This window comes from Serratia sp. NPDC087055, assembly GCF_044900985.1.
Taxonomy (GTDB): Bacteria; Pseudomonadota; Gammaproteobacteria; order Enterobacterales; family Enterobacteriaceae; genus Serratia.
The window spans coordinates 2,184,107-2,241,285 of the sequence record NZ_JBJDOG010000001.1 but is presented as its reverse complement, the minus strand read 5'-3'; the positions used below and the strand labels follow the sequence as shown (position 1 = coordinate 2,241,285).

The window sequence follows — 57,179 nt, the reverse complement described above, 5'->3', positions numbered from 1 at the left end:
CAGCGAGCTGGCGAGATTGCGGCGGCGTTAAATCCGCACGAGCTTGCCCAACTGATTCTGGACGTGATTGAAAGCCAGGCCCTGCGGCAGGCGATTTTCCCGCGCAAGGCGCCGACGGTGGCGAATCACTTGCTGGAACAGTTGATTTTCATGCAAGCGTAATGGGGCGAAAAATGCTTGATATACAACCTTACCGTGAATCCTGTCGCTTGCAGACGGCTGCGCTGATTTACGCTGCCTTTGACGACAAATTCCAACGCCAGTGCGGGTTGAGCGCACGCCAACAATGGCGGTTGTTTTACTGGCTGTGGAGCTGGAATCAAAGCAACAGTCAGGAGCACAGCTTTGTCGTTCGGCGAGCGGGTAAGGTGGTGGCAGCATTTGGGCTCAAGTCTGCGGGGCGGTTGGGCAATTGTGCCTTGAGGGCGCGTCCGTTGCCGATACTGGGGTTGTGCCGTCGTTATGGCATGCTGAACTTTTGGCGTATGTACCTGCAAATCGCGTTCTTACAGCACGCGCCTGCCGCCGGTGAACTCTATCTCTCCTACCTGGCGGTAGATGAAAAGCTGCGGGGCAAAGGCGTGGGAAAAATGTTGATCGAATGGATAACGGACTATGCAGCGGCACAGCAGCCTAACCGTTGGTTGCGTTTGCACGTGAGCCAACAAAATATCGGCGCACGGCGTCTGTATCAACAATGTGGTTTCAACATGGGCCGGCGGGAGAGACACGCTTCACTGTGGTGGCTGTTTCGCCAGGCAAACTGGTTGCTAATGGAAAAGCGCATCGGGGAAATGCGGTGAAAAAAATAGCCGTTTGTTTACTGGTGTTGTTTGTCGTGGCGTCAGGCTGGGTCCTCTACGCCAACGACTATCAATATGTCACCGAGCCGGTTCGGTTGACCGCCGGTGGCAACGCCCTTGCCGGTACGCTGGTGCTGCCGAAAAACGTGCACGGAAAGCCGGGCGTGATTGTCTTTGTTCATGGTGATGGCCCTGCCAATGCCAGCCGTGACGAAGGTTACTACGGCATTTGGGAGACCATGGCCGAACAGGGTTATGCCGTTTTATCTTTTGATAAACCGGGCATCGGCGGCTCTTCCGGCAACTGGTTGCACCAAACCATGGACGACCGGGCAAAAGAAACGGCGGACATTATTGACTGGGCCAGAAAAGACGGGCGCTTTAACCCGCAATGCGTCGGGTTATGGGGGGCAAGCCAGGCGGGGTGGGTGATGCCGGACGTTGCACGGCGGCGACCCGATATCGCTTTTACGCTGGTGATGTCTCCGGCGATCAACTGGCTAACACAGGGGCGATACAACACCCGAGCGGAAATGGAGGCTGCGGGTGATGATGAGCAACGCATTCAGGAGCGCGAAGCTCAAGAGAGGCACGTATTATCCCTGCTGAAACAGCCGGACGGCTACACGCAATACCTCCGTGAATATGGTGAGGCGGCGACGTTAAGTGCGGATCGTTGGCAGTTTATTCGTGCCAACATGGCCAGTGACGCCAGGGTGGGGCTGAGAAATTACAAAACACCGGTACACCTGATGGTGGGCGGACGCGACATCAATGTTGATGCGAACGAGACTGAACGCGTCTACCGGCAAGTCGTCCCCGCCGACCTGCTGACGGTGACGCGAATCGAACAGGCTGACCATGCCATGGTCAAACCGCTGTTTGTCCGTTACCCGTCGTTGATCAACATCATCGGCCTGTTTGCGCCGCGATCGATACAATTTGACGCTTATCAGCAGGATGTGGCGGCCTTCCTGGCCGCCCATCCCTGCACGACGCGGTGATGCTTGTCAGGGCGCTGCCGGTTGTGGTCCCGCGTTCGGCGCATAGGACAGCTGCATCGCCTGCTGTGGCAGGGTGATGCCCGCCCGTTCGAAATGCATCTTCACCAACCGATCGAGGGCGTATTGCACGACCCACTGTTTCAGCGCCTGAGTGCGTAGGGTGACCCGGGTAGTGAAAGAGCGATCGCCCAGCGCCACCACGCCGTTGAACACCGGTTCGCCAATCAGAAAGTACTTCACCTGCTCATCCTGTTTCAGCGCGGCGACGGCCTGATGCAGCACGTCGTGGACACGATCAATATCTTCATCACGGCTCACGGTGTAATTGGCTCGGTAGACGCCAAACTCGCGGGCGTAGTTCGCCAATGTGGTGATCGAAGAGAAGGGGACGATGTGGTAAACACCATAATCGTCCCGCAGGCCAATTGAGCGGATAGTCATGCGCTCCACCGTGCCGGTAATGCCGCTGACGGTGACATATTCACCGGTATTCATGCCGTTCTCAAACTGGATGAAGACACCGGTAATCACGTCTTTCACCAGCGTTTGTGCACCAAAACTGATGGCGAGGCCGAGCGCCCCGGCACCCGCCAGCAGGGGCGCAATGTTAATACCGACCTGCGACAGCACAATCATGATGGTAATGGTGCTGATCACGATCGCCAGAACGTTACGAAACAGCGTCAACAGGGTGCGCTCGCGTGCGCTTGGGCGAATGCCATTGCTCAACTCCAGCGCCAGCCGGTGCTCGATGACGCTGGCCATCAACGTCCAACTGAAGACGGCAATGACCAGAATCAGCAGAATATGCATCAGCCCGCCAATCACCTTTCCACCGTTGTCGCTGCTCGCCCATTGATACAGGTTGATCAGGTGCCAGGCGTCGAACAGGAACAGCGTCACGGCCAAAACCACCATGACCCGCAGGATTTTCAATCCGTTTGGGATGTAGGCGTTAATGCGTCTCTCCAGCATGGGGTAACGCAGATTAACGTCGGCCGGCAGTGAGATGCGGCGAAAAATCCAGCGAGTTAACATGCCTGAAAGTAAGGCCCCCAGGCCGATCACCAGCAGGCTTTTCACCGTTGCCGTCATCATAAAGCGCAGGCTGTTGCCGATATCAAATTGTGAAAGCACGAACAGCACCAGGAAATAGGCGATCGCCAACAGGTGCCAGACGTGCCCAAGGCCGCGAAGAATTACGCTAAAGAACGCCATCGAACGTTCTGCCAGCAGGTTAATTTGGTGCTGTATCGGTTTGCGGTTGTGCAAGATCAACGCGACGGCATACAGCGTCAAAGCCAGCATCACCGCCAGATTGACCGCGGCCGCGGCCGGGTAGCTGATTTGTACCGCCACGACGGGCACCACAACCATCAGGCCGTAGCCGATCAGACCGCTGAGCCAGGCGAGGCGCGTATTCCAGTAGTGGGCCGAGGTGTCGCTGAACGGGAAAGGGCGCAGGTAATCAAAGTTGGGGGCAAAGATCAGCCGCAGTACCGCTTTGAAGAATTCAATCACCGCAAAGGCACTCAGAAACAGCGTTTGCAGACGCATGATGGTGGCGCTGTCGGCATTAACATGGCGAGCGAACAGGTTGCCCGCTGCAAGCGCCAGCAGTAATACCAGCAGATCGACGGCAAAGGCACCGAGGATGGCGACGGGACGTTTATACCAAGGGCCGTGTTGCACCCTGGCGTTGTGGCCCCAGTTGCCCATGTGCTTATACAGGGGGGCGATCAGACGACGGATCAGATGGAACAGGGCAAAAGTGACCGCCACTGTCAGCAGGAAATAGCCCAGGGCGCGAAAAAAACTGTCGGCATTAAACGTGCGTTTGGGGCCGGAGTCGATCAGCTTTTGTAGCGAATTCAACCTTTGGTTGAGGGTACTGATGCCAGCCTGCGCCAAATTGCTCAGGTTATCGCTCAGCGTGTCGGCGGCTTCCGGCGTGTCGGTTTGCGGCTGGGTTGCGGCGGATTCGCCGGCCTGCTGTCTCAGGTGACTGATCAGCCCAGCACGGGCTTTGTCATCTTGCAGAATATCCGCCAGCGCGGCGTAAGACGCTTTCTGTTGTTCAGTTTGGTCACCAGGAGCGGCATTTTGTGGGGGTTGCGCTATCGCTCGTGGAGAGGCTACGGCGACTGTCAGCAGCAATAACAACGGGAATAAACGTAAATGTTCTCGCAGATGAGAACCGAATCGGGAGTATGCGGTTGTGGGCATTGATCCTCTCTTGGGGCTCTGTAAATCGGCGGATTAAATACAAATGCTATAAAAAACAAACAACATAGTAGGAAATGAAGAGAGATGAAGAGTGGGAACGCGTGCTAAATAGAAACGGCGGGCGCAGAGTGCGCCCGCCGCTGAGCAGGGTAAATCAGGAAACGTGTTGCAGGAACTCGCGTAGGCGAGGGCTTGGCGGATGGTTAATCAACGCGTGCGGATTGCCGTCTTCTGCAATCCTGCCTTTGTCGATAAAGATCAGGCGCGACGCCACTTTTTCGGCAAAGCCGACTTCGTGGGTGACGATCACCATGGTCATGCCTTCTTCCGCCAAATCCTGCATGACTTTCAGCACTTCATGGCGCAGTTCTGGATCGAGCGCCGAGGTAGGTTCATCAAACAGCATCATTTTCGGCTTCACGGCCAGCGCGCGGGCGATCGCTACGCGCTGTTGCTGGCCACCGGACAGCTCGGAAGGATAATGATGTGCGCGCTCGGCCAGACCAACCTTGGCCAGCAGTTCACGTGCCAGCTTTTCTGCGTCTGATTTTTTCAAACCGCGTACGCGGATTGGGCCAAAGGCAACGTTTTCCAATGCCGTCAGGTGCGGGAACAGGTAAAACTGCTGGAACACCATGCCGGCTTCCTGACGGATCAGGCGATCGTCAACTTTAGGATCGTTGGCTTTCAGGCCGTCGACGAAGAGATCGCCACTGGTGATCTCTTCGAGCTTGTTGATGCAACGCAGCAGGGTCGACTTACCCGAGCCTGAAGGGCCGATAATCACCACGACCTCACCTTTTTCGATCTTCAAATCGATATTATGCAGCACTTGGGTTTGGCCAAAATGCTTGGAGACGTTTTTAAATTCAATCACAGGATTTTCATCCTTCTTTCCAGACGACGCAGAACGAAGCTCAGCACCAGGGTAATAATCAGATAAATAACCGCTACGGCGCTCCAGATTTCCAGCGCACGGAAGTTACCGGCAATAATTTCCTGCCCTTGACGGGTCAGTTCCGCCACGCCGATCACGATGAACAGCGAGGTGTCTTTGATGCTGATGATCCACTGGTTACCCAGCGGCGGCAGCATACGCCGCAGCGCCAGCGGCATGATGACATAGCGGATGGTTTCACGCCGTGACAGGCCGAGCGCCAGGCCTGCCTCACGGAAGCCGTTATGGATCGACAGCACCGCACCGCGGGTAATTTCCGCAATATAGGCGCCGGAGTTGATCATAATGGTGACCACTGCCGCACTGAAGGGATCGATACGTAAATCATTGAACGCCATCGGCAGGGCGAAGTAGATGAACATGACCTGCACCACGATCGGCGTGCCGCGGATAACTTCAATGAATACCAAGGCGACGTGGTTGGCAATCCAACCGCCATAGGTACGAGCAAAACCGGCAACAAGGCCGATGATCAGGCCGCCAACAAGACCGAGGACCGAAATCCACAGGGTCATTTTGGCGCCTTCTAACAGGATAGGGATGGCGGGCCAGATGGCGCTCCAGTCGAACTGCATGGTTTTTTCTCCCGGTGATCCCAAACGTGGGAATCAGATACAACAAAGCGCAGGGGCTAAGACACCACCCCTGTGCTTAAGTGAATCAGTGACTGACTTCATCCATTATTTAGGTTCGGTACCGAACCATTTTTTGTAGATTTCGTTGTAAGTGCCGTTTTCGCGCAGGGTTTTCAGTGCGCCATTGACCTTCACGCGCAGCTCGTCACTGCCTTTAGGGAAGGCGATGCCGTATTGTTGAGCTTCCAGTGAGTCGCCAACGGTTTTGAACTTACCGGCACCGGCAGTCTTAATGAAGTACAGGATGTTTGGTGTGTCGTGCAGTACGGCATCAGCGCGCTTGGTGCCCAGTTCCATATAGGCGTTATCGATGTTCGGGAACTGACGCAGATCTTTGGTTTTGATGTGCTGTTTGGCGTAATCCACGGAGCCGGTGCCGCTCTTCACCGCTACCACTTTACCGTTCAGATCATCGATGCCTTTGATGCTGTTGTCGTTGGCATTCACCATCACCAGCAGACCGCTTTTGTAGTAGCCGTCAGAGAATTCGATGGCTTTTTTACGCTCGTCGGTAATGGTGATACCGGCCAGCGCCAGGTCGATATTTTTGGTTTGCAGAGCAGGGATGATGCCGCTGAAATCCATAGGTTTCAGGGTATAGTCCAGTTTCAGCTCTTTGGCGATAGCGGCCCACAGGTCGATATCGAAACCAACGTATTGATCACCTTGCTTGAACTCAAATGGAACGAATGCGGTGTCGGTGGCGACGACCAGTTTGTCTGCTGCGTGGGAGCTTACGGCAAAGGCCAACGAAAGTGCGGCCAGGGAGACTTTAAAAATTGACTTCATGAGAGGAATTTCCTGTACAGGTTGCGGATTACCCATTTTTTATATTGCAGTTGGTGCCATGAAAAAATCGTGCCATGTTTACAACCACTATAAAAACAAAGAGTTGTGGTGTGATGTTGTGTCTGAAGGTCGAATTATTATTTATATGCACCAAATGGAGGCACCAAAATGGTGCTGATGGCTGCCTGTTGGTGCATTGGTCTATCATTAACCAAATAATGGGGGTGAAACAACCGATAGTTAACGGTTTAGCTTCAATATTGATAACTAACTCTAACTTTTATGCCGCAAAGTGGTTTCATCTGGTGCAAGAGTGTTCAGTAAGAGCGATCGGTGGACACAATTGGCGTTACCGCAGCTGGCTGTCTTTACTGCCGCGGCGGTTATACAGGCTGCTGGCTGCCTGTTTTTTATCCATCTCGGTTTGGCAGGCAAGGCAATAGCGCACGCCTTTTAGCGCTTGCTGGCGTGCCAATGGAATTTCTTCTCCGCATTCCTGACAATAATGCGCACTTTCGCCATGACCCAGTGCCTGCCTTGCACGCTGCACTGCATCATCTAGGGTGGAATCAATTTGATCCTGTACGGCGCCGTCTGACGCCCATCCGCTTGCCATGATGGCCTCACATTGACAGAGCCGCTACGCCCTCAATGTATTTACTATGGGCGATTTTTTGAACAATTCAAGCGGCATAAATAAAAGAAAAACAGGCTGGGGCAAAGCCCGCAGCCTGTTCAGGCCCGCTACGCGGGCCGTAATTGTCGATTTTTAAGTGGCTTATTCTATGTTGGATTCGATAAACCACAGGAACTTGTCCAGATCTCGGGATGCTGCAGTAAACATATCGGCAGTATCTTCGTCTTCGACCTCTGTGATGGCTTTGCGAATGTCATTTGCGACGTCGCCGTAACGATCGGCCAGCGCTTTCAGGTGTTCCTGTACGCTATGGATGTTGGTTGGATAGCTTTCCAGTGGGGTTTTATCGTTTACCACCTGGACTGTACCCAAGGCTACGCCGCCCAATTGCACGATACGTTCGGCAAAAGTGTCCTGGTGATCGATGATCGCAGTGCGGAACCCGTCGAGCATTTCATGCACGGCAATAAAGTTAGCACCACGCATGTTCCAGTGGGCCTGTTTGGTGATCAACGACAGGTCAATAAACTGGATAACCTGACGGTTCAACGCCTTGATGGCCTCCAGCTTGGTTTTTTCGTCCATATCATTACGTGTATAAAGCAGGTCAGAAGATTTCGTTTTAACCAGTTTAGCGGTACTCATATCAGATATCCTCTTGATGGGTTATTGTCCTATTTTTTCCACGAGAGAAATTATAGCAGTGATGACGTATTTTGCAGGGGGAAAATAACGATGGAATAAATAGGTTTTAACGAATTGAATATTAACCTTAAGCGGGGTAGACTTAATTTGTTAATGTGTTTTTTATTTTAACGCGTTGTAATGTATGTGAAATGTTTTTACGTGCTTCTGTTTTTAGTTACGCCACGCAATTATTTTAAAATCGGTTGTATCTCCGCGATAATTTTCATTCTCAATGCCGACGTTTTCGGGTTAATGAGCCAGTTTGCTATCAATAAAATGGCCGTTAATTCATATTGATAGGCTAATTGTATCTGGCTAAAATATTCTGCCTTAATTACAGAGCTGCACGCGTATGAAAATCAATGTCGTTGGAACCAGTGGCAGTGGCAAAAGCACGCTAGCACGTCAGTTGGCTGAAAAGCTTGTGCTGCCTTACATCGAGCTTGATACGCTGTTTTGGCGTTCTGACTGGCAAGGTACACCCGATGACGTGTTTATCGCGCGAGTAACGCAGGCGTTGACTGTGGCGGAAAGCGGGTGGGTACTCGACGGCAATTATAGTCGAACGAAAGCGGTAAAATGGGATAGCGTTGATTGGGTGGTGTGGGTGGACTACGGGTTCTGCCGTACACTGTACCAGGCCGTTCGTCGTGCCGTCACCCGCGCATGGCTAGGCACCGAGCTGTGGCCAGGTACGGGAAACCGCGAAAGCTTTCGTCGGTCTTTTTTCAGTCGAGAGTCAATCGTTTTGTGGACCATTAAAACCTACCGTAAAAACCGTCGCGGCTACCTTGCCGACATGAACAATAGCCAGTACCAACATATCCGCTTTATCCGGTTGCGTTCACCGGGGCAGACCAAAAGCTTTATTCGCAACTTGCCCCTTTAAATGCCGCCATTGCAGCAAACGAATGCGCGGGTTTTCACGAATAGAACATGGCCAGAACCAACGCAGTCGGCCAGCCCTTGATTAGATCAGCAGCGTGTAATGCACCCTCACCACCGCTTTTTTGATCGGTGTTGGTGCATTCAACTGACAGCCGGTCTTATGCGGTTCATGGGGAAAGAATAGCGCATACGCGCCGGGGAACATGGCGAGTGTTTGGCGGTGGTGTGAGATGCTCACACGATGGGTATCCTGAGCATCGTCATAGGGTAACTCGCTTTGCCAATCGCCGGGCATACCATAATCAATGCGCTCTTCACCGCTGATGAGTAAATGAATGTCGGCATAGTTATGGTGAAGCTTTGCATGCTGAGTTTCCGCTAATCCTGTGGTTAACGTCATTACGTCCATAAAGATCTTGTCACCCTCTATGTCATGCCGTCCCAATGTCAGGGCTGGCAGGTCATATTGACGAAGCGCGGTGAGGGTCTTGATCAAAACAGGTGACAGCCCACGCCCGTAGCGTGGGTTAAACAGCGTGTTATAAATCACTTTAATTCTCCATGTGGTAAACCCTGCTGGGTTTGGTTCCATAAACGCGTGGGGGGACTGCGGGGAAAAGTATGCCTGCTTACCTGTGCGAAAACAGTTAACCCGCCTGCATTCCGCTGTTGGAAAATGCAGGCGGTTGTTGATTTTTAAGACAAGCTCTCGATCTGTGGTTTTGGCTTGATGGTCAGGGTCGCCCCCATTGAGGCCGCAATGATTGCACCTAACGCCAACCACTGCACCGTAGTCAGGTGTTCGTTGAGGAACAACATCCCCGACAGTGCTGCCAGCGCGGGCTCAAGACTCATCAAGGTGCCGAAGGTGCGAGCCGGGAGCCTGGGTAACGCGATAATCTCCAACGAATAAGGCAGCGCGGTGGATAAGATTGCCACGGCCAATGCAATGGGCAAAATATCGATGTTCAGTAGCGCGCTACCTGCTTGCCAGGCCCCTATTGGGCAGAATACCGCCGCAGCGATCAGCGACCCGACCGCCACGGTCCCAGGGCCGTGGTCACCCCCCGCTTTCTGGCCGCAGATAATGTAGACCGCCCAGCAGGCACCTGCGCCTAATGCGCAGGCGGCACCTAAGGGATCGATACTCTCTATGTTATGGCCCAGTGGCAGCAAGAACCAGAGCCCGGCCACCGCCAGTATGACCCATAAAAAATCGATCGCGCGGCGTGAGGAGAACATGGCGACCGCCAAGGGGCCGGTGAACTCCAACGCGACGGCGATACCCAGTGGCAGGGTGCGCAAAGAAAGATAAAACAGATAATTCATCGCCCCCAATGTCAGGCCATAGATGAACAAGGGCAGGCGGCTACCGGCGGCAAAGCGCATGCGCCATGGGCGGAAGATAATAAACAGGATCAGTGTGCCAATACTCAAGCGCAACGTGGTGATGCCTTCTGCACCGACCAATGGAAACAGGCTTTTGGCCAACGACGCACCGGTCTGGATAGACACCATGGCGATGATGAGCAAGCAGATAGGCAGCAGCGTGGAAGACGCTTTAGCAGTTGCAGACGAGGACATCCTTTAGAGCCTTTTATGCGTTTCCCATCAGGTGGGAAGACTATCGATATTCGGATGACGGCAGTGTAAATGAAATGAGGTAAATGTGTCTGAGAAATGCGTGTGCAACGGAGAAAAGTGCCGGCTCTGGGGTTAGGTGCTGGTTTTTTTGCGCATAAAATGCGCATTTTTTAGGAATCGTCTGGATATTAAATAGGTGATTGTTGTCACAGAAACGAGTAGAATACGGCCCGAAAATAGAGCGAAAAGAAGAAGATACACTGTTCTTGAAATCTAATGTTACACGATATAAAGCATTAGACACTCATTTTAAGGCAGAGTTTCACGCTAATTTTTGCTATATTTTCAATGCATGAACAAATGGATTTACTTAAAAATATAACGCGTTTGAGGTGGTTATGAAAAAAATTGCATGTCTTTCCGCAGTAGCAGCCTGTGTATTAGCAGTAACCGCAGGTACCGCATTCGCTGGTCAGAGCACCGTATCCGCTGGCTATGCGCAGGGTGATCTCCAAGGCGTTGCTAACAAAGCCGACGGTTTCAACCTGAAGTATCGTTACGAGTTCGATAACAACCCACTGGGTGTGATCGGTTCCTTTACCCACGTGGAAAAGAACGGTTCTGAGAACGGTTACTACGGTAAATCACAGTACGATTCTATCACTGCCGGTCCAGCTTACCGCTTCAACGACTGGGCAAGCATCTACGGTGTGATCGGTGTTGGCTACGGCAAAAACATCGACAACGCTCAGAACGGCACTGACCGTAACGGCAACAGCGACTACGGCTTCACCTACGGTGCTGGCCTGCAGTTCAACCCAATCCAGGACGTTGCTCTGGATGTAGGTTACGAGCAGAGCCGTATCCGCAGTGTTGACGTTGGTATCTGGAGCGTTGGCGTAGGCTACCGTTTCTAAGACTTCTCCATGCCTACGGGCGTGAGCATGTGGCGCAATTGGCCGCATCAGATAAAAATCCGCCTTCGGGCGGATTTTTTTTACCTGGTGTTCGGGGGGGTTACTTACCCAGTTTCTGCCCCGGCTCTGATGAAAAGCGCGCGCTGCGGGCATCACGTTCGTAACCTTGGGGTTGCGTGAGTATTTCATACAGTGCAGGCCGGCGGCCGTGGATCCAACGGCGTCCGGTGCTGAGCGGGATAAGGGAAAGATCGAGTTCGGCTATAACCATTTTATTTTCGGCTACCCAGGTTTCTGCCAGAATACGGCCGTACGGGTCGAGAATCATCGCGTTGCCAGTGCGCACTTCGTCATCATCACGCCCCACACCGTTGCTAAATAAAACAAACAGGCCATTGTCATGCGCGCGCGCCGGTAACCAGCGTAGCAACCAACCACGGCCATGTTCACCACGGAAAGCCGCTTCTATCGCCGCTGGGTTTTCCAGCCGCTGTTGCCAAAGTTCCAGTGGGATCGGCTTCATACCGTGCGGACTGCGTGAATGGGTGCCGCCCGTTTGGTGCGGCGCCAATAATACCTCTGCGCCTAACAGTGCCGTCGCACGTACGTTTTCCACCAGGTTATTGTCCCAGCAGATGAGTACCCCCATCCGCACACCCCATGGCGTATCAAAAACGGTAAAACTGTCGCCGCTGGCTATGGCTGGATGCTCAAAGGCATGCAGTTTGCGGTGAACGTGAAGTGTGCCGTCAGGCAAGCAGACGGCGTAAGCGTTGTAATACTTACCCTCTTCGCCCTGTTCAATCAGCCCGACGCCGATTGCCATGTTGTAGCGTTCTGCCAGTGGACGGATTCGCGCCAGGGAAGGGCTGGTGGCTATCGGTTCCGCCAGTGCGGCGATTTCGCCGTCACTGAGGTGTCGTACATGCCAATAGCCGGTAATGCACATTTCTGGAAAGACCAGTACCTGAATGTGTTCGGTAGCGGCTTGGGCGATAAAGCCTTCAATCACTGACAGGTTGTAGTTTTTATCGTTGGCACGATGGTGGAATTGCACCGTGGCGGCGCGCAGAGAGGTGGTCATAGGGTTACCTTTTCGCTGTTGTCTTGCGTTGATTACAGCAAAGTGATTGATTACGGTATAATCAATTAAATTCTTTATTTGATAACCTAGTGGAATGGATATTCGACAATTACGTGCCTTTGTGGTGCTGGCAGAGCAAGGCAACTATCGCCTGGCGGCGGAGTTGCTCTGCATTACCCAACCGGCACTGAGCAAACAGATTCAGGCATTGGAGGCGTTGCTCGGTGCCCGCCTGTTTAACCGGGGGCGTCAAGGGGCGCAGCTGACTGCCAGCGGGCAACGGCTTTATCCTGAAGCGCAGACGCTGGTTGGGCAACATATGCACTTTCAACAGCGTGCATTACGCGTGGTGAAGGGAGAGGCAGGGCGCCTGGCCATTGGGTTTGGCTTGTCCAGCTTTCATCTGGCACCGCAACTGGTCGCGTCTTTCCGCGGGCGCTTTCCCGAGGTTGCCGTAGGGTTGGAAGACTTGCCTTCTGAACGGCAATATCAGCTGTTATTGCACGGCGAGCTGCAGATCGGGTTTGTGCGGTTGCCTGTCAGTGCGCCATTGCAGGCAAGCGCATTGCTGCGCGATCGGCTGGTGTTGGCAGCACCGACGGCCCTGGGGTTGCAGACAGAGACGCTGATGAAGCAGTTCAATACGTTGCCATTATTGCAGCTAACGCCAAAACGTGGGCGGGGTTTGAGCGATCAGTCGCTCCGTTTTATTGCCGCTAATCAACTGGCCCCGAACGTAGTACAGCAGGCAGGTGATATCCAGACGTTGCTGGCCCTGGTGGCTGCCGGTATCGGTGTTGCCCTATTGCCGCACAGTGTCACGCATATTGCACCGGCAGGTATCGATATCCTGCCGTTAAGCGGCGAACAAACCGAATGGCAAGTCGGCATTGCCTGGAATCCGCAGCAGCCTGATGCGCTGCGGGACAACTTTATCCAGGTTGCGTTGGCGGCTGCGCCGGTGGAATAACCGCCGGTGTCATAACGGGCAGTGCATCACCAGTATCGGGTTCTGATGGTATTCACTGCGGTGACTTTCGCTAAAGCCAACCTTCTTTGCCAGTGCCACTGAGGGTTGGTTTTCCGGTGAGATAATGCACACCGCCTTATCCCCCGGTAAATGCGTTTTCCCCCAGGCCAGTGCGGCACGCAGTGCTTCGGTCGCATAGCCTTTGCCGTGGGCTGCCGTCACCAGTGTCCAGCCCATTTCGGGGGCGTCGAGCGCCGGAGTGATATCACGTTGGAAGTCGGAGAAACCGATACCGCCCAGGTAGGCACCGCTGATTTTATCTCGCACCGCCCAGTAGCCATAACCCAGCAGAGCCCAGTGGCCGGCGTAGCGCATCAGACGTCCCCAGGAGTCTTCCCTGTCCCTCGGTGTACCACCGATATAACGCACGACATCAGGATCGGCCCACATGGCGGCCAGCGAGTCAAAGTCGGCTAGCGTATGTGCATCAAGGCATAAGCGTTCGGTGAGTAACTGGGGTGCGGTCGTAATAAGGGTCATTATTTTTTCCTGCACAGAGCCAAAGGCGGTCTGTGCAGTATGCCAGAGAAATTACACGACCAGCCACAGTAACCAGGTGAACAGGAAACCGCTAAGACCGAGAATCGTGGTTAACACTGTCCAGGTTTTCAGTCCGTCGGCGACGGAGAGACCAAGGTATTTGGTGACAATCCAGAAGCCGGAGTCATTCACATGCGATAACCCCAACCCGCCGAAACAGGTTGCCAGCGTCACCAGGACCAGCTGCAGTGGGTTCAAGCCGCTCACTGCTTCTGACAGCAAACCGCCGGTGGTCAGGATAGCGACAGTGGCGGACCCCTGCGAGGCGCGCAGGGCGAGAGAGATGATGAATGCGGCGGGGATCAGCGGCAGCCCGATCGTGGTCAAAACGTCCGCCAATGCCTTGCCCACGCCGGATTCCACTAAAACCTTGCCGAACACGCCGCCAGCGCCGGTCACCAGAATCACCACGGCAGCGGTCGGCAGTGCTCCTCCCATGACGTCGCTGGTGTGTTGCAGGCTCCAGCCACGGCGTATCGCCAGAAAATAGAATGCCAGTAGCAGGGCGATCATCAGCGCGACCGCGGGAGAGCCGATCAGCGACAGAGTGTCGCGCAGTGCCAAGCCCGGTTCGAGCAGCGTGGCGGAAACGGTACCCAGCATGATAATGGCAATGGGGATGACGATCAGCGCGGCGACCAGCCCGGCACTTGGCGGGTTAATGCGATCGCTTAACGGTGCTTTGCCTTCCGGTGCGGGTTCCGGGGCTGCTAACTGCAACTGTTCCAGTACCTCAATCGACAACGGATAGCTTTTGCGATTCAGTCGGTTGGCGGTGAAGTAGCCGATAATGCCCACCGGAATACAAATGGCGAGGCCAAGGATAGTCAGCCAGCCGATGTCTGCATTCAATAACCCGGCAGCAGCTACCGGACCGGGATGTGGCGGCAAGGCAACGTGTACTGTCAGCATCACGCCGGCCATGGGCAGGCCGAATTTCAACGGGGAAACTTTAGCGACCTTGGCAAAACCGTAGATGATAGGGGCCAGGATAATAAAGCCGACGTCGAAAAAAACCGGGATGCCAAGAATAAACGCAGCAATGGTCAGTGCGGCAATCGTACGCTTCGGTCCCAACGCTTTACTGAATCGTTGGGCCAGCGACTCAGCGCCACCGGAGTGTTCGATCATTCTGCCGAGCATGGCGCCAAGGCCAATAATGATGGTCACCGACCCCAGCACGCCGCCCATTCCAGCGGTCATGACTTTCATCACTTCACCGGTCGGGATGCCACTGGCCAGTGCCACCAGCAAGCTTACGACCAGCAGGGCGACAAACGGCTGGATCTTGGCTTTGATCACCATTAACAAGAGCAGGACGACACCGAATACGGCAATCATCAAAAGCATAGAGGTAGACATGGGATAGCCTTTAATTGGGTAAGCGTCAGGCACCGCGATCGCCGGTAGCGATACGGGTGCGTTTAATTTTTATGTTGTTGCTGTGCAGGTATGGAGGAGCGGCCTGTTACAGGTAAGGCCTTATCCAACCCAGTCCGGCGCGGGTATCGCCGCGCGGCTTGTATTCGCAGCCAATCCAGCCGGCATAACTGATGCGGTCCAGCTGTGCGAACAACCAGGGATAATTCAGCTCTCCGTCGTCCGGCTCATGGCGATCGGGTACCGATGCAATCTGAATATGGGCGTAGCGGCCAGCCAATGAACGCATGAGGCCGCTGATATTGCCGTCCACTAACTGAGCATGGAAAAAATCAAACTGAATGAAAACGTTTGGGCGGTCGATGGCGTCGACCAGCTCTGCCGCCTGATGCTGGCTGGAGAACAGATAGTTGGGTTTAACCTGTGGGCTAAGCGCTTCGATCAACACCTTGATCCCCTGTTTCGCGAAGCTATCGGCGGCGTAGCGGATATTCTCTATGAAGGTATCGCGATAGCGCTGCCAATCTTCTCCCGGGGGAACCACGCCGGCCATGACGTGTACGCTGGGGCAACCCAGCGCGATGGCGTAGGCCAGTGCCCGATCGATATCCGCGCGTGCCGCCTGTTCACGACCGGGTACCGCGGCTAGCCCCCATTCACCGGCATCGACGTTGCCAGGGGCGGTATTGAACAGGACTTGTTGCAGGCCGTGCTGATGCAGTTTTTCCGCCAGCAACGCCGCCGGATATTCATAAGGGAACAGAAACTCCACGGCATGGAATCCCTCGTCTGCAGCGGCCTCGAACCGTTCAAGGAACGGCAGCTCGTTAAACATCATTGATAAATTGGCAGCAAATTTAGGCATGGTTCAGCTCCGTAACTCGGCAATTTCATCATCGGTCAAATAACGAATGGGACGGTTGCCGAGGGTAAAAATCAGCTTCGCCGCATCCTCCATTTCTTCAGTATTATCTGCCGCGGCCCGCAGATCCTTACCTGTTACCACCGGGCCGTGATTGGCCAATAAAAAGGCGCGGTGTGTCGGTGCCAGTTTGGCCAGGTCTGCCGCCAGCCGGAGATCGCCTGGGCGATAATAAGGTACCACCGGCACCTTACCGACCCGCATCACCACATAGGGTGTGAAAGGTTTAATGGCGTTCTCTGTGTCCAGCCCCTGCAGGCAGGACAGAGCGGTGAGATAGGTGCAATGCAGGTGAACCACGGCTTTACACTCCGGGTTATTCAAATACAGCGCGCGGTGGAAACTGATCTCTTTTGACGGTTTATCACCAGACAGCCATTCGCCGCTCAGGCTGACCTTCGACAAGCGTTCGGCCTGCAATTCACCCAGGCAGGAACCGGTGGGGGTTGCCAGTAGCGTGCCGTCTGCCAACAACAGTGAAAGGTTGCCGGCGGAACCGGTGGCGTAGCCTCGCTGGAAAAATGAAGCGCCCAGACGCACCATTTCTTCACGCGCTTGCTGTTCAGTCGTCTGGATCATAATGGGAACTCCGTTTGCGCACGGGCGAAAAAGTTTTCATCGCCAAAATTGCCCGATTTCAAGGCCAGTGAGACAGGTTGATCAATGGCGCGTACCCAGGGGACGCCAGGAGAAATACAGGGGCCAATATGGAAACCACGAATGCCCAGCGCCTGCGTCACAACGCCGGAAGTCTCACCGCCGGCAACGATAAATCGACAGACGCCGTGCTGCTGGAGCTGTTTAACCAGGGTGGCGAACAACGATTCGACCGCGTGGCTGGCGGCGGCCATGCCGTATTGCTGCTGTATCTGTTGCAGTGTTTCCGGTTCGGCGGTGGCGTAGAGTAACGGAGCCAGTGGATCATCGACATGCTGCTGTGCCCAGTCAGCCAGCTCTGTTGCGTAGGCCATACGGTCAGATTCGGTGAGACAACGGGCGACATCGATAGCCCTGGCTGCCGCTTGCTGACGGTAGCGTGCGACCTGCCGATTGGTCATGGTGGAGCAGGATCCGGACAATACCGCCGCTTTTTTCCCTTGCGGAGCACCTGCAATCTGAGGGTTACCTTGCCCCGGTTGCGCCCATTGACGTGCCAGGCCGATCGCCAGACCAGACCCCCCGGTGACCAGCTTCATGTTTTTTAACGCCGCACCCTGAGTTAGCAAATGTTGTTCATTCAGCGTATCCAGAACGGCATATCGCACACCCTGCTGCGCTAACTGCTGCAATTTCTCCGTGATGATTCCGACACCGCGGTCCATTTCTGCGGCTGTCACCAGCCCACAGCGGCCCTGAGCCTGCTCTTCCATCAGTCGTAACAGGTTACTGTCGGTCATCGGCGTCACTGGGTGATGACGCATACCGGATTCCGACAGCAACTGATCCAAGACGAACAGATACCCTTGATACACAGTACGGCCGTTGACCGGCAGCGCCGGGGATATCACCGTTTGGGTTTCGCCCAGGGCATCAAGCAGGGCATCCGTCACTGGGCCGATATTGCCCTGAGCGGTGCTGTCGAAGGTCGAACAATATTTGAAGTAAAACTGTTGGCATCCCTGGCGTTGTAACCAAGCCAGCGCCTGTAATGACTGTTCAATCGCCTGTGCTGCAGGACAGGAGCGAGATTTCAGGCTGATGACCACGGCCTGCGACGCAACGGGGAAATCATCCTGTGGAACCCCGTTCAACTGGACGGTGGATAGGCCGTTTTCAACCAGAAAACTGGCAATATCGGTGGCCCCGGTAAAATCGTCTGCGATGACGCCGAGCAGCATTATGCGTTCTCCTTTTTCTGCGGCAGATCTATACCAGCGAAAATCTTGATCACGGCGCTGTCGTCCTCTTTACCAAAACCGGCGTTGCTGGCAGCGGTGAACATAGTAAAGGCGGTGGAAGCCAGGGGCAGCGGGAAATGCAGTTCTTTGGCGGTATCCGTCACCAGCCCCAGATCTTTCACGAAAATATCCACCGCTGATTTAGGTGCATAGTCACCATCGACCACGTGCTGCATGCGGTTCTCGAACATCCATGAATTGCCGGCGGCATGAGTGACGACATCGTACATCACGTCCAGAGGGATGCCTGCGCGGGCCGCAAGCGCCATGGCCTCCGCACCGGCGGCGATATGCACACCGGCCAGCAACTGGTGGATGATTTTCACCGTGGCTCCCAGGCCAATGTCTTCGCCAATGCGATAAACTTTGCCGGCAATCGCATCAAGAACCGGTTGTAGCTGGCGGAACGTCGTTTCCGCGCCAGATGCCATCACGGTCATTTGACCCTCAGCGGCCTTCGTCGCACCACCGGAAACGGGGGCGTCCAGCATGTTCAGGCCCTGTGCCCGTAGCTGTTGTTCGATCTCTTTGGCGTCGGTGGCCGAAATGGTGGAGGACACCATGACCGGCGTATTGGGCTTCAGCTTCGCTGCCAGGCCGTTATCACCAAACAAGATCTGTTTCACCTGCACGGCATTTACCACCAGCAGTAATACCGCGTCCAAATCCGCCGCGAAACCGTCAGCGTTGTTAGCGGCTTGTTTGGCGCCGGCCTGCTGTAATGCAGTCAGCGCCTGTGGGTTAAGATCGACACCGTACGTCGTTAGCCCCGCGTTAATGCACGACTTTGCTGCGCCCATTCCCATAGAACCCAATCCAACGATGCAAACTGCAAAATCACGTGGCTGTGTCATGCCATACCTCATGTTAATTTTAGTGATAATTTGTTTTGTTGTGTTAAATATAAGCGCTTATCTGGACAGCGTCAGCGATCGGTATCACAATTATTAACAGATTATCAATCAGGCTCACCGACCAAGTAAAATGAAAGTGAGGGTTATCCAACTGTTTTAACTATTAAAAATATATTATTGATAGCATGACCAGCCTCACGACCTGAAAAGAGGACGCTTTCGTAGAACGAAAATTGACGTAAAATCACAATTATTATCACTGCGGCAAAGAGAGGGAATCGTGATACCTGTAGAACGCCACCAGCAAATATTAGCGCTGGTATCTGAACGCGGGGTAGTCAGCATTGCTGAATTGACCGAACGGTTGGGTGTGTCGCATATGACCATTCGCCGCGATCTGCAAAAGCTTGAGGAGCAGGGCGCAGTTCTGGCGGTTTCAGGCGGCGTGCAGTCCGCAGAACGGGTAGCGATAGAGCCGTCGCATCAGGACAAAGAAGGGATGTACAGCCAGCAGAAAGCGGCTATCGGTCAATTGGCGGCCCGGCAGATCCCCCCCAATAGTTGTATCTATCTGGATGCAGGCACCACGACGCTGGCGCTGGCGAAACATATCAGCGATCGCGACGATCTAACGGTCGTCACCAATGATTTTGTGATTGCGGGTTACCTGATCGAGCACAGCCAGTGCAAGATCATTCATACCGGCGGTACCGTCTGTCGCGAGAACCGTTCATGTGTCGGTGAAGCTGCGGCGCAGGCACTACGCGGGTTGTTTATCGATCTGGCATTTATTTCCGCTTCGTCATGGAGCATGCGTGGCCTGTCGACGCCGAATGAAGACAAGGTGATGGTGAAAAAAGCCATTGTTGACGCCAGCCGGCGCTGCATCCTGCTCAGTGACACCTCCAAATACGGCAAGATAGCCACCTACCTGGCGCTGCCGATCGCGGCGTTTGACGCCATTATTACCGATGACAATCTCCCCACCACGGCGCGGGAGGCAATCCTGCAGGCGGATATCACGCTGATGACGACGGGAGAGTGAAGCTAAACAGAGCCCCCTGGCGGGGGTTATGGCATCTTGGCGGTATCGTAATGATGGATGACCGGTCCCGGCTCACCGAGTTGGCCTCGTTCACGCCATTCCTGACATCGTTGTTCCCACCAGGCTTCATGGAAGGCTTGCATGGCTTTCAGGCGCTGTTCTTTAATACTTGGAGAGGTAAAATCCGGCTCCAACGCGTGCTCCAAGGCGTTAAATTTCGATGACATAGAGTCCGTCCTTTATGAATTCCATTTTGTACAAATACCGTACTCTTTGAGCGTGTTTTTTCAATAGTTGATCATAGATTTTGGCCAAAGCCGGTCTCAAGGGGACGCTAAAAACAAGCCTGGCTTGATATTGGATACCGAAGTCGATAATAGTTTTACCTACCCCGTCGACGAATAGGTACTCACGTTCAGAAAAGGTATAATTCATGCGGCTAATCGGCTTTCTGCGCGGCGCCGCGCAGAACACTAAATTCCGCTAAACCAGTTATAACCCTGATCTTCCCAGTAGCCACCGGGGTTGGTATCACTGACAAAAATGGCGGCGATATGTTTGGCGTTCTTGAATCCCAACTTGGTTGGCACTCGCAGCCGTAGCGGGTAGCCGTAATCGGCCGGCAGTGCTTTACCCGCGAAATCCAACGCCAGAATGGTTTGTGGATGCAGCGCTGTGGCCATGTCGATACTGGAGTAATAACGGTCCGCGCATTTGAAACCCACATAGCGGGCGTTCAGATCGGCGCCGACATGCTGCAGAAAGTTGCGCAGCGGCACGCCGCCCCATTGACCGATGGCGCTCCACCCCTCGATGCAAATCAAGCGGGTTATTTGGCTCTGCTGCGGCAAGCGTTGCAACTGTTCGAGTGTCCAGGAGGCGGTTTTCTCGACTTTGCCGGAGACTTCCAGACGATAACTGGCAAGATCTACCTCTGGGACGTTGTACTCGGGGTAAAACGCGTTAAACGGGAACGGATGGGTAATTTGCTCCGGGCTATAGGTTTGCGCCAGCTTTTGGCCGTTAAACAGCCAGGCCTGCACCCGATCGTTCCAGCGCGACATGGCCCACAACACGTTATCCACCTGGTCCCCGTCTTGGAGGTTGCAACCGGTCAGCATGGCGATGCCGCCCAGCGTCAGACCCGAACGTAGCATCAGACGGCGTTGCAGATTGACCAGCTGTTTCTTTTGGTCCGGTTCCAGCGTCGGTGCTAAAGGCCGTTGTTTTTTATCATTCATGTTTGCCACCCGTAATCATTGCCCACAACGTGCGCGGCACGATAATCACCATCAACAGGTGAATGATCACAAATAAGCCAATACCGGACATGGCAAAAAAGTGAACGTAACGTGCCGTGTCAAAGCCACCAAACAGACTCACTAATCCTTGTAATTGCACCGGCTTCCAGATTGCCAGGCCGGACAGCACCAGTAGCAGTCCCAGAACCAGCACCCCGAGATACATCAGTTTTTGAATGGCGTTATAACGACCATGCTGATGCGTTAGCCGTAGCGTCAGCGCCTGCCAGATATCCTGTCGCAGTGCGCCGGCGCTGAGCGGCAACAGGTCATGACGGAAATGGCCACTGAACAGGCTCCACAGCAAATAGCACAGCGCATTGCCGGCCAAAAGCCACATGACCGCCAGATGCCAGCCAATCGCGCCGCCCAGCCAACCGCCAAGTGTGACCAGCGGCGGGAAGCGGAAACCGAACAGGGGTGAGGCGTTGTAGATCTCCCAGCCGCTCATAAACATGCAAACCATGGCGAACAGGTTAACCCAATGGGTGATGCGGACTGGCCAGCGGTGCACCGGCCGCCGTACGGGGGTTTTCATTATGCACTCCTTAGACGGTGCCCCGTCATGACATTGCCAATGGCGGGGCACAACCTAATTACATCGGCGGAACGGTGCCGTCTTTCCCGGCGGAAATACGGGTGGCGACGCGTTCGCCTTTGTCGTCCGTGGCAGAAAACAGCACGATGTGTGCACCGGGTTTTAGCAGGCTGCGGTCGCCGGGATCCAGGGTGACGATCGGCACATCTTCCGGCACGTTAACGGTCTTCTGCTGGTTACCGTAGGTCACGGTCAGCGTGCGGCCATTGGATTTAACCAGCTTGCCAACGGTGCCGTTGGTCATGGTATCGACTTTGCCGTCGGCAGACTCCCAGGCGGAGTGCCCTTCACCGGTACCGCGCAGGCTGGCGGCGAAGACGTGGACTTCCAGCGCCTTCAGTGAGCCGTCCGGTTGTGGTACTGCCGCAGTGCCGATAAAGCTATCCGGTTTAATGTCATCCAGGGTGCCTTTCGAGACGCTGAGCACCCGGGTTTGATCGTTGAGTTTAACGCTGACCTTCTCCCCTTTACGGTCGGTGACCTGTAGGCTGCTGTCGGTAACCTGGTCGATAGTGCCACGCAGTGGGGCAATGACCTTGCCTGTTGCTTGAGCCGCGCCTGCGGCCCCGCTACACAGCATGAGGGTGGACAGCAGCAAACCGGCAAAACGATGACGGGTAATCATAAAGTTTTCCTCTGTTAAGGTTGCCGATTAAGCATGGTTGAACAATAGGGACAGCACCATGTCTGTTTGATGACATTAATGTCATCAAGAATGTCCGCCGAAACTGCTAGTATTTCCGCTGGTGTAATGAGGCGATGACAATGCGAATACTGGTGGTTGAAGACGACATCAGCACGGGCGATTACCTGAAGAAAGGGCTGACGGAGGCGGGATACAGCGTCGATTTGGCACGTAACGGTACCGATGGCCTGTTTCAGGCGTTGGAACAGGCTTACGACGCCATTGTGCTCGACGTGATGCTGCCGGGGTTGGACGGTTGGCAGATCATTGAGGTTCTACGCAAGAAAAGTGACGTGCCAATCCTGTTTCTGACCGCGCGCGATGGGGTGCAGGATCGCATCCATGGCCTGGAGTTGGGCGCTGACGACTATTTGATTAAACCCTTTTCTTTTACCGAGCTGGTGCTGCGCCTGCGGACGTTGCTGCGCCGCGGTACGGTGCGAGAAGCCGACCACTACGCAATTGCCGATTTACAGCTGGACGTTCTGCGGCGTAAGGCCGTGCGGCAAGATGTGGTGATTCCACTGACCAACAAAGAATTTATGCTGTTGCACCTGCTGGTACGGCGGGAAGGCGAGGTATTGTCACGTACCATGATCGCGTCCCAGGTGTGGGACATGAATTTTGACAGTGATACCAACGTCGTGGACGTGGCGATTAAGCGGCTGCGCGCAAAGATTGATCGGCCGTTTGACGTCAAATTGATCCACAGCGTGCGCGGTATTGGTTACGTTTGCGAGCCGCGCTCATGAAAATACGCATCCAACGCTGGCGTGCGCTGTCGCTGACGCTTCGTAGTGCCATGTTGTTTGCGCTGGTCGCGGCGTTGGTTGTCAGCGGAGCGGGTTGGTACCTTTACGGTGCGATGCGTCAGGAGATGATCACCCGCAGCGATTTACAGGTCACCGGACGGGTCGAGTATTACCGCAATTTGCTCAGCCAGCGTTTCCCTATCGAGCGGCTGACGGCGAATACCGGCTTGTTCGAAAATATGTTGGGCAATGAGCAGGACGTGCTGATTTTTCAACAGCCGGGAAAGAAGCCGTTAATCAATGTGAACCCCGCCAAACTGACTCTGCCGCCGATCACTCCAACGCCCCTTGATACACCCCAGCGTGTGAGTGCGGTGCAGAGTGGGCAGACGGCGCAAGGTGTGCCATTACGCGTCGCATCGGCGCTGATCAAACTGGAAGACGGTAATTTGCTGCAAATCTCGGCAGCCCACGTGATGATAAACGAACAGAAGATGCTGGCCCGTTATCTTTGGCGGATAGTGGCGGCCGTTGTTGTGGCATTTATCTTGATCGCGCTGCTGGGATATTGGGTGATGCGTCGCGGATTACAACCGCTCTGGCGTATGGCGGCTCAGGCGGCAGTGATAACGCCAAATACGCTGTCGACCCGTCTGAGTGAGCAAGGGGCACCAAAGGAATTGCAACAGTTGACCCGTTCGTTCAATGCCATGCTCGATCGCCTGAACGAAGGTTATCTGCGCCTGACACAGTTTTCTGCCGACTTGGCGCATGAAATTCGGACCCCGGTGGGGGCATTGATGGGGCATTGCCAGGTGGCGTTGTATCAGTCACGCAGTGTGGAAGAGTATGAAACGCTACTGTCGAATAACATGGACGAACTGGAACGCATTTCCCGTATGGTGGAGAACATTCTGTTCCTGGCGCGTGCCGGTGAGGGGCAGGCGGTGCTGAACTATAGCCGTCTCGATGTGGCGAAAGAGTTGCAGCGGGTGGCAGACTATTTCGAAGGCTTGGCGGAGGAACGCGGGATTACGTTGGTTTGTCAGGGACAAGGGGACTTGCTGGCAGACGCCATGCTGTTTCAGCGTGCCTTGAGCAATCTGGTGTCTAATGCTGTGCGTTATGCCGACGAAAACAGCCAAATAGGGTTGCGGGTTAGCGCTCAAACAACGGGGGAATGCGTGATTGAAGTGACTAACCAGGGGCCACCGATTGCACCGGCACACCGGGATAAGCTGTTTGATCGTTTCTACCGTGCTGATGCTGCGCGCAGTGCCGGTAACCATGCCAGTGGTTTGGGGCTGGCCATCGTCAGGGCAATCATGACGCTGCATGGCGGTAAGGCGATCGTTCGCTGCACCGAATATGATATGTCTGCCCACATTGTTTTTAGTCTGGTATTTCCTGCCTCAGCCTAATGTACACCTCATATTTATACGTTCAGGTGCGATTCATGTAGCGTGGTTGGACGGGGCTGGCATCGCATTTTATTCGTAACTGTTTACTTTCATTTTCCTCGTTGTTTGCCCAATTACCCTCGAATCAAAAAATTAATTCCGCCTTTAATCGCATAGATTTCGCGTTATAACGCTGATTTTTTGACTAAATCCAAAGTTGTCAAAATTCACCTTTCATTACCTTCCTATTAAAAGTGCTTGCATTAAATGAATGATTAGGATTTTCAGCTTAAAGGAAAAGATTTACAAAAAAAAAACTAACTTTAAGTTACTTTACATATAAATATATCAATGACTGTGATGTTTGTATAATCTTTGTTTAAGGCTTATGAGAAAAATCTTATATCGAATGCGATAAGGTGGAGAAGCATCTAATTTTGGCGTTAATTGATAATCATTATAGTTGATAGCCACGCTTAGAAAATCAACCTGATTAAATATTGATTAATGTTCTATTAACATTTAGCGCCAGGCGATAAATAATCCCCAAAGTGAAACCTGTGAAAAATGAAATATAGATTAAACGATCACATAATTTTTGATGCGGATACGGGTACCCTGAGCCTGACGGAGTTATCTGAGGATCCCATCTCTATTTCCAACCCTTCAAAGCGACTGCTGTTGCTATTGCTTACCCATCACGGTGAAGCTGTTAGCCGTGATGTGATATTCAAGAAGGTTTGGGATGATTACGGGATGATTTCAGGTAACAATAATCTTAACCAATGCGTGAGTAAGTTACGACGGGTAATTAAAAACCTGGGTATTGAGGATGAGGTCATCGCTACCGTCCCCAAAGTTGGTTTTATGTTGCGCTATGAAATTCTGGTTGAGTCCTGCGAAGGACCAGAAAACAGGCCACCAAACATAGCAATACCGGACACGCCAGACATACCCGATAAGCCGGAAATAACGCACGCAGCAACAGAAATTGAAAGGGGGGGGCCAGTGTATGCGGGGTTTTCTCTGCGTTGGTGGGCGATAGCCAGTGTCGTTGCGTTAGGGGTGATCATGCTGGTGGCCGGTATTACGACCTACCTTTCTGGCTCCATTGCACGGCAGGAAATTTATCTGGGGAAGGCCAGCAGCTGTAAGGTGTTTATGTCTATCCCCGGTGCTTCTGGCATCGTCGGTGCGGGCCTGAGCCGCGATATTCTGGCGTATGCGGGTATGCAGGCAGCAGAATGCAACGGTGACGAATTTTTGCTGGTAGTGCGTAGCAATCAGGTGCGCTCATACATTTCCGGTATTTCTCGGCTATTTGTTCTGCGCTGCCGTATTTTGCGTGAGCACAGGGTGGAAATTTGTTCAGGTCTTGAAAGCGACAACGCAGAAATTATCAATTGATCACTCATTGGTGTCAGGACGAACACCGCCCCGGGGGAAAGGAATATGCCACCAATGCTATTACCGTGATATTAAATACTTAACTTTTGTCACTTGGCGGATAATGCAGCATTTATCCGACGGAAGTTTTATATTTGGTTAACTAACAATGTCCAGCGTCTTCGCTTAAATCGCTATTTTATACCTAATTTATGGTAATGGATTATGAAGAATGCCACTTCCAAGGCGGCTATTCTCTTTTTTGAGCCCAATCCCTGGGCGAGAGAAGGATTACGGTCACTTATTGAACGCGAGCCTATACGCCATCAATTTGTCTACAGCATCAGGGGAATAGAGACTTCATTACAGGAAAATGAGAGGCAAATCCTCATTATGGAATTGTATAATGAAAATGAGAGTTTGTATGATGTATTACGTTACATACTGACGATAAATGATATTTGGCCGAAAACGCCCGTGATAATATTTACTGACGTGACCAATGCCAGCATATTGGCCATCCTGGCTAAGGAACAACATGTCACCCTGGTGGCAAAAAGCGAGCCGTTGGAATGCCTGCTTGAAGCTATCATCGCTACCGGCAGGGGGGAGATATACCGTAGTCCTGGTATTCAGGCCGTGCTGACATCGTCGATAGCGCCGCTTTCCCGCAGTGAATGGCAAATATTGGCGATGATGATTACCGATGCCAACCCCCGACGTATCGCCAACGTAACGCATCGTAGTTGCAAAACGGTCAGTAGCCATAAGCTGAATATTATGCGCAAACTTAGCCTTAATCAGGCCGGATTTATGCGTCTGATCCTGGCTTTCAGAATTCAACATCCTGCCTGAATATTTACCGCCGCTCTGCCTGGGGACAAGGTACACCGGCGGTATAACCCCCGCCTGTCTGACATCTTATTTACGGCTTGACGGTCGTTCCAATGAATTTGATTTACATCAAATTAAACATCCTACAAAACCCGCTTGCGCAGCCTTATTTTTGACTTGTCATAATTGGGCACTTTATGTGCTTTTGCGGCGGTTTAATTGGCCAGAAAAACGTCAGGCATTTTGTCCTTGTCGAATCCATTGCTTGGTTTATTAATGTTAATTATGGTGATGTAAAGGTTAATGTAAGAATTAAAATCTAAATATTTGCGCGTTGATAGTTAATGATTCTTTTTTGATCTGATGCGGTTACTCTTTTCTCCGTCAAGCAGACTGGCTAAAAGCACTTATGCAAGCGACAGGCTAAAGCACGTCACGCTAATGGACGCACAATCATATTTACAGTTGAAGGGAGTTTTACCATGAAGAAAATTACACTGGCTTTGGCAATCATTTCAGCCTTCGCTGCGGTCAGCACTGCACAAGCCGCCGATGTCACCGCTCAGGCGCTGGCTACCTGGTCTGCTACCGCGAAGAAAGACACCACCAGCAAACTGGTTGTTACCCCAATTGGCAGCCTGTCTTTTAACTACGCGGAAGGCATCAAGGGTTTTAACAGCCAGAAAGGTCTGTTTGACGTGACAGTGGAAGGGGATGCTACGGCAACGGCCTTCAAACTGACATCCAAACTGGTTTCCAACACCCTGACTCAGCTTGATACCTCGGGCTCAACTCTGGATGTCGGTGTGAACTACAACGGTGCAGCCGTAGAGAAAACCGCTGAAACCACCATGATCGACACCTCTGCCGGCATCCTGGGCGGCAACCTCAGCGCGTTGTCCAATGCGTACAACCAGGCGGTTCGCACCAGCGCCCAAGATCAGTTCACCTTCACCATCATTGGTGCCACTTCTGACGGCACCACCGCCGTGACCGACTTCAGCACCCTGCCGGAAGGTATCTGGAGCGGCGACGTGAGCGTTGAATTCAACGCCACCTGGACGGCTTAATTCCTGAGTTATCGGTTTAATGCAGGGGGGAAACCCCCTGTTTATTCATGCTTATTGAAGAACGTTACGGGAATACCCGCATGAAAGGCTTCTCTTCTGCAGCTCTCCTGCTGCTATCGCTGTCTCAACCTGTTTTGGCGCTCGACGTCGGTGAGATCAGCGCGTTCATGCACAGCGATAGCGCACGTCTGAGCAAAGAAATCAAAAACACCACCGACAGTGGTCGTCTGGTGAACATCAGTATTGAGCGTATTTCCAACCCGCTGGAGTCCGGGACGGTGATCCCGATGGGCAGCAAAGATGAAATGTTGCTGTCGCCAGCCAGCCTGATATTGCCGGCCAATGCCAGCGACGTGATCCGCTTCTATTACAAAGGCCCCAACGACAATCAGGAACGCTATTATCGCATTGTCTGGTTCGATCAGGCGTTGAGCGACGTGGGGCAAAACTCGGCCAAACGTAACGCGGTTGCGACGACATCAGCACGTATCGGCACCATTTTGGTGGTGGCCCCAAGACAGGACCAATTCAACTATCAGTTTGCCAACGGCCAGATTAAAAACACCGGCAACGCCACCTTTAAGGTGGTGGCCTACGGAAACTGCCGCAACAAGAAAGACGGCAATGACTGCAAGGAAAACTATTTTGTCATGCCTGGCAAGGCACGCGCTTTCAGCAAGGTGGACGTCGGCGACAAGAAAGGTCGCGTAGCGCTGTGGCATGGCGAACAGTTTATTCCGGTGAAATAGCACGCTGCGGAACCCAGGGTAAAGCCTATGCGGAATGGAACTCATAACAAGAATTCAAGGAGGGGGATGTGAAAGGTGCGCTGGATGATGTGCTGTTGAAAACGTTGTTTGCCGCCGGCGCGATCGTACTTCCTGCCGTCCTGCTGCCGGGTCAGTCGACGATGGCTGCCGGGCTGACTCAAATTGATGGCGTATTGATCCCACAGACGTTCAGTCTGGCGCTGCGCGAAGGTATGAGCATTCCCCTGTCGTTGCACTTTGAAAAAAACAGCGGCGTAAAAGACGACATCCGCATCGGCCATGCTTTCTTGTACCTGGATAACGGCCAACTGAAAATTCGTCAGATTACGCTGGAGGACGGTGACGAAAGTACGCCGTTGACCGCGGAAACCCTGGCACAGCTACAGGCGTTGCAGGAAGCCAATTTTGATCGGCAGCAGCGTATTGCGCTGACGCCGGACGCCTGGTTGGCATTGGATTTCCGTCAGCTTAATTTGCAACTGGTGGTGAAAGAGTCTGCGATGGGAACAATGCTGCGTGCGCGTTCCAGCGACATTGGGGCTTCAAGCGTCAATGCCGTCAGTAGCACGCTGGACTATAACCTGGGCATTTACGACAACCGCACGCGGGCCAGCGAGGGCAATACCTCCAGCTATCTGTCGCTCAATAGCGTTACGGCCTTGCGTGAGCACCACGTGGAAGTGAACGGTTCGGTTTATGGCATCGGTAGCGGCGACGAGAACGCGACGTTGTATAAAGCGATGTACGAACGCGATTTTGCCGGTCGCCGTTTTGCCGCCGGGATGCTCGACAGCTGGAATTTGCAGTCGCTGGGGCCGGTCACTACCGTCAATTCCAGCAAGATCTATGGCATGTCCTACGGCAACCGAGCCAACTCTACCGTCTTTGATAATACCCAGTCACTGACGCCGATCGTGGCGTTTTTTCCCTCGGCGGGGGAAGTTCATTTATCCCGTGACGGGCGGTTGCTGAGCGTACAGAACTTTGCCATGGGTAACCATGAAGTAGACACCGGCAATTTGCCTTACGGTATTTATGACGTTGAAGTTGAAGTGGTGGTCAATGGCAGGGTGATAGACAAGCGGATACAGCGGGTCAATAAATTATTCAGCCCCAACCGTGGCGCCAATGCGCCCCTGGCATGGCAGTTTTGGGGGGGGATGATCCGCATGGATGATTGGCGTGGAGATGGCCAGCGTCACCGGCCAGCCAAAGACTCTTATCTGATCGGTGCTTCCGCTACCGGTAACCTGCATACGCTGAATTGGGCGCTGTCCGGTTATTCGTTTGACAGCAATGCCGTGGGTGAAAGCCGCCTCAGCGTGCCGCTGAGCGAATCCATTCAGTTCAATGTGCAGAACATGGCGGCGTCCGACAGCTCCTGGAGCATGGTCAATAGCGTCAGCGCCGCGCTACCCGGTGGTTTTAGCAGCCTGTGGGTCAATCAGGAAAAAACGGTGATTGGTGACAAATTGCTGCAAAACGATGCGCACAATCGCGCCATCGGCGGCACGATGAACTTTGGCGCGCTGTGGTCGCCGCTGGGGAGCTTAAGCCTCAGTTATAACGACGATAAAAAGAACGATAGCCATTATTACAACGCAGATTATTACCAGAATATCTTCACCGGCCGTTTCGGCACGCTTGGCGTGCGTGCCGGGGTGCAGCGTTATAACAACGGCGGTAACCGTTCCAATACGGGCAAATACGTCGCTCTGGATTTCTCGCTGCCGATGGGCAACTGGCTCAGCGCTGGAGTTTCAAACCAGAACGGCTATACCACGGCCAATTTGGCAGCACGTAAAGATATTCAAAACGGACCGATCCGTACCGTCGGGGCCAACCTGTCGCGTGCAATTTCCGGCGACACGCACGGCGACAACAGCGTCAACGGCGGTGCCTATGCGCGCTTTGACACCAAGTATTCTACCGGTACGGTCAATGTCAGCAGCTCTGCCGACGGTTACGTTAACTCAAGCTTGAGCGCCAACGGCAGTGTGGGTTGGCAGGGGCGTGATATTGCGGCCAGCGGCAGGAATGAGGGCAATGCGGGCATCATCTTTAATACCGGTATTGAAAACGACGGCATGCTGACTGCCCGGGTAGATGGGCGGACGGTGAAGCTGACCGGCAACAAGAACTATGTCCCCTTGTCGCCGTATGGCCAGTACGACGTCGAACTGATGAACAACAAAAACTCGGCGGAAAGCTTTGATATCGTCACCAAGCGCAAGAGCAAGCTGACGTTATATCCGGGCAACGTAGCGGTGATCTCGCCGGAAATTAAACAGATGGTCACGGTGTTCGGTCGCATTAAGGCTGAAGACGGCACGCTGTTGGCCAATGCCTATATCAAAAACCATATCGGCCGCACCCGTACGGACGAGAAAGGTGAATTCATCATGGACGTCGACAAGAAATTCCCGGTCATCGACTTTACCCACAGCGGCAACCAGAGCTGTGAAGTGGATTTGGATCTGAGTAAGGCGCAGGGCGCCGTGTGGGTCGGTGATGTGGTCTGCACCGGGCTGAAAACCTATGCCGGCAACACACAGGCAGGAGACATGATTAATGAAGGCTAATATTGCGCTGCTGCTCATGCTTTGGGTTGTTTTGCCGTTGCGCGCTGCGGTTACCGTCACCAACTGGCCGAATGCCGCGACGGTGAAATATGTCTTCGTCGAAAACAATGCAGACGATAACTTCTTTGTCACGCCCGCAGGGGCATTGGATCCGCGCATGACCGGTGCCAATAAATGGACCGGGCTAAAATACGGCGGATCCGGCACCATCTATCAGCAAAGCCTGGGTTATGTGGATAACGGCTACAACACGGGGCTGTCGACGAATTACCGCTTTGACATGTGGCTGGAAGATGCCCCGATCAAGAATCCGTTTCTCGGGTTACGCTGCATTAACTGGTATGCCGGCTGCAATATGGATACCAGCCTGATTTTGCCGCAAACTACCGATGAAAAGGGGTTTTATGGTGCGGTGGTGACGGCGGGGGGAGCAAAATGGATGCACGGCATGATGTCGCCGAGCTTCTATCAATACTTGAAGCAACTGGCCGCAGGTGATGCGTTTAGTATGCAGATCAATAGCTGCCAGTCTCCCGATGTTTACGATGCCAGTAACGGGGAGCGTTGCCAGAATCAAGCCAGGGGCAACTGGTACAAGCGCACTGTGACCCACAGCAAGGCCGCCCATCTGCGGTTTATCAACACCAACGCGGTGTCGGAAGTGTTCGTCAACAGCGACGGCGTGCCGATCATTGGCGAGGGGAATGCCGACTGCAAAAACCAGACGATAGGTGCGCGTTCCGGCATCATGTGCAAAATGGTCAGTTACGATCTGCAAACCGACGGCAGCGTCAGTAATACCTCCATTCATGTGTTTCCGGCGATCAACAATGCCGCGCTGACGTCGGCAGTTAACGCGGCTGACTTGCAGTTCAGCCTGAACGGCAACAACTGGAAAAACACCTCAGGCACTGGCAGCTACTACACCTTTAACGAGCTCAAGAGCAGCAACGCGATTTACGTCTTTTTCGGCAGTAATTTCTTTAAACAGATGGTGAAACTGGGTATTTCCGACAGCGGCACCCGCGAATTGATTAATTTCCGTTTCCAAAATACCACCTCGCCGGAATCCGGTTGGTATGAGTTTTCCACGTCTAATCAGCTCATCATCAAACCCCGTGATTTCAGCATTAGCATCATCGCTGACGACTTCGACAATCGGCCCTATCGAGAAGGTTACGTTGGCCCGGCAGAGCCGCCGCTGGAGTTCGGGTATATCGTTACGACCAGCGGGAAGACGGCGGCCGATCGGGTCAGCGTGATGGCTACCGGCCCGACGCAGGTCATTAATGGGATAAGTTACTGCGTGTTTTCCTCGGCGGATAGCCAAACCCAGGTGCCGTTCCCTGCGACGCTCAGCATAACCACCAGCACCAACAGCCAGCAACACTATGACGCTGGTTGCGATGGACAGTGGCATGACATGACCAATGCGCTATGGAGCAGCACACCCTGGAATGACATTTCCGGCGAGGTCGGGGTGTTAAACAAAACCCGGGTGAAATTCAGTATCCCGATGAATAACCCGATTTCGCTTAAGACGATTGCCGGTAATGGTTGGTACGGTGACGTCAGCGCAGCCGGGGAGATCCATGTTGAAGCCACTTGGCGCAACATTAACTAGGGGCGGCACCGTGAGACTCTGGCTGTTTTGGCTGCTGTACCTGCCACTTAGCGTAGCGGCGATGAATGTCGGTACTTTGACGTTCACCATGGATCAAGACCAATCGTTCACCGCCAAACGGGTGTTGAACAATAATCGCAGTGCACGTATTTATCAGGTGACTCTGCGTGCTATCGACCGACCGGGCGAAAATGAAGCCCGCAGCCGCCCGGCAGACGGAGAGCTGCTGTTTGCGCCCCGCCAGCTCCAACTGCAGGCGGGGCAGGGTGAGTATTACAAGTTCTTCTATCGTGGCCCACAGGATAACCGCGAGCGTTATTACCGGGTGTCATTCCGCGAAATTCCGACGCGTTTTATCGACCCGGCGGCGCGCCAGACCAATGGGGCCAATTTGGAGCCGATAGTGGTGATGGACACCATTCTGGTGGTGCGTCCACGCCAAACTAACTTCGCCTATCGGCTTGATTTGCAGCGCGGGACGCTGACGAATACCGGTAACACCTACTTTAAATTTCTGCTTAAACCCGGCTGTGACAGCACAGATGAAGAAGGCGTCACCGAATATCTGCGCCCCGGTGATACGCTGACCCATGCCGGTATTCGGCTGAAAGGGCAGAAATTTATTATCTACAACGACAAATTTATCAGCGTCGATAAAAGCTGCCTTAACTGACAATAAAGGGCTAGCGCAGCGGGATAGAAAAACGGAAACAGGCTCCGGTTTGTGGTCGCTCGACCAGTTGGATATCGCTATCGTGCAGTAGCAAAATACGTCGAACGATCATCAATCCCAGGCCACTGGCATGCCGGCGGGCGCTGCTCAGAATGGAAGGGCGCATAAACAAGTCGGCGCGTAACTCTTGTGGGATACCCGGGCCGCTGTCATTGACCTGCACCAGGACTTTGCCTGCCTGTTGCCACAAACGCACCTCGATCTCGCCGCCTTGGGGGGTATGACGAATGGCGTTATCCAAAAGATTGGTCAGCACCCGTTCAATCATGCTGACATCGGCAAACACCAACGGAATACCGGGGGTGATATCCGCCAGTAATCTTTGTTGGCGAGCCTCGGCCGCCAACTCGAACTTCTGGAATACGTCCTGTACTAGCTCACTCAGAGAGAAGGGTTCTTTCTGCGGTTTTACCACGCCATATTCCAGCCGTGCCAGCTCAAACAGTTCCTGTGCAAGCCGGCCCACTTTGCGGCTTTGTGCCAAGGCGATCTCCAGATAACGCTGGCGATCGTTTTCACTCAGGCTGGCGGATTTTACCGACAGTGTCTCCAGATAGCCGTGCAATGAGGTTAGCGGGGTACGCAGGTCGTGTGAAATATTAGCGATAAACTCGCGGCGCTGTTGATCCTGTTGCGAAAGCGACTGCCACTGCTCGGCGATACGCCGCGACATGCGATTAAATGCCTGTTGTAATCGGCTGACCTCATCACGCCCGTCGCTGTCAACGGGCAGTGCAGCATAGGCTTGTACCGCGGCAATCCCGCCGCTATCGAGTTCACTGACCTGGCGGGTAAGACGGCGGATAGGCCGAGTCACCCAATAGAAAGCGCAACCGCCAGCCACCAGGCTAAATAGCACCATCAGGCCTGATGACCACAGCGCCATGGTCACCGCCGAGTTAAACGACGCATTGCTGGCCAGGGCGTCGTAATCTTCGCCGAGCAGCACCACATATAAATAGCCTTCAATCTGACCATTGACCTTCAATGGCGCGGCGCTGAAGACTTTTTTGGCATCAGGGTTACGTGGGTCATCGCCGTAAACCGGCATGTTGGCGCCATTGAGTAGCGCCTGTATCGGCAGTAAATCCACTTTCTGCCGTTTCAGATGGCCCGCCGGCGCTGCGTTACCAATGATGTCGCCCTGTTTGTCGAGCAGGTAGACCTCAACGCTGGGGTTTACTGCCATCAGTTGATTGAACAAGCTATGCACCGAATCTGCATTTAGCCCATTTTGCCCAAGCAGTGGGTTACTGTCGGCAATGTGCTGCGCCAGATTACCGGACAATCGTTGGATCACGGCCTGGCTGTACTGGGTGCTGCTACGTACCTGCATCCAGCCGGAAATAGCACAGCTGACCACCATCAGCAGCGCGAAAATCAAGGTCAGACGTTGCGTTAGCGTAAGATTTTTCATGGTTCACTCTTGCGGCGCTGCCGCGAATTTATAGCCCATACCCCACACGGTGAGGATGCGCTCGGGTTCCGCCGGGTTAGATTCGATCTTGATACGCAGCCGGTTGATATGCGTATTTACGGTGTGCTCATAGCCTTCATGCTGATAGCCCCACACCTGATTGAGCAGGCTGAGGCGGGAAAAGACCTTTCCAGGGTGTTTGGCAAAAAAATACAACAGGTCAAATTCACGTGGGGTCAGATCGATCGCCTGTTGATTCAAATGCACCTCACGCGCAATCGGATCGATGATTAACCCGTCAAAACTCAGGGTTCCGGCGTCCATCTTCAAGTTGCGACTCATCGCTTCCTGGCGGCGAAACAGCGCTTTGACTCTGGCCACCAGCTCCAACATTGAAAAGGGTTTGGCGAGGTAGTCGTCAGCACCCAGTTCCAATCCGAGTACGCGATGTACTTCGCTTGATCGCGCGCTGGTGATGATGATCGGGGTGTAACGCGTCATGTTGCGTGCACGGCGGCAGATCTCCAGCCCATCAATTCCTGGCAGCATCAGATCGAGGATTAGCGCATCCCAGCCGCCCTGTTCCAGCATCGCCATACCGACGTTACCATCGGCGGCATGGCTGATGTCATAACCCTCGTCACGCAGATGTAATTGCAGCAGCTCCGCGATATTACCGTCATCCTCGACGATTAAAATTTTCTTTGGCTTTTCCATTCTTCTCACCGCTGATTGCCAGACCTTATTGAAGTCTACACAACCCCCGTAGTCGGAGTTATCACATTTTATTTAACTTTGCGTGAGGTCTTGGGGAACAAATCAGTTGGATACTCAGCCCATCGAAATCACGCCGTCTGGAGAGACACCATGGCCATGTCCATTACGCCGGATAAAACCGAGTTGATCCATCCGCTGTGGCTGCGTTTGACACACTGGCTGAATGCGTTGGCGATGCTGATCATGGTGACCAGCGGCTGGCGCATCTACAACGCTTCACCCTTATTTAACTTCAGCTTTATGAACGAGCTGACGCTGGGCGGTTGGTTGGGGGGCGCGTTGCAGTGGCACTTTGCCGGCATGTGGCTGTTTGGGATTAATGGCTTGTGTTATCTGCTGATAAATCTGTTCAGTGGCCGCCTGAAACGCAAATTTTGGCCGCTGAGCCCCAAAGCCTTGCTGAGCGATCTGTTTGCCGCGTTGAGGGGCAAGCTCGGGCACAGCGATTTACGGCACTACAACATGGTGCAACGCGCGGCTTATCTGTTCGTGATGGTTGCCGGTGTGGTGATGGTGCTCTCTGGCCTGGTGTTGTGGAAGTCGGTGCAATTTCCGCTGCTGCGTGAGTTGCTCGGTGGCTATGACGCGGCACGCTATATCCACTTTTATGCCATGTCGGCGCTGGTGGGTTTTGTTCTGGTGCATTTGGTGATGGTGGCGTTAGTGCCACGCACGCTGTTGGCCATGTTGCGTGGACGTTAAGGAGAACCCGATGAAATCGGATAAAAACCCCATTAGCCTGAGTGAAGGGCGGGAGATTGTCAGAGAAGCGCAGCAGTTACTGGCGCGCCAACTGGCGTCTTCCTCACGCCGCCGCTTCCTGCGCAACGGATTGACACTGGGCGGTATTGCGATGCTCACCGGCTGTGACATCAGTGATAACACGCATGTGGAACAGGCGTTGAATCGTATCTCGCGGTTTAACGATCGGGTACAAGGCTGGCTGTTCAACGCCGAACATTTGGCCCCGGTATATGCTGAGTCGATGATCACCCGTCCGTTTCCGTTCAACGCGTTTTACGCCGAGGAGGAGGCACCGGACATCAAGGGTGACGACTACCGGCTTGAGGTCAGCGGCCTGGTGCTGAATAAACAGCCCTGGACACTGCCGCAATTGCACAGCATGACGCAAATCAGCCAGGTAACGCGCCATATCTGCGTTGAAGGCTGGAGCGCCATCGGCAAGTGGGGTGGGGTGCCGTTCTCGCAATTTCTCCAGGCGATCGGTGCAGACTTGAGCGCCAAATATGTCAGCTTCAAATGTGCCGACGACTATTACACCAGCATTGATATGGCCACGGCGCTGCATCCACAAACCATTATGGCGCTGACCTACGACGGCCAGATCCTGCCGCGTAAATATGGCTACCCGATGAAGCTGCGTATGCCGACCAAACTCGGCTACAAGAATCCGAAACATATTCAGGTGATTGAAGTCACCAATCGTTTCCCCGGTGGTTACTGGGAAGATCAAGGTTACAACTGGTTTGGCGGCAGCTAACGGCTGCCCTGAACACTCCCCCTGCACGACACGTGCTTTTTAAATGAGAGAAGGAAATACCATGAAAAAGTTATTCGCAATGATGATGTGTAGCGCATTGATGTTGGGTGTTGCAGGTGCAAATGCTGCAGACAGCATGAGCAAAGACGCAATGAAAAAGGACAGTATGAGTGCAATGTCCCATGACGGGATGGCCAAAGACAGTATGAAGAAAGACTGTATGGGCAAGGACTGCATGAAAAAAGATTCCATGAGTAAGGATGCGATGAAACATGACGGCATGAAGAAAGACAGTATGAAAAAAGACAGCATGGCCAAAGACGGCATGAAAAAAGATGAAATGAAAAAAGACGCGATGGGGCAGTAAACCGCCGTGCCCCGCAGCCGGACAGCCGGTTGTTTTAGCTCGGCTGCGGGCAGAATAAGGGAGGAACGATGATGCAGGCAATATGGCTGCAGCGCTTTAGGCGCTCAAACTGGGATGTGGCCTTTATGCGGTTGGCGTTGGTGGTGATCTTCGCCGCCTTCGGCTATGCCAAGTGGTTTGACTATGAAGCGCAGGGGCTGGTGCCACTGATTGGCAACAGCCCACTGTTGGCCTGGATGCACGATGTGTTTGGCATTCGCGGTGCCAGTTATGTATTGGGGGTCGCCGAGTGGAGCTTTGGCCTCTTGCTGTTGGCGGGTTTCTGGTCACGACGTTTGGGATTGTTGGGGGCCGCGGGATCGACGCTGACCTACCTGACCACCCTAACGCTGATCTTCTCTACGCCGGGCGCTTGGGAAGCCTCGGCCGGTGGGTTTCCGGCGATGGGCGGTGCCACCGGCTTTCTGCTAAAGGATCTGGTGCTGTTGGCGGGTTCGATACTGTTGCTAAAATCCGATTTGCCTGACGAGATATCGTAAAAAAGGGCGCAGCTTAAAAAACTGCGCCCTTTGGCCGTTTTGAACGGATCACATATCCGGGAAGGTCAGGGTATTGCCCGGAGCCTCGCGGTGGATGTGCACGAAGTTCAGGTGTTTCTCGTACTGATCGAGGATATCGCCGATCACCTGCTCTTTGCTGTAATCCATCAGGTCGTTACCTTGGGTACCTTCCATCAGGAAGGTTTCCAACCGGTAATAATGCGACTTGCCGGAGCGGGCGCGATAGGTAAAGCCCGGCACGGAGTAACGCTGTGGCCAGATCTGATAGATAAAGTTTTGTTCATCTCCCAGATGCACCAGCAGTTCCAGATGGCTCAAGCGCTCATCTTCGGCTGGTGGCACCTCACTGAATTCCACTTTGGCACCGCGCAGTTCCAGTTCACGCGCCACTTCTTGCATCGCCGGTCGGCAGCGGGTATCCAGCATTTTCTGCGTGTATTGAGTGCCAGGGTAATTCATCACCCGCGACAGTCGCTGCTTCCAGTTCAGCACGTCGTTGCTGGATACCGGCATCGGTGCGGAGGTGTTCAGCGCGCTGGCTTTGCGGTAATCCTCTACCCGCAGCGATTTATACAGCCCGGCCATCACGAAGAAGATCACAAAGCTGAACGGCAGGCCCATGATCACCGTGGTTTTTTGCAGTGCAGGTACGCCGTCGGTCATCAGCATGCCGATGGTCAGCAGGCCAATCGTTATAGACCAGAAAATACGCAGCCAGTTGGGCGCATCGCTGTTGATGTCGCTCAGACGCGAGGTGAAATTGCCCAGAACCAGCGAACCGGAGTCTGCCGAGGTGACATAGAACAGCAAACCGGTAATGGTTGCGACGGAAGCGCTGAAGGTAAAGCCCGGATACTGTGCCAGCAGGCTGTAGAAGCCGCGTTCAGGGTACTGCATCACTTCCTGCGCGAACGCCGCGTTGCCATGAATAATCTGGTAAAGCGCGCTGTTTCCGAAGATCGACAGCCAGAGCAGGGTAAACACGAAAGGAATAATCAACGTACCGAGCACAAACTGGCGGATGGTGCGTCCGCGAGAGATTCGTGCCAGGAACAAGCCGACAAACGGCGCCCAGGCAACCCACCAGGCCCAGAAGAACAGCGTCCAGTTGTTCATCCATTCTACAGGGCGATCGAAGGCGAAGCTGTTGAGCGTCATCCCCATAAAGCGGTTGATGTAGTCGCCGACATTGAGCACCAGGGCATTGAGCAGGAACTCGGTATCACCGAAGAACAACACAAACAGGATCAGCCCCAACGCCAACAGCACATTGAGTTCGGACAAAATACGGATGCCTTTATTGACGCCAGAGGTTACCGAGATGGTGGCCATGATCACCGACAGCAGGATCAATGCACCCTGTACCGTCAGGTTTTCCGGCACGTGGAACAGGACCTTCAACCCGTAGTTCAGCTGTACTACGCCAATGCCAAGCGTTGTGGCGATACCGAAGATGGTACCCAGCACGGCCGCAATGTCTACACTGTGGCCGATCGGTCCGTTGATGCGTTTGCCGAAAATCGGGTAGAGCGCCGAACGGATGGTCAACGGCAGGTTATAGCGGTAACTGAAGTAACCGAGTGCGATGCCCATCAGCGCGTACATCGACCAACCGGTCAGTCCGTAGTGGAACAGCGTCCACACCATGGCCTGGCGGGCGGCTTCCATTGTCTGGCCCTGGCCCTCCGGTGGCATCATATATTGCGTCACAGGTTCGGCAACGGAGAAGAACATCAGGTCGATGCCGATGCCTGCGGCGAACAGCATCGCCGCCCAGCTCATCAGGCTGAATTCGGGTTTCGACTGTTCTGGCCCAAGCTTGATCGAACCGAAGCGCGATGCCGCAATAAACACCACAAATACGATGTACAAGGTGGCGGCCAGCAAGTAGTACCAGCCGAAGGTGGTTGACACCCAATTCAGGGTGCGGGTGATCCATCGCCCGGAGAAATCGGTAAAAAAGATGGTCATCAGTGAGAAGGCCAGTATCAGCCCTGCCGAGGTAAAGAAAACCACAGGGTTAAGCCCATCCTGTTGTGGTTTTGAGGAGGTTTCGCGTGTTGTCATCGTCTTCCTCTGTTTTTTTAACAACTGAGTAAAATCGTGCCCACACACCAGCCTGAACAACACGCAGGTGCCGTCCGGGAAACAGTGCGGATAAAAGCTGCGGCAATCGCTATTTTGCTTGCCAAAGATTGCCGCTTTGCTTGCTAACGGAACAGAAAATCGCTCCGTGCTGGGAACCGCTTACAGACACTGATTTTGGTCAGATTCGTTAAATACCTCACAAAAATCAGCCAGTTCCACAACCGAAAAGTACATTTTTGTAACCAAGCGGTAATAAAATATATTCAATTTTTATTGAACGTTCAATCAAAAAAAAGTTTAATGGTTGGCATGAAGACCACGTTCGGCAGGTGAGAATAGCGTGAATTTTCGCCGCTGAGATGAGGCCGAAGTCGGTTTTGTGAGAGTCGAATTATGCCAAAGGTAGGAATGCAGCCAATCAGAAGGCAGCAGTTGATAGATGCCACGCTGGCCGCGGTAAACGAAGTGGGAATGCATGACGCTACCATCGCGCAAATAGCGCGGCGGGCCGGGGTTTCCAACGGCATCATTAGCCATTATTTCAAGGATAAGAATGGCCTGCTGGAGGCCACCATGCGTTATTTGATTCGCCATTTGGGTGAGGCGGTAAAGCTGCGGTTGCAGGCGTTGAGCGATCACGCTCCGGCGTCACGGCTGCAGGCAATCGTCGCCGGTAATTTTGACGACAGCCAAATCAACAGTGCGGCGATGAAAACCTGGTTGGCCTTTTGGGCGAGCAGTCTGCACCAGCCGCAACTTAACCGGCTGCAACAGGTAAATGGCCGCCGTCTGTATTCCAACCTGTGTGCTGAATTTAGCCGTGTATTGCCGAAGGCAGAGGCACGATTGGCAGCGAAAGGGCTGGCGGCGTTGATCGACGGCCTGTGGCTACGCAGCGCATTGCGTGGGGCTGCGTTCAATCAGACACAGGCGATCGCACTCACGACCGATTACATTACGTTCCAACTCAGGGGGCACACGCCACCTTGAGGACAACCTAAGGAGAACCTATGTCCCGTTTTGGCTTACAGAAGCTCTATATTAATGGTGCCTATGTAGACAGTACCGATGGAAAAACTTTCAACGCGGTGAACCCGGCGAATGGTGAAGTGCTTGCCGAGATCCAGTCCGCCAGCGCTGAAGACGTCAACCGTGCGGTGGCCAGTGCAGCCAGCGGACAGAAGGTATGGGCGGCGATGACGGCGATGGCTCGTTCTCGTATCTTGCGCCGTGCGGTGGACATTCTGCGCGAACGCAACGACGAGCTGGCCGCGCTGGAAACCTTGGATACCGGCAAGGCCATGTCAGAAACCACGGCGGTGGATATCGTTACCGGCGCCGACGTGTTGGAATATTACGCGGGGCTGATCCCGGCGATCGAAGGCCAGCAGATCCCGCTGCGCGAGAGCGCTTTTGTGTATACCCGTCGTGAACCGCTGGGCGTGGTTGCCGGTATCGGCGCATGGAACTACCCGATCCAGATCGCCTTGTGGAAGTCTGCGCCAGCCCTGGCGGCAGGCAATGCGATGATCTTCAAACCGAGTGAAGTGACCTCGCTGACGGCGTTGAAACTGGCGGAGATCTACACTGAGGCCGGTTTACCTGACGGTGTATTCAACGTGCTCACCGGCAGCGGCGCAGACGTCGGCCAGTACCTGACCGATCACCCGGGTATCGCAAAGGTGTCGTTCACCGGTGGGGTGAAAACCGGTAAAAAAGTGATGGCCAACGCGTCAAGTTCAACGTTGAAAGAAGTCACTATGGAACTGGGGGGCAAATCACCGCTGATCATCTTTGATGATGCCGATCTGGACCGTGCGGCTGATATCGCCATGATGGCCAACTTCTACAGTTCCGGTCAGGTCTGCACCAACGGTACCCGCGTATTTGTGCCGGCAGCGCTGCAGGTACAGTTTGAAGCCAAAATCCTCGAGCGCGTAAAACGCATTCGTCTGGGTGACCCAACTGATCCACAAACCAACTTTGGCCCATTGGTCAGTTTCGCGCATATGGAATCCGTGCTGCGTTATATAGAAAGCGGCAAGAACAGCGGCGCACGCCTGTTGTGTGGCGGTGAGCGTGTGACTGACGGTGATTTCGCCAAAGGGGCTTATGTGGCGCCGACGGTATTTACCGACTGCAGTGACGAAATGGACATCGTGCGTGAAGAGATCTTCGGGCCGGTAATGAGCATTCTCAGCTATCGAACTGAAGACGAAGTGGTGCGCCGCGCCAATGACACGACTTTCGGCTTGGCAGCAGGTCTTGTGACGAATGATCTCACCCGCGCCCACCGGGTGATCCACCAATTGGAAGCCGGTATCTGTTGGATTAACACCTGGGGCGAATCGGCGGCTGAAATGCCCGTCGGCGGTTATAAGCAATCTGGCGTCGGCCGTGAAAATGGCCTGACAACGCTGGAGCACTACACCCAGATCAAGTCCATTCAGGTAGAGCTTGGCGAGTATACCTCCATATTTTAAGTATCCCATCATCGATTAAATGCTTGTCTGGGAATCCCTAAGCTATTAATCATAAAAATATATACCCAATGGATTTCAAGTCACAGCTAGGCGGCAAGTGCGAGAGTCCCCAGGAGCTTACTTAAGTAAGTGACTGGGGGGAGCGCATGCAGCCAACAACGCTGTGGCTTGAAAGACGAAGGGTATAAGGAGATATCGATGGAATTCGATTACATCATCATCGGTGCCGGCTCGGCCGGTAACGTATTAGCCACCCGTTTAACCGAAGACGCCGACGTCAGTGTGCTGCTGTTGGAAGCCGGTGGTCCGGATTATCGGATGGATTTTCGTACCCAGATGCCGGCCGCGCTGGCATTCCCGCTGCAGGGCCGTCGCTACAACTGGGCGTATGAAACTGACCCTGAGCCACACATGAACAATCGCCGCATGGAGTGTGGCCGTGGCAAGGGGTTGGGTGGTTCGTCACTGATTAACGGCATGTGCTACATCCGCGGCAACGCCATGGATTTTGATAATTGGGCGAAGGCACCGGGTCTGGAAGACTGGACTTATTTAGACTGCCTGCCCTATTTCCGCAAGGCGGAAACCCGCGATATTGGACCCAATGATTTTCACGGCGGTGATGGCCCGGTGAGTGTCACGACACCGAAAGCCGGTAACAACGCGTTGTTCCACGCGATGGTGGAAGCCGGTGTCCAGGCGGGTTATCCACGTACCGACGATCTGAACGGTTTTCAGCAAGAAGGTTTTGGGCCGATGGACCGCACCGTCACGCCGAAAGGGCGTCGTGCCAGTACCGCCCGGGGCTATCTGGATCAGGCGCGCTCCCGTCCTAATCTGAAGATTGTGACCCACGCGTTGACCGACCGCATTCGTTTCGAAGGCAAGCGTGCCGTGGGCGTTGATTATTTGCAGGGCGAGAGCAACTCTCTCACCCGCGCGCGCGCGCGTCGAGAAGTGCTGCTGTGCGCAGGTGCAATAGCTTCGCCGCAGATTTTACAGCGTTCCGGCGTTGGTCCTGCGTCATTACTGAACCGTCTGGACATTGATCTGGTGCACGATCTGCCCGGCGTGGGTGAGAACTTGCAGGATCATCTGGAAATGTACCTGCAATACGCCTGCAAAAAACCGGTGTCGTTGTACCCGGCGCTACAGTGGTTTAACCAACCGAAAATTGGCGCGGAATGGCTGTTTAACGGCACCGGCATTGGCGCCAGCAACCAATTTGAAGCGGGTGGCTTTATCCGCAGCCGCGAAGAGTTTGCCTGGCCAAACATTCAGTACCATTTCTTGCCGGTAGCGATTAACTACAACGGCAGCAACGCGGTGAAAGAGCACGGTTTCCAGGCGCATGTGGGTTCTATGCGTTCTCCAAGCCGTGGCCGTGTGCAGGTGAAATCAAAAGATCCGCGCCAGCATCCGAGCATCTTGTTTAACTATATGGCGACAGAGCAGGACTGGCAGGAATTCCGAGACGCTATTCGCATCACGCGCGAAATCATGGCGCAGCCGGCACTGGATGAATACCGTGGCCGTGAAATCAGCCCAGGCCCGGAAGTCCAGACCGACGAACAGTTAGACGCCTTTGTACGCGAGCATGCTGAGACCGCTTTCCATCCTTCCTGCTCCTGTAAAATGGGTGAGGACGAGATGGCGGTGGTGGATGGGCAAGGACGGGTGCACGGTATGGAAGGCCTGCGGGTTGTTGATGCGTCAATTATGCCGCTGATCATTACCGGCAACCTGAATGCCACCACCATCATGATTGCTGAGAAAATTGCCGATCGTATCCGCCAGCGTACGCCGCTGCCACGAAGTACTGCCGAGTATTACGTGGCTGGCGATGCTCCGGCACGCAAACTGTAACCCAACATGTCCTCTCGCCGCTGAAGGGAAGGGCTGCTGTAGCAAGCAACCCCCTCTCCAAAGTTCTTCCCCGAGGCGGGGGGCACTTCATCTCTGTCATTCTTCTCGCTGCACCTTGAAACTGCGACGTCTAAATCGGCTTAAGCCGGCAGGGCGATCGCCTGATCGAAACTGTTTGGTGTCGCCATGCGCCACATGCGCGCATAGAAATCACTTTCTATTTCTTTCTGCAGCAGTGCACCGGGTTCCAGGTAATAATAGATGTCGGCATAAACCTTGATTTCAGTTGAGGTAATGCGGCGTAGCATATGATGAGAAGTGAGCTGTTCCGGTCGACTGACCCCGGCAGCGGCCAGCATTTCTGCCAGTGCTTTCACGGTATTCTGGTGGAAATGATAAACGCGCTCTGCTTTGTTGGGCACCACCAAGGCTTTCTGCCGCAGTGGATCTTGGGTAGCAACGCCGGTTGGGCAATGGTTGGTGTGGCAACTCTGAGATTGAATACAACCGACAGCGAACATAAAGCCGCGTGCTGAATTCACCCAATCGGCACCTAATACCAATACGCTGGCGATATCAAAGGCGCTGATGATTTTACCGCTGGCACCAATCTTGATGTGGTCACGTAATCCGCAGCCTACCAGGGTATTGTGCACGAACAATAACCCCTCACGTAACGGCATCCCCATGTAGTTGGATAACTCGAGCGGCGCAGCGCCGGTCCCGCCTTCTTTGCCATCCACCACGATAAAGTCCGGCAATATTTGGGTTTGCAGCATTGCTTTGGCGATGGCGACAAATTCCCACGGGTGACCGATGCACAGTTTAAAGCCCACGGGTTTGCCCCCAGACAATTCACGTAACTGCTGAATGAAGTGCATCATTTCCACGGGCGTGGTGAAGGCGCTGTGTGAGGCTGGCGAAATGCAGTCCACCCCTTCAGGTACCCCACGCGTTGCCGCAATTTCCGCATCCACTTTTTTAGCCGGCAGAATACCGCCATGACCGGGTTTCGCCCCTTGGCTCAGTTTGATTTCAATCATTTTCACCTGTGGGGTTTTAGCCTGCTCGGCAAAGCGCTGCGGATCAAAATGGCCGTCTGCGGTGCGGCAGCCGAAATAGCCACTGCCCAGCTCCCACACCAGATCGCCACCGTTTTCACGGTGATAGCGGCTGATGCTGCCTTCACCGGTGTCATGATAGAAATCTCCTTTTGCCGCCCCCAGATTGAGCGCACGAATCGCGTTGGCCGACAGTGCGCCGAAACTCATGGCCGAGATATTAAAAATTGAGGCGGAGTAAGGCTGGCTGCAATCCGGGCCGCCTATTGCGACACGGAAACTGGTTGGATCGGATACGGCAACCGGCCGCATGGAGTGGCCAATACATTCGTAGCCGGTTTGATAAACGTCTAACTGGGTCCCAAAGGGTTTGTCGCCCATCTCATTTTTGGCACGACGGTAGACCAGCGTGCGCTGGGTGCGTGAGAACGGGATCTGCGCGTTATCTTCTTCCAGCAGGTACTGGCGTATTTCCGGACGGATAAATTCGAAGAAAAAGCGTAAACGGCCGATGATGGGGTAGTTACGGCAGATGGCATGGCGTTGCTGGGTGAGGTCGTAAACCCCCAGTACACTCAGTGCGCCAAAAATGATTGCCGGCAGCCAAAACCAGGGCTGGTGGGGCAATAGCGTCAATGACGCCAGCGTCAGCAAGAGGCTTAAGACAAAGCAGGTATAACGGCTGAATAACGATGACTTCATAACATCTCCTGATGTTTTTTTAATCCAGACGACATGACTCTCGGGATAATCCCGTGAGTGAATCGTAACCAATAGGCAGGAGTGTTATGTGGCTGTTGCTGCTTTGTCGTTCGTTGTTACATAAATTTAACGAGGGGCGTTACTCAGGCCGCCGGGGGGCGGCCTGGCAATCACTTGTTGGCGACAAAAATCGTGCTCATGCTACGTAACCGCAGCTTTTTCATCGCGCTGTATTTCTGCGAAAAAATCGTTTTGGGGTGAGTACCGCGCTTTTGGGCAATATGCAGTAGGCTGTCACCGCGCAGTAAATTGAAGATAACGTCACTTTCTGCCGGGCTAAGCTCCCGGGTTTTCTGCATTTTTATCCCGCCAGGTTCTTTGCTTTCCAACAGGTTTTGTATTTTTTCCTGCAGCGAATAAAGTGGAATACGCGTAGAGACCAATTCAACGGAAATCCCCAGGATAGACAACAGCTTTACTACGCGCTCATCATCATAAAAAACCAGCAGCCGCGTTTTAGAATTGTATTGCTGATGGAGAGATACAAGGCTTTCGATGACGTTGACGCTTTGTTCCAGATTTTGTGAGGTGAAGATCAGCGCGATATCGTGCTTAATTATTTTCTCCGCCTTAGCGCCACCATGCATAAAATCTGAAAACAGCCTGATATCGTACTTGCCGTAATGTTTTTTCAGTAACACCGAAAGGCCGACATAGCTGTACTTACACTCACTAATAACAAGGACATTGTTTTTAGACATAATGGAGAACACCCATAATGAGTTAAAAGTATTCAGCTGTAAGAAGCGAGTTCAAATCCTTGATGTCGGATTCCTTCCACAGCTTTCCCTGCAGTGCGTAATATGGCATTTCGTCCAGCCATTTTTTATGTTCGGGAGTTTCTACTCCTTCGATAATTACCTTGTAATGATTAAGGTAAAAAAAGCGCAATAAAGCGCGCATTAAACCCTCGCCACCGGACTTCTTCATAAAGTCCCATAATAAGAAACGGTCGAGTTTAACGAAGCGGAACTGACTGTTATACAACGCGGAAAACCCCGCATAGCCTGAACCAAAATCATCGAGCCAAAATGAATAGCTCTTCAGTGAAGGATCGCCATGAACACGGTCTTTTACTAACCGAGTCGAGTTTTCACTGATTTCGAAATGAATACATCGGGTGGCGCTAATTCTTTCTGCAAAATGGCTATTGGCCAGAGAACGAAGAGAATGGTCGTCTACATTTAGTGTTGCGATAACCTGGTTTTCGCGAAACCAGTGGTTATATTTTTCTATCAGACTGACCTGATCCAACAAAATCTCAATTCGCGTGGCGCTATCAGCTGTACGAAAGAACTGTTCAGGAGAGAAATGGGCATATTCACTATTAAAAGTGAATCTTGATAGACACTCAACGGCCAGCAATTGTCCCGATTTTGCGAACATAGGCTGGAAAACATAATTAATTCCGTTATTTTTCTCTCTAAAAGAACCGCGCATTCCTCAATCCCTTGATTGATGTATAACTGTTTGTTTTTTAAAACATAATTTAATGAAATTTGGCTGTTTATGGGTAAATGTCTTATTTAAAGCAGCCAAGATGTGCAATGCCGCTTACAGACCATCAAAGGGGCTTTTTGTCGCGAATTCTAAAGTGCTCAAAAGGTAACAAAATGTAAATATACGGAATAATGTACTGATAATTAGGTCTTAAGACAAAATGTCCGACTGCATGGCTTTCCAAAACACAGATTATTCCTATTCGATTGAATCGTCAACATCGATCGATAGGTATTTGTTGATAGTTTATTCCTATCAAGAGGGGGGTTATGAATGTTTTAAACGATTTAACAATAAGAATGCCGTTGGTCTATATTTCGTCCGGCAATGGGTTCATCGAGGCAACACTCCTTTTAAGCAAGGAGTGCTATCGCTGAGTGTATGCTCAGTGCCGGGGATTAATATATTCGTCTGTCACTGAATCGATTATTTTATTGTTTTTCTATGGAGCTGGAAATGAAAAAAGTATTATTGCCTTTGGCTGCGCTGGTATTGTCTGCTACTGCTTATAACGCTACTGCTGCAAGCGGCAACGTTAAATTCACTGGTGAAATCGTACAGTCTACTTGTAAAGTAGTTGATAAAGACCAGAATAAAGAAGTTTACCTGGGTAAATATCCTACTACCGCATTCCCAACTTCTGGTTCTACCAGCGGTGCTAAAGCTTTCGATATTAGCCTGGAGAAATGTGAAGCCGGTAACTACACCCTGCGTTTCGACGGTAACACTCCTGCTGGCCACCCAGAGCTGTTGGCTGTAACTGGTGGCGCTAACGGCGTTGGCGTTGAAATCCTGGATAACAACGGCGCAACTCTGCCAATCTCTCAGGAAGTTGCTACTCCAGCTACCGTTTCTGTTGCTGCTGATGGCGACAACCCAGGTTCTGCAACTTTCAACCTGCGCGCGCGTTATAAATCTTACCAGGATCTGGTAACTGCGGGTCAGGCAAACTCTAACGCTACCTTCACCATCGAATACAAATAATTTAATTCGCTGGCAGGATAGATAGAGCTATTGGCCACGGACGGCTAAATTCTGAGAGTTGAGATATTCCGATGAAAAAAGTGCTTTCTTGTATTTTATTCGCGTTTTCCGTAAATGCTTTTGCCGGAATTCAAGTTGATTCGACGCGCGTAATTTATAACAGCGGAAGTAAATCCGCGTCGCTCTCAATCAGCAATGACAGCGATGACACCTATATGGTGCAAACCTGGCTGGATACTGGCGATTCAAGCCAGATGCCGAAGAATTTACCGATCGTGGTCACTCCACCAATTTTAAAACTGGCTGCCAAAAAAGACGCAATCCTGCGCTTTATTTATTCTGGCAGCGGGTTACCGCAGGACAGAGAAAGTCTGCTCTGGGTAAACGTACAGGAAATTCCACCAACCCCTAAGCAAGACAATGTGCTGCAGGTGGCGATCCGTACCCGTATCAAACTGTTCTACCGTCCTGAAGCCTTGAAAGCCAATCTGCAACAGCAGGCAGAGGCACTGAAATGGCAACGTCAGGGCAGCAATTTGGTTGTCACCAATAACGGTCCACTGTTTGTGACGCTGGGTGTTCTGACGCTGAAAAGCGGTGGCAAAAGCTGGAAAGTGAATGCCGATATGGTGAAGCCACAAGATAGCCTGAAAATTGCTTTGCCACAGGGTGCGCAGTCGGCCAGCAATATGTCGTTCACTTATATCAACGATTACGGCGGCCACACCGAGATTAAGAACGTTGCATTAAATTGATTTAAGCCCTTCAAGGAATGAACAAAAAATGGCACATAAAAGAATAACAACCCTCACGCCAAAACGTTTGGTCAGGCTGATTAATGGTGTAATTTATTTTTCTGCGGTGCCATTTTCATTCTATCATATGGCCATGGCGGAGGAGCAGTTCAATACCTCCTTCATCCATGGCGACGACAACATTGCCCAGGTGGCAGCGTTGTCCAGCGGCGACGATATCCTACCCGGTAAATATCCCTTTGATATTTACCTGAATGGTCAGCGTATCGATCACCGTGATATCGAATTCAAAAAAGACGCCAAAGACACGCCGGTGATGCCATGCCTGACAGCGCAGGATTACCAGGACTATGGCGTTAAACTGCCAGGCGATATGAAAACCGAAGGCGCTGCGCAGTGTTATGCCCTGTCACAGCAAATTTCGGGTGCCAAGCTGAGCTATGACGCTGCTATACAGCGTATGGATCTGGAAGTTCCACAGGTATTTCTGGAGCCGCGTCCGCAAGGGGCCATTTCGCCGAAGGTTTACGATCGTGGGATTAATGCCGGCTTCATCAACTATAACTTCAGCGGCAACCACAATAATTACAGCAATAACGCCAATGATAAAACATCCGACTATTACTTCCTGAGCCTGAACAACGGTCTCAACATCGGTAATTGGCGTTTGCGCAATAACTCGACGCTGAACCAGCAGTCGGGTGCCGGTACGCACTGGAATACCGTTTCAAGCTGGGCAGAAACTGACATTGTTTCCATGCGTAGCCGCTTGGTGATTGGCCAGACCAATACTAATAACAACGTATTCGACAGCATCCAATTCCGCGGTGTGCAGATTTCCAGCGCCAACGATATGCTGCCGGAAAGCCAGCGCGGTTATGCGCCGGTAGTGCGCGGCGTGGCTTCGACCAACGCCCGTGTCGAGATCCGCCAAAACGGCTATACCATATACAGCACCAACGTGCCGCCGGGCCCGTTTGCGCTGACCGACATCTTCCCGAGTACACTGAGCGGTAACCTGAACGTAACGGTCATTGAGGCCAACGGTTCAAGAACCACTTTCGTCGTGCCATTCTCTTCCGTGCCGAACATGTTGCGTGAAGGGATCTGGGATTATCAGATGACGGCCGGTAAATACCACGACGGCACCACCAACTACCAGCCGAAGTTTGTGCAAGGCACCTTGTCACACGGGATGGCTTATGACATTACGCCATACGGCGGCGTATTGGTGGCGGAAAATTACCGTTCTGCGGTGTTGGGTATGGGTAAAAACCTGGGTACCTGGGGGGCAGTGTCTTTTGATATGTCCTATTCCGATACCAATCTGGTCAGCGGCGACAGCAAACAGGGTGAGAGCTTCCGCTTCCTGTATTCCAAGTCGCTCAGCGACTGGGGCACGGAGTTCCAGATTGCTGGTTACCGTTATTCGACTTCCGGCTACTACGATTTCTCCGATGCGGTTGCTGAACGCGATCGCTATGAAAATGGCTACTACCGTAATGACTACTACGATGAGAATGACCGCACTCAGGGCGTACCTGACTGGGCTGAATCACGTCGTCGTACTTATTACACCAGTAAGTTCAGTAATAAACGCCAGCGTGTAGAGTTGTCGATCAACCAGCGTATTGCAGGGAACTCGACGCTGTACACCAACGTCAGCAACCAGTCATACTGGGGCGGCTCCGGTCAGGATCGTACTGTTCAGACTGGTTTCAACAGCAGCTACAAAAACATCAGTTACGGCGTGTTCTATCAGGACAGCCGCAGCAACTACGGTTATAAAGATCGCAGCATCAACATGACGGTATCCATCCCGTTCAGCTTCTTTAGCCGGGACTCGTCTGATATGACGGCCAGCTTCAACGCAGGGCACAGTAAGCAGAGCGGTAATACCTACAGCGCAGGCCTGAGCGGTACCGCGTTGGATGATAACCGTCTGAACTACGCGGTGCAGAGTGGTCACGATCGTTACTCCGGTCAAACCACATCGGCTAACGTTGGTTATCAAGGCAGTATGGGTACGGTGAATGCCGGTTACAGTTACAGCAATGATTACCAGCAGTCTTCGTTGGGCGTATCGGGCGGCATTGTGGCGCATTCCGGCGGTGTTACGCTGACGCAGCCGCTGCAAAACACCTTTGTGTTGGTAGAAGCTAAAGACGCCAAGGGCGTTCGCCTGGAAAACCAGCCGGGTGTGGCTATCGACCGCTTCGGTTATGCGGTGATGACCTCGGCCTCGCCTTATCGTCACAACCGCGTTGCGCTACGCACCGAGGATATCGGCAATGGCCTGGATATCCCGATGGCGGCCCGCGACGTAGTACCGACCTATGGCGCTATTTCCCGCGTGAAATTTGAAACGCATACCGGCCAAAGCCTGCTGGTGCACAGTAAACTGTTAGACGGCAGCGTACCGCCAATCGGCGCCAACGTGTTCAGCGCTGACGGCAAGAACAACGGTACCGTAGGTACAAATGGGGATATTTATATCTCCGGGGCATCCGCAGGGGATCGCCTGTTGGTTAAATGGGGCAGCGATGCTGGCGACAGTTGTTCGTTGATAGTGCCGGAACTGAAATCAGCGACCGAGCAGCTGATGGGTTACCAGGAGCTTTCGCTGACCTGCGGAAAACCGTAAAAGGAATGGATATGTCTTCTTTGTTGTTAAAACACAAAAAACTCGGGCTGGCGGCAGGGCTGCTGGTCACGCTGGGGACGTTCTCCCAGAGCAGCTTTGCACTGTCTTGTAAGCAGAATGGGAATATCCGACAGGATATCGTGCTGGATAAAGCGATCAAAGTCTCTACTGCCAATACCGCTGCGGGTGCACTGTTGTGGCGTTCACAGACCTTCACGTCAACTTTCCAGTGTACTGATACCGATGGTTTTCCAAATGGCGAGAACGCATTTCTGTATTGGGATCCCCAGGCTCGAATGAGTCAGATCCATAACTCGATTGAAGTGGGTGTGACCTATAACGGCGTTGACATCAAACCGGTCAAAAATGCGAAGCAGGATGTTGGTCCAGGTACTGAGTGCCGTCGTTCCGGTAGCCGTTGTCTTTCGCCAGCAAAACCGTTGTCGGTGACGGTTTCCTACGCTATTTATATCAAGGCCACCGGTAAGGCACCGCCTGCAGGCGGCAAGATCAACGACAATAATTCTTACTCGGTATTCCAGGTTGACGGTAAAGGTGGTTTGAATAGTCGCCCAAACAGTAACTTTAACGCCTATATTTCCGGGTTGGGCAACATTCAGTTTATCTCTTGTAACCCGAAAATTACCGTGGTGGCTAACAACGGTTCAACCGTAAACTTTGGCACCATTCCGCGTCAAAATGCGGTGGCCGGCAAAATCGAGAAGCAGGTTCCTTTCTCCGTTGCGGCTAACATGTCTGACCCGACAACCGGGCAGGATTGCAAAGGGGAAACCTTGCAGGCCAGTTTCAGCACCACTTATCCCTTGCAGGATAACAGTCTGATTATGCCAACCAGCAACAGCGGCTTCGGTATTTTAATTTCGCAGGCCGCAACGCCAAACACGCCGATCATGATGAACTCCCCGGTTGATCTGGGCCTGGTCAACGGTACTATCGTTGAAAAGAACTTTTTGGCCAGTCTGAAGTGGTTGAATACCAATCCACAGGTTGGGCCATTCAGTGCTTCGGCAAATATTGACGTAACCTTTAAGTAATCTCTTTCAGTAAAAAAGGGGTTCAGCCTGCGCTGAACCCCTTTTTTAATGCATTTTTCTCTCAGCTCTGGCCAACCCAGTTGGTGCAGACACTGTCCAGACATTTCCCCGCATACCACAGATGTACGCCCGGTGACTCATGGCGATGCCCGTTCAGGGGTTCTATGGGCTGTGGAGACATCTCTGCGACATCCCAGCGGGTAGTGCGGCGATACACCGCCGGTGTTTTGCCAAACTGTTTTTTAAACGCGCGCGAAAAAGACGGCTGGGAGTCGAAATGATATTGCAGGGCGATGTCGAGAATGGGGCGAGGGCTTGAACGCAGCGCCTGCGCGGCCTGCGACAAACGCCGCTCGCGGATATAGCTGCCCAGCGCATGCCCGGTGGTGGTGCGGAACATCCTTTGTAAGTGCCACTTGGAGTAGCCTGACTTGGCCGCCACGTTGTCTAACAGCAGTGGCTGATCAAGATGAGTTTCAATCCAGTCCAGCAAATCATGAATGATATTAACGCGATCCATTGTTTAAGTTCTCCCGCGGGTACGACATTCAGGTCACAGTAGGTAATGGTAATTATCCAAGTTAGTTCTTTGATAATAGGCTGCGTAACCGGGTTACGCAAGTGTTAACTGGGGTGTAAAAGGTAGCGAAAAGTGCTCTTGCTGTGGCGGGAAATAAAAAAGGCCGCACGAGGCGGCCTTGAGAGAAGGGGGAAACGGGTATCAGTTTGTTTCCGGCTTCACTTCGATATAGTCCAACTGCAACACGCTGCTGGTGTAGCCGCGGATCTTGTTCGTCATTTCAATATCCCCATTCAGCTTGTGGCCGTAAGACGGGATAATTTCTTTCAGTTTGCTCTGCCATTCTGGCGTCGCCACTTTGTCTTTGAAGACTTTTTCCATCATGTGCAACATGATTGGTGCAGCGGTGGAAGCACCCGGTGATGCGCCCAATAGAGCGGCAATGCTGCCGTCCTCAGAACTGACCACTTCGGTACCGAACTGCAGCAAGCCGCCTTTTTCATCATCTTTCTTGATGATCTGCACACGTTGGCCGGCAGTCCACAGTTTCCAGTCGGCCTGTTTGGCTTCAGGGAAGTACTCTTTCAGCGCTGCGAAACGGTCGTCGTCGTTCATCATCAACTGACCAACCAGGTATTTCACCAGGTCGAAGTTATCCAGCCCGACGTGGGTCATCGGCATCAGGTTGGACGTGCTCAGGGAATGCAGCAGATCGAACAGCGAGCCGTTTTTCAGGAACTTGCCGGAGAACGTGGCGAACGGGCCAAACAGCAAGACACGCTTGCCATCCAGCATGCGGGTATCCAGGTGTGGAACCGACATCGGTGGTGAACCTACGCTGGCCAGGCCATAAACCTTGGCCAGGTGTTGGTTAGCGATGTCCGGGTTAGTGGTCACCAGGAACTGACCGCCGACCGGGAAAGCACCATAGCCGTCTGCTTCAGGAATGCCGGTTTTTTGCAGAAGGGTCAGGGACGCACCGCCTGCGCCGATAAACACGAACTTGGCATTCACGGTGGTTTCTTTACCGTCACGGTTCAGATCGGCCACGGTCACGCGCCAGGTGTTGTCGGCGTTGCGCTTAATGTCGCGGACTTCATGGCTCAGGTTCAGCTTGAAGTTTGGATTTTTGGTCAGCGTATCCACCAGTTGATGGGTGATCACGCCAAAGTTCACGTCGGTGCCCAGCGGCATACGGGTCGCAGCAATTTTTTGCTTCGGATCGCGACCGTCCATCACCAGTGGGGCCCACTGTTTAATTTGGTTGGCGTCTTCTGAGTACTCCATACCACGGAACAGGGTGCTGTGTTGCAGCGCTGCATAGCGTTTGCGCAGGAAGTTGACGTTATCGTCACCCCAAACAAAGCTCATATGTGGCACGCTGTTAATAAAAGATTTTGGATCTTTCAGGACATTATTTTTCACCTGATAAGACCAGAATTGACGAGAGATTTCAAAAGACTCGTTTACCACCACGGCTTTGCTGATATCAATGGTGCCGTCTTTTTTCTCTGGGGTGTAGTTCATTTCAGCGAAGGCTGAATGGCCTGTCCCGGCGTTATTCCAACCGTTGGAGCTTTCTTCTGCCACACCGTTCATGCGTTCGTACATGTCGATGGACCAGTTTGGTTCCAGCTCATGCAGGTAAGTCCCCAGCGTGGCGCTCATGATGCCGCCACCGATCAGTACCACATCAACGGTCTTATTCTCTTCTGCTGCGGCCTGTTGCGTAACGCCAAACAGGTTCAGACAGAAAATCAGGACGAGTAATTTTCTCATTAAATTAAATCTCTTGTGTGTAAATTCTACTCATTGCAGGTGAAAGAATTTATCGGGAGCTACCCTGGAAATAAGTAAAACTAACCCGCCCGGCAAAGCCGAGTCGCAGTGATAATGTCTTTTTGTTAATCGTTTTTTTTAACGAAAAGTGGATTATTACAGGCTGTCTGGGGACAGGTTGTTCAACTCTGGTTACTGAGGGGATATTATTGTTTGCAATATTGTTAAAAACTACTTTTGTAATTAAAAAAAGCGGATTAAAGGCAGGAATAATTCATTTGGTATTTTTATTTAAATATAACCGCTATATTTGCAGGGTTTAATTGTCGCTGATTTAAACGATATTTCGTTATCATCGCATATCGATGGAATACCCGCGATATATTTGCAGTTATACCGGATTGGGGGGGGGCATGAATTAATCGGGGCGAATATATTCGCCCCCTGCGGCTGCCTGGGTGATGAATGTTAACGCGGTTGCCAAACGCCGCTGGCAGCCGTGTCCGCGATGTAGGCGCTAAAATCACGCGGTGCACGCCCCAGACTGCGCTGAATGCCGTCGGTCACTGAAGCGTTGCGCCCGTCCAGTACGGTGCTAAATAGATATTCCAACAGTGCGATCATTTCCGCCGGTAGTTGCGCTTCCCGCAGGTAGTCGACGTAATCGGCGACAGGCACCTGCTGGTAGTGGATCTCGCGTCCGCTGGCAAGGGCGATTTCGCCAACCGCTTGCGCAAAGGTCATCAAACGCGGGCCGCTCAGTTCATACAACGTATTGCTGTGGCCAGGCTGGGTGAGGGCCGCGACCGCAGCGTCGGCAATATCTTCTGCATCAATAAAAGGTTCGGGGATCTCACCCGGCGGTAAGTAAACCTGGCCATTTAGCAGATCGTCGAGGATAAAACTCTCGCTGAAATTTTGCATAAACCAACTGGCACGCAACACCGTCCAATCTGCACCGCTGTTTTTAACCACGTCCTCCGCTTGGCGAGCCTCGTCTTCACCCCGGCCACTGAGCAGCACAATTTTTTGCACGCCGCGATTTACTGCCTGTTGGCAAAAGTGCTCCAGGGTATCGATGGCGCCCGGCACGGCGAGATCGGGTTGGAAACTGAGGTACAGCTTTTTGACACCTTGTAAGGCCGTGTGCCAGGTGGTGCTATTTTGCCAGTCGAAAGGAATGGCTGCACGACGATGCGCTGCGCGTACGGGTATCTCCAGCTGTTGTAACCGTGCTGCTACGCGGCTGCCAGTTTTACCGGTCGCGCCTAAAACCAGAATGGGTGACCCGTTTTGGTTGGTGTTCATGGTGCTGCTCCAAATGTGAGTGTTACTCATGTTTTGTAAATATGATAAACCCTCGTATTATTGTCAAGGCAGTTTTTTGTTCAAAGGACGATGCATGATGAATGATAAGCAAAAAAAATCGCCCGCATTGCGGCGT

56 protein-coding genes (2 of these 56 running past the window's edge) are annotated in these 57,179 nt (G+C 53.0%); 28 read left to right on the top strand and 28 right to left on the bottom strand.

The genetic code is table 11. The annotated features are described in order from the left end of the window. The 3 genes in view from ACI2J2_RS10610 to ACI2J2_RS10600 are tightly spaced (at most 11 nt apart) and all read left to right on the top strand, a layout consistent with a single transcriptional unit that may run on beyond the window. Window positions 1-162 carry the 3' portion of a TetR/AcrR family transcriptional regulator gene (locus ACI2J2_RS10610; protein ID WP_404760047.1) on the top strand. Its footprint begins 402 nt before the window's first position, so only the last 162 of its 564 coding nucleotides appear in the window; the start codon falls outside the window, past its left edge; its stop codon occupies window positions 160-162. 11 nt (window positions 163-173) lie between these two features. Then, window positions 174-803, top strand: coding sequence for a GNAT family N-acetyltransferase (locus ACI2J2_RS10605; protein ID WP_404760046.1), 630 nt, complete (start codon window positions 174-176; stop codon window positions 801-803). Next, window positions 800-1,807, top strand: coding sequence for a S9 family peptidase (locus tag ACI2J2_RS10600; protein ID WP_265556341.1), 1,008 nt, complete (start codon window positions 800-802; stop codon window positions 1,805-1,807). Before ACI2J2_RS10605 ends, ACI2J2_RS10600 begins: the two co-directional genes overlap by 4 nt. Window positions 1,808-1,813: 6 nt before the next feature. On the opposite strand, the gene ybiO is transcribed toward ACI2J2_RS10600, so the two are convergent. The 6 genes from ybiO to dps form a co-directional block, all read right to left on the bottom strand. After that, window positions 1,814-4,033 carry a mechanosensitive channel protein gene (ybiO, locus tag ACI2J2_RS10595; protein ID WP_404760045.1) on the bottom strand — a complete coding sequence of 740 codons (2,220 nt, stop codon included), beginning with the start codon at window positions 4,031-4,033 and terminating at the stop codon, window positions 1,814-1,816. A gap of 154 nt (window positions 4,034-4,187) precedes the next feature. Beyond that, window positions 4,188-4,910 (bottom strand): glutamine ABC transporter ATP-binding protein GlnQ, encoded by a 723-nt coding sequence (gene glnQ / locus ACI2J2_RS10590; protein ID WP_209632354.1) that lies wholly within the window; start codon window positions 4,908-4,910, stop codon window positions 4,188-4,190. Further along, the gene (gene glnP, locus ACI2J2_RS10585; RefSeq protein WP_037425367.1) at window positions 4,907-5,566 is read right to left on the bottom strand and encodes a glutamine ABC transporter permease GlnP; all 660 of its coding nucleotides are present in this window, start codon (window positions 5,564-5,566) and stop codon (window positions 4,907-4,909) included. The genes glnQ and glnP overlap by 4 nt, the downstream gene beginning before the upstream one ends. Before the next feature lie 105 nt (window positions 5,567-5,671). Then, complete coding sequence (gene glnH, locus ACI2J2_RS10580) at window positions 5,672-6,415, bottom strand: glutamine ABC transporter substrate-binding protein GlnH (RefSeq protein WP_209632355.1); 744 nt, start codon at window positions 6,413-6,415, stop codon at window positions 5,672-5,674. Between the two features lie 349 nt (window positions 6,416-6,764). Further along, on the bottom strand, window positions 6,765-7,031 hold the full coding sequence (locus ACI2J2_RS10575) for a DksA/TraR family C4-type zinc finger protein (protein ID WP_209632356.1): 267 nt from the start codon (window positions 7,029-7,031) through the stop codon (window positions 6,765-6,767). Window positions 7,032-7,193: 162 nt separating this feature from the next. Then, a complete protein-coding gene (gene dps, locus ACI2J2_RS10570; RefSeq protein WP_404760044.1) occupies window positions 7,194-7,697 on the bottom strand; it encodes a DNA starvation/stationary phase protection protein Dps in 504 nt (167 codons plus the stop codon). Between the two features lie 394 nt (window positions 7,698-8,091). Between dps and ACI2J2_RS10565 the strand changes: the two genes are divergently transcribed. Next, window positions 8,092-8,628, top strand: coding sequence for an adenylate kinase (locus tag ACI2J2_RS10565; RefSeq protein WP_404760043.1), 537 nt, complete (start codon window positions 8,092-8,094; stop codon window positions 8,626-8,628). An 81-nt stretch (window positions 8,629-8,709) separates the two neighbouring features. Here the strand turns inward: ACI2J2_RS10565 and nanQ are convergent, their stop codons facing one another. Together nanQ and rhtA are read right to left on the bottom strand one after the other, a co-directional pair. Next, window positions 8,710-9,177 (bottom strand): N-acetylneuraminate anomerase, encoded by a 468-nt coding sequence (gene nanQ / locus ACI2J2_RS10560; protein ID WP_404760042.1) that lies wholly within the window; start codon window positions 9,175-9,177, stop codon window positions 8,710-8,712. Between the two features lie 146 nt (window positions 9,178-9,323). Continuing rightward, on the bottom strand, window positions 9,324-10,211 hold the full coding sequence (rhtA, locus tag ACI2J2_RS10555) for a threonine/homoserine exporter RhtA (RefSeq protein ID WP_209632360.1): 888 nt from the start codon (window positions 10,209-10,211) through the stop codon (window positions 9,324-9,326). A 398-nt stretch (window positions 10,212-10,609) separates the two neighbouring features. On the opposite strand from rhtA, the gene ompX reads away from it, so the two are divergent. Beyond that, the gene (ompX, locus tag ACI2J2_RS10550; RefSeq protein WP_209632361.1) at window positions 10,610-11,128 is read left to right on the top strand and encodes an outer membrane protein OmpX; all 519 of its coding nucleotides are present in this window, start codon (window positions 10,610-10,612) and stop codon (window positions 11,126-11,128) included. 100 nt (window positions 11,129-11,228) lie between these two features. Here the strand turns inward: ompX and ACI2J2_RS10545 are convergent, their stop codons facing one another. Then, a complete protein-coding gene (locus tag ACI2J2_RS10545; protein WP_404760041.1) occupies window positions 11,229-12,212 on the bottom strand; it encodes a nitrilase family protein in 984 nt (327 codons plus the stop codon). 94 nt (window positions 12,213-12,306) lie between these two features. Between ACI2J2_RS10545 and ACI2J2_RS10540 the strand changes: the two genes are divergently transcribed. Continuing rightward, entirely contained in the window at window positions 12,307-13,182 is an 876-nt protein-coding gene (locus ACI2J2_RS10540; protein ID WP_404760040.1) for a LysR family transcriptional regulator, read from the top strand. 9 nt (window positions 13,183-13,191) lie between these two features. Here ACI2J2_RS10540 and ACI2J2_RS10535 read toward each other — a convergent pair whose 3' ends face one another. From ACI2J2_RS10535 to ltnD, 6 genes are all read right to left on the bottom strand, one after another. Beyond that, a complete protein-coding gene (locus tag ACI2J2_RS10535; RefSeq protein ID WP_265556346.1) occupies window positions 13,192-13,722 on the bottom strand; it encodes a GNAT family N-acetyltransferase in 531 nt (176 codons plus the stop codon). Between the two features lie 51 nt (window positions 13,723-13,773). Beyond that, on the bottom strand, window positions 13,774-15,144 hold the full coding sequence (locus ACI2J2_RS10530; RefSeq protein WP_265556347.1) for a GntP family transporter: 1,371 nt from the start codon (window positions 15,142-15,144) through the stop codon (window positions 13,774-13,776). 106 nt (window positions 15,145-15,250) lie between these two features. Continuing rightward, window positions 15,251-16,027 (bottom strand): 2-oxo-tetronate isomerase, encoded by a 777-nt coding sequence (gene otnI, locus ACI2J2_RS10525; RefSeq protein WP_265556348.1) that lies wholly within the window; start codon window positions 16,025-16,027, stop codon window positions 15,251-15,253. Between the two features lie 3 nt (window positions 16,028-16,030). Beyond that, window positions 16,031-16,663: an aldolase gene (locus ACI2J2_RS10520; protein ID WP_404760039.1), complete on the bottom strand. Its 633-nt coding sequence runs from the start codon at window positions 16,661-16,663 to the stop codon at window positions 16,031-16,033. Next, a complete protein-coding gene (otnK, locus tag ACI2J2_RS10515; RefSeq protein WP_404760038.1) occupies window positions 16,660-17,922 on the bottom strand; it encodes a 3-oxo-tetronate kinase in 1,263 nt (420 codons plus the stop codon). The genes ACI2J2_RS10520 and otnK overlap by 4 nt, the downstream gene beginning before the upstream one ends. Further along, window positions 17,922-18,836 carry an L-threonate dehydrogenase gene (ltnD, locus tag ACI2J2_RS10510; RefSeq protein ID WP_209632368.1) on the bottom strand — a complete coding sequence of 305 codons (915 nt, stop codon included), beginning with the start codon at window positions 18,834-18,836 and terminating at the stop codon, window positions 17,922-17,924. The genes otnK and ltnD overlap by 1 nt, the downstream gene beginning before the upstream one ends. 280 nt (window positions 18,837-19,116) lie before the next feature. Here ltnD and ygbI point away from each other — a divergent pair, with 280 nt between their 5' ends. Further along, window positions 19,117-19,881: a DNA-binding transcriptional repressor YgbI gene (gene ygbI, locus ACI2J2_RS10505; RefSeq protein WP_209632369.1), complete on the top strand. Its 765-nt coding sequence runs from the start codon at window positions 19,117-19,119 to the stop codon at window positions 19,879-19,881. A 26-nt stretch (window positions 19,882-19,907) separates the two neighbouring features. Here ygbI and ACI2J2_RS10500 read toward each other — a convergent pair whose 3' ends face one another. From ACI2J2_RS10500 to ACI2J2_RS10485, 4 genes are all read right to left on the bottom strand, one after another. After that, window positions 19,908-20,108 (bottom strand): hypothetical protein, encoded by a 201-nt coding sequence (locus ACI2J2_RS10500; RefSeq protein WP_209632370.1) that lies wholly within the window; start codon window positions 20,106-20,108, stop codon window positions 19,908-19,910. Window positions 20,109-20,354: 246 nt separating this feature from the next. Then, on the bottom strand, window positions 20,355-21,122 hold the full coding sequence (locus tag ACI2J2_RS10495; protein WP_209632371.1) for a molybdopterin-dependent oxidoreductase: 768 nt from the start codon (window positions 21,120-21,122) through the stop codon (window positions 20,355-20,357). Further along, complete coding sequence (locus ACI2J2_RS10490) at window positions 21,115-21,720, bottom strand: cytochrome b/b6 domain-containing protein (protein ID WP_209632372.1); 606 nt, start codon at window positions 21,718-21,720, stop codon at window positions 21,115-21,117. Before ACI2J2_RS10490 ends, ACI2J2_RS10495 begins: the two co-directional genes overlap by 8 nt. A 58-nt stretch (window positions 21,721-21,778) precedes the next feature. Next, the gene (locus ACI2J2_RS10485) at window positions 21,779-22,405 is read right to left on the bottom strand and encodes a hypothetical protein (RefSeq protein ID WP_209632373.1); all 627 of its coding nucleotides are present in this window, start codon (window positions 22,403-22,405) and stop codon (window positions 21,779-21,781) included. A 140-nt stretch (window positions 22,406-22,545) separates the two neighbouring features. On the opposite strand from ACI2J2_RS10485, the gene ACI2J2_RS10480 reads away from it, so the two are divergent. The 9 genes from ACI2J2_RS10480 (at window position 22,546) to ACI2J2_RS10440 (ending at window position 33,556) form a co-directional block, all read left to right on the top strand. Beyond that, a complete protein-coding gene (locus tag ACI2J2_RS10480) occupies window positions 22,546-23,217 on the top strand; it encodes a heavy metal response regulator transcription factor (protein ID WP_209632374.1) in 672 nt (223 codons plus the stop codon). Continuing rightward, entirely contained in the window at window positions 23,214-24,638 is a 1,425-nt protein-coding gene (locus ACI2J2_RS10475; RefSeq protein WP_404760037.1) for a heavy metal sensor histidine kinase, read from the top strand. The genes ACI2J2_RS10480 and ACI2J2_RS10475 overlap by 4 nt, the downstream gene beginning before the upstream one ends. 546 nt (window positions 24,639-25,184) lie before the next feature. Beyond that, a complete protein-coding gene (locus tag ACI2J2_RS10470; RefSeq protein ID WP_209632376.1) occupies window positions 25,185-26,024 on the top strand; it encodes a winged helix-turn-helix domain-containing protein in 840 nt (279 codons plus the stop codon). Window positions 26,025-26,228: 204 nt separating this feature from the next. Continuing rightward, the gene (locus ACI2J2_RS10465) at window positions 26,229-26,858 is read left to right on the top strand and encodes a LuxR C-terminal-related transcriptional regulator (protein ID WP_209632377.1); all 630 of its coding nucleotides are present in this window, start codon (window positions 26,229-26,231) and stop codon (window positions 26,856-26,858) included. A 461-nt stretch (window positions 26,859-27,319) separates the two neighbouring features. Next, on the top strand, window positions 27,320-27,907 hold the full coding sequence (locus tag ACI2J2_RS10460; protein WP_209632378.1) for a common pilus major fimbrillin subunit EcpA: 588 nt from the start codon (window positions 27,320-27,322) through the stop codon (window positions 27,905-27,907). An 80-nt stretch (window positions 27,908-27,987) separates the two neighbouring features. Continuing rightward, the gene (locus ACI2J2_RS10455; RefSeq protein WP_209634136.1) at window positions 27,988-28,656 is read left to right on the top strand and encodes a hypothetical protein; all 669 of its coding nucleotides are present in this window, start codon (window positions 27,988-27,990) and stop codon (window positions 28,654-28,656) included. 80 nt (window positions 28,657-28,736) lie between these two features. Continuing rightward, window positions 28,737-31,259, top strand: a complete 2,523-nt coding sequence (locus ACI2J2_RS10450) for a CS1-pili formation C-terminal domain-containing protein (RefSeq protein ID WP_404760289.1) — start codon at window positions 28,737-28,739, stop codon at window positions 31,257-31,259. After that, entirely contained in the window at window positions 31,249-32,883 is a 1,635-nt protein-coding gene (locus tag ACI2J2_RS10445) for a hypothetical protein (RefSeq protein ID WP_209632379.1), read from the top strand. Before ACI2J2_RS10450 ends, ACI2J2_RS10445 begins: the two co-directional genes overlap by 11 nt. After that, entirely contained in the window at window positions 32,852-33,556 is a 705-nt protein-coding gene (locus ACI2J2_RS10440; protein ID WP_404760036.1) for a fimbria/pilus periplasmic chaperone, read from the top strand. The genes ACI2J2_RS10445 and ACI2J2_RS10440 overlap by 32 nt, the downstream gene beginning before the upstream one ends. A gap of 10 nt (window positions 33,557-33,566) precedes the next feature. On the opposite strand, the gene ACI2J2_RS10435 is transcribed toward ACI2J2_RS10440, so the two are convergent. Together ACI2J2_RS10435 and ACI2J2_RS10430 are read right to left on the bottom strand one after the other, a co-directional pair. Beyond that, window positions 33,567-35,033 (bottom strand): ATP-binding protein, encoded by a 1,467-nt coding sequence (locus ACI2J2_RS10435; RefSeq protein ID WP_404760035.1) that lies wholly within the window; start codon window positions 35,031-35,033, stop codon window positions 33,567-33,569. Between the two features lie 3 nt (window positions 35,034-35,036). Further along, a complete protein-coding gene (locus ACI2J2_RS10430) occupies window positions 35,037-35,750 on the bottom strand; it encodes a response regulator transcription factor (protein ID WP_265556353.1) in 714 nt (237 codons plus the stop codon). Between the two features lie 150 nt (window positions 35,751-35,900). On the opposite strand from ACI2J2_RS10430, the gene ACI2J2_RS10425 reads away from it, so the two are divergent. The 4 genes from ACI2J2_RS10425 to ACI2J2_RS10410 all read left to right on the top strand — a co-directional run bounded on the left by ACI2J2_RS10425 (window position 35,901) and on the right by ACI2J2_RS10410 (window position 38,217). Beyond that, entirely contained in the window at window positions 35,901-36,512 is a 612-nt protein-coding gene (locus ACI2J2_RS10425) for a cytochrome b/b6 domain-containing protein (RefSeq protein WP_265556354.1), read from the top strand. 10 nt (window positions 36,513-36,522) lie between these two features. Further along, a complete protein-coding gene (locus tag ACI2J2_RS10420; protein WP_404760034.1) occupies window positions 36,523-37,311 on the top strand; it encodes a molybdopterin-dependent oxidoreductase in 789 nt (262 codons plus the stop codon). A 61-nt stretch (window positions 37,312-37,372) separates the two neighbouring features. Beyond that, window positions 37,373-37,678: a pentapeptide MXKDX repeat protein gene (locus ACI2J2_RS10415; protein WP_209632385.1), complete on the top strand. Its 306-nt coding sequence runs from the start codon at window positions 37,373-37,375 to the stop codon at window positions 37,676-37,678. Between the two features lie 68 nt (window positions 37,679-37,746). Next, complete coding sequence (locus tag ACI2J2_RS10410; protein ID WP_209632386.1) at window positions 37,747-38,217, top strand: YkgB family protein; 471 nt, start codon at window positions 37,747-37,749, stop codon at window positions 38,215-38,217. 48 nt (window positions 38,218-38,265) lie between these two features. On the opposite strand, the gene ACI2J2_RS10405 is transcribed toward ACI2J2_RS10410, so the two are convergent. Beyond that, window positions 38,266-40,305: a choline transporter gene (locus ACI2J2_RS10405; RefSeq protein ID WP_404760033.1), complete on the bottom strand. Its 2,040-nt coding sequence runs from the start codon at window positions 40,303-40,305 to the stop codon at window positions 38,266-38,268. A 414-nt stretch (window positions 40,306-40,719) separates the two neighbouring features. On the opposite strand from ACI2J2_RS10405, the gene betI reads away from it, so the two are divergent. From betI to betA, 3 genes are all read left to right on the top strand, one after another. Continuing rightward, a complete protein-coding gene (gene betI / locus ACI2J2_RS10400) occupies window positions 40,720-41,316 on the top strand; it encodes a transcriptional regulator BetI (protein WP_209632388.1) in 597 nt (198 codons plus the stop codon). Window positions 41,317-41,336: 20 nt separating this feature from the next. Next, entirely contained in the window at window positions 41,337-42,809 is a 1,473-nt protein-coding gene (betB, locus tag ACI2J2_RS10395; protein ID WP_404760032.1) for a betaine-aldehyde dehydrogenase, read from the top strand. A gap of 198 nt (window positions 42,810-43,007) precedes the next feature. After that, window positions 43,008-44,675, top strand: a complete 1,668-nt coding sequence (gene betA / locus ACI2J2_RS10390) for a choline dehydrogenase (protein ID WP_404760031.1) — start codon at window positions 43,008-43,010, stop codon at window positions 44,673-44,675. A 140-nt stretch (window positions 44,676-44,815) separates the two neighbouring features. Here the strand turns inward: betA and ACI2J2_RS10385 are convergent, their stop codons facing one another. From ACI2J2_RS10385 to ACI2J2_RS10375, 3 genes are all read right to left on the bottom strand, one after another. Continuing rightward, entirely contained in the window at window positions 44,816-46,438 is a 1,623-nt protein-coding gene (locus ACI2J2_RS10385) for an FMN-binding glutamate synthase family protein (protein ID WP_404760030.1), read from the bottom strand. Window positions 46,439-46,608: 170 nt separating this feature from the next. After that, on the bottom strand, window positions 46,609-47,199 hold the full coding sequence (locus tag ACI2J2_RS10380; protein WP_209632392.1) for a LuxR family transcriptional regulator: 591 nt from the start codon (window positions 47,197-47,199) through the stop codon (window positions 46,609-46,611). A 22-nt stretch (window positions 47,200-47,221) separates the two neighbouring features. Then, complete coding sequence (locus ACI2J2_RS10375; RefSeq protein ID WP_404760029.1) at window positions 47,222-47,938, bottom strand: EAL domain-containing protein; 717 nt, start codon at window positions 47,936-47,938, stop codon at window positions 47,222-47,224. 516 nt (window positions 47,939-48,454) lie between these two features. Here ACI2J2_RS10375 and ACI2J2_RS10370 point away from each other — a divergent pair. The 4 genes from ACI2J2_RS10370 (at window position 48,455) to ACI2J2_RS10355 (ending at window position 53,436) form a co-directional block, all read left to right on the top strand. Next, window positions 48,455-48,982 carry a fimbrial protein gene (locus ACI2J2_RS10370; protein WP_012005952.1) on the top strand — a complete coding sequence of 176 codons (528 nt, stop codon included), beginning with the start codon at window positions 48,455-48,457 and terminating at the stop codon, window positions 48,980-48,982. A gap of 71 nt (window positions 48,983-49,053) precedes the next feature. Beyond that, the gene (locus ACI2J2_RS10365; RefSeq protein WP_404760028.1) at window positions 49,054-49,737 is read left to right on the top strand and encodes a molecular chaperone; all 684 of its coding nucleotides are present in this window, start codon (window positions 49,054-49,056) and stop codon (window positions 49,735-49,737) included. 28 nt (window positions 49,738-49,765) lie between these two features. After that, on the top strand, window positions 49,766-52,381 hold the full coding sequence (locus ACI2J2_RS10360) for a fimbria/pilus outer membrane usher protein (RefSeq protein WP_404760027.1): 2,616 nt from the start codon (window positions 49,766-49,768) through the stop codon (window positions 52,379-52,381). A gap of 11 nt (window positions 52,382-52,392) precedes the next feature. Then, entirely contained in the window at window positions 52,393-53,436 is a 1,044-nt protein-coding gene (locus ACI2J2_RS10355; protein WP_404760026.1) for a fimbrial protein, read from the top strand. A 61-nt stretch (window positions 53,437-53,497) separates the two neighbouring features. Here ACI2J2_RS10355 and ACI2J2_RS10350 read toward each other — a convergent pair whose 3' ends face one another. From ACI2J2_RS10350 to ACI2J2_RS10340, 3 genes are all read right to left on the bottom strand, one after another. Then, a complete protein-coding gene (locus tag ACI2J2_RS10350; RefSeq protein WP_404760025.1) occupies window positions 53,498-53,956 on the bottom strand; it encodes a helix-turn-helix domain-containing protein in 459 nt (152 codons plus the stop codon). Between the two features lie 201 nt (window positions 53,957-54,157). Then, window positions 54,158-55,735, bottom strand: coding sequence for a malate dehydrogenase (quinone) (gene mqo / locus ACI2J2_RS10345; protein WP_209632399.1), 1,578 nt, complete (start codon window positions 55,733-55,735; stop codon window positions 54,158-54,160). Window positions 55,736-56,203: 468 nt separating this feature from the next. Beyond that, entirely contained in the window at window positions 56,204-57,043 is an 840-nt protein-coding gene (locus ACI2J2_RS10340; RefSeq protein WP_404760024.1) for an NAD(P)H-binding protein, read from the bottom strand. A gap of 97 nt (window positions 57,044-57,140) precedes the next feature. Here ACI2J2_RS10340 and ACI2J2_RS10335 point away from each other — a divergent pair, with 97 nt between their 5' ends. Further along, window positions 57,141-57,179, top strand: the beginning of a protein-coding gene (locus tag ACI2J2_RS10335) for a TetR/AcrR family transcriptional regulator (RefSeq protein WP_209634140.1). It continues 585 nt past the right edge of the window; the window shows 39 of its 624 coding nt (coding positions 1-39); the start codon lies at window positions 57,141-57,143; the stop codon falls past the right edge of the window.

Excerpts from the sequence above, each read along its gene's own strand:
- ACI2J2_RS10375 (WP_404760029.1), bottom strand. The coding sequence starts at position 47,938 with ATGCGCGGTTCTTTTAGAGAGAAAAATAACGGAATTAATTATGTTTTC.
- ACI2J2_RS10460 (WP_209632378.1), top strand. The coding sequence starts at position 27,320 with ATGAAGAAAATTACACTGGCTTTGGCAATCATTTCAGCCTTCGCTGCG.
- betB (WP_404760032.1), top strand. The coding sequence starts at position 41,337 with ATGTCCCGTTTTGGCTTACAGAAGCTCTATATTAATGGTGCCTATGTA.
- ACI2J2_RS10420 (WP_404760034.1), top strand. The coding sequence starts at position 36,523 with ATGAAATCGGATAAAAACCCCATTAGCCTGAGTGAAGGGCGGGAGATT.
- ACI2J2_RS10410 (WP_209632386.1), top strand. The coding sequence starts at position 37,747 with ATGATGCAGGCAATATGGCTGCAGCGCTTTAGGCGCTCAAACTGGGAT.
- betI (WP_209632388.1), top strand. The coding sequence starts at position 40,720 with ATGCCAAAGGTAGGAATGCAGCCAATCAGAAGGCAGCAGTTGATAGAT.
- ltnD (WP_209632368.1), bottom strand. The coding sequence starts at position 18,836 with ATGACACAGCCACGTGATTTTGCAGTTTGCATCGTTGGATTGGGTTCT.
- ACI2J2_RS10470 (WP_209632376.1), top strand. The coding sequence starts at position 25,185 with ATGAAATATAGATTAAACGATCACATAATTTTTGATGCGGATACGGGT.
- ACI2J2_RS10490 (WP_209632372.1), bottom strand. The coding sequence starts at position 21,720 with ATGAAAACCCCCGTACGGCGGCCGGTGCACCGCTGGCCAGTCCGCATC.
- ompX (WP_209632361.1), top strand. The coding sequence starts at position 10,610 with ATGAAAAAAATTGCATGTCTTTCCGCAGTAGCAGCCTGTGTATTAGCA.
- ACI2J2_RS10350 (WP_404760025.1), bottom strand. The coding sequence starts at position 53,956 with ATGGATCGCGTTAATATCATTCATGATTTGCTGGACTGGATTGAAACT.
- ACI2J2_RS10530 (WP_265556347.1), bottom strand. The coding sequence starts at position 15,144 with ATGTCTACCTCTATGCTTTTGATGATTGCCGTATTCGGTGTCGTCCTG.
- ACI2J2_RS10575 (WP_209632356.1), bottom strand. The coding sequence starts at position 7,031 with ATGGCAAGCGGATGGGCGTCAGACGGCGCCGTACAGGATCAAATTGAT.
- ACI2J2_RS10500 (WP_209632370.1), bottom strand. The coding sequence starts at position 20,108 with ATGTCATCGAAATTTAACGCCTTGGAGCACGCGTTGGAGCCGGATTTT.
- ACI2J2_RS10355 (WP_404760026.1), top strand. The coding sequence starts at position 52,393 with ATGTCTTCTTTGTTGTTAAAACACAAAAAACTCGGGCTGGCGGCAGGG.
- ACI2J2_RS10365 (WP_404760028.1), top strand. The coding sequence starts at position 49,054 with ATGAAAAAAGTGCTTTCTTGTATTTTATTCGCGTTTTCCGTAAATGCT.
- mqo (WP_209632399.1), bottom strand. The coding sequence starts at position 55,735 with ATGAGAAAATTACTCGTCCTGATTTTCTGTCTGAACCTGTTTGGCGTT.
- ACI2J2_RS10405 (WP_404760033.1), bottom strand. The coding sequence starts at position 40,305 with ATGACAACACGCGAAACCTCCTCAAAACCACAACAGGATGGGCTTAAC.
- ACI2J2_RS10605 (WP_404760046.1), top strand. The coding sequence starts at position 174 with ATGCTTGATATACAACCTTACCGTGAATCCTGTCGCTTGCAGACGGCT.
- ACI2J2_RS10425 (WP_265556354.1), top strand. The coding sequence starts at position 35,901 with ATGGCCATGTCCATTACGCCGGATAAAACCGAGTTGATCCATCCGCTG.
- ACI2J2_RS10340 (WP_404760024.1), bottom strand. The coding sequence starts at position 57,043 with ATGAACACCAACCAAAACGGGTCACCCATTCTGGTTTTAGGCGCGACC.
- ACI2J2_RS10485 (WP_209632373.1), bottom strand. The coding sequence starts at position 22,405 with ATGATTACCCGTCATCGTTTTGCCGGTTTGCTGCTGTCCACCCTCATG.
- otnI (WP_265556348.1), bottom strand. The coding sequence starts at position 16,027 with ATGCCTAAATTTGCTGCCAATTTATCAATGATGTTTAACGAGCTGCCG.
- ACI2J2_RS10445 (WP_209632379.1), top strand. The coding sequence starts at position 31,249 with ATGAAGGCTAATATTGCGCTGCTGCTCATGCTTTGGGTTGTTTTGCCG.
- ACI2J2_RS10565 (WP_404760043.1), top strand. The coding sequence starts at position 8,092 with ATGAAAATCAATGTCGTTGGAACCAGTGGCAGTGGCAAAAGCACGCTA.
- betA (WP_404760031.1), top strand. The coding sequence starts at position 43,008 with ATGGAATTCGATTACATCATCATCGGTGCCGGCTCGGCCGGTAACGTA.
- ACI2J2_RS10360 (WP_404760027.1), top strand. The coding sequence starts at position 49,766 with ATGGCACATAAAAGAATAACAACCCTCACGCCAAAACGTTTGGTCAGG.
- ACI2J2_RS10540 (WP_404760040.1), top strand. The coding sequence starts at position 12,307 with ATGGATATTCGACAATTACGTGCCTTTGTGGTGCTGGCAGAGCAAGGC.
- ACI2J2_RS10415 (WP_209632385.1), top strand. The coding sequence starts at position 37,373 with ATGAAAAAGTTATTCGCAATGATGATGTGTAGCGCATTGATGTTGGGT.
- ACI2J2_RS10495 (WP_209632371.1), bottom strand. The coding sequence starts at position 21,122 with ATGAATGATAAAAAACAACGGCCTTTAGCACCGACGCTGGAACCGGAC.
- otnK (WP_404760038.1), bottom strand. The coding sequence starts at position 17,922 with ATGCTGCTCGGCGTCATCGCAGACGATTTTACCGGGGCCACCGATATT.
- ACI2J2_RS10455 (WP_209634136.1), top strand. The coding sequence starts at position 27,988 with ATGAAAGGCTTCTCTTCTGCAGCTCTCCTGCTGCTATCGCTGTCTCAA.
- glnH (WP_209632355.1), bottom strand. The coding sequence starts at position 6,415 with ATGAAGTCAATTTTTAAAGTCTCCCTGGCCGCACTTTCGTTGGCCTTT.
- glnP (WP_037425367.1), bottom strand. The coding sequence starts at position 5,566 with ATGCAGTTCGACTGGAGCGCCATCTGGCCCGCCATCCCTATCCTGTTA.
- ACI2J2_RS10475 (WP_404760037.1), top strand. The coding sequence starts at position 23,214 with ATGAAAATACGCATCCAACGCTGGCGTGCGCTGTCGCTGACGCTTCGT.
- rhtA (WP_209632360.1), bottom strand. The coding sequence starts at position 10,211 with ATGTCCTCGTCTGCAACTGCTAAAGCGTCTTCCACGCTGCTGCCTATC.
- dps (WP_404760044.1), bottom strand. The coding sequence starts at position 7,697 with ATGAGTACCGCTAAACTGGTTAAAACGAAATCTTCTGACCTGCTTTAT.
- ACI2J2_RS10380 (WP_209632392.1), bottom strand. The coding sequence starts at position 47,199 with ATGTCTAAAAACAATGTCCTTGTTATTAGTGAGTGTAAGTACAGCTAT.
- ACI2J2_RS10385 (WP_404760030.1), bottom strand. The coding sequence starts at position 46,438 with ATGAAGTCATCGTTATTCAGCCGTTATACCTGCTTTGTCTTAAGCCTC.
- ACI2J2_RS10370 (WP_012005952.1), top strand. The coding sequence starts at position 48,455 with ATGAAAAAAGTATTATTGCCTTTGGCTGCGCTGGTATTGTCTGCTACT.
- ACI2J2_RS10535 (WP_265556346.1), bottom strand. The coding sequence starts at position 13,722 with ATGACCCTTATTACGACCGCACCCCAGTTACTCACCGAACGCTTATGC.
- ACI2J2_RS10545 (WP_404760041.1), bottom strand. The coding sequence starts at position 12,212 with ATGACCACCTCTCTGCGCGCCGCCACGGTGCAATTCCACCATCGTGCC.
- ACI2J2_RS10430 (WP_265556353.1), bottom strand. The coding sequence starts at position 35,750 with ATGGAAAAGCCAAAGAAAATTTTAATCGTCGAGGATGACGGTAATATC.
- ACI2J2_RS10465 (WP_209632377.1), top strand. The coding sequence starts at position 26,229 with ATGAAGAATGCCACTTCCAAGGCGGCTATTCTCTTTTTTGAGCCCAAT.
- ACI2J2_RS10480 (WP_209632374.1), top strand. The coding sequence starts at position 22,546 with ATGCGAATACTGGTGGTTGAAGACGACATCAGCACGGGCGATTACCTG.
- ACI2J2_RS10435 (WP_404760035.1), bottom strand. The coding sequence starts at position 35,033 with ATGAAAAATCTTACGCTAACGCAACGTCTGACCTTGATTTTCGCGCTG.
- ACI2J2_RS10520 (WP_404760039.1), bottom strand. The coding sequence starts at position 16,663 with ATGATCCAGACGACTGAACAGCAAGCGCGTGAAGAAATGGTGCGTCTG.
- ACI2J2_RS10440 (WP_404760036.1), top strand. The coding sequence starts at position 32,852 with ATGTTGAAGCCACTTGGCGCAACATTAACTAGGGGCGGCACCGTGAGA.
- ybiO (WP_404760045.1), bottom strand. The coding sequence starts at position 4,033 with ATGCCCACAACCGCATACTCCCGATTCGGTTCTCATCTGCGAGAACAT.